The organism is Bacteroidota bacterium, assembly GCA_017303975.1.
Taxonomy (GTDB): Bacteria; Bacteroidota; Bacteroidia; order JAFLBG01; family JAFLBG01; genus JAFLBG01.
In genome coordinates, this window is record JAFLBG010000005.1 from 1 (window position 1) to 57,671 (window position 57,671).

Below are 57,671 nucleotides of genomic sequence, written 5' to 3' on the forward strand. Positions count from 1 at the left end.
GCTGAGAGCTCAATCTCCCTCTCATGCTATCTTTAATAGAACGGGGCTGCTCGTATATCTCCTTTAACATAAAGTGAGGAAAGCCACCCTTTTCTATGGCTTCGAGTTGTACTTCTAACTCATGTACATAAGGTGTTTTTACTTTATTCTTTATGGTTCTTATTTTCAAATCTCCATTTCTCGGAATTAATGCTATTTCCTCGTCTTCTAAATAAACCACATTCTTTGTGTACTCCACAATTGGCGTAGCATCTGAGGCAACAAAAAATTCGCTTTCCCCTACTCCAATAACCAAAGGACTTCCTTTTTTTGCAGCAATTAATTCGTTTGCATTGTCTTTTGCCATTACTACAATAGCGTAAGCTCCAACAACCTCATTCAAGGCAATCCTAACGGCTTCAAACAAACTCAAATTTTCTTTTGCTTGAATATCTTCTATTAAATGAATTAACACTTCTGTATCGGTGTCGCTTAAAAAAGTGTGTCCTCGTTTTTTTAATTCCTCTTTGATGGTTGCATAATTCTCAATTATTCCATTGTGAATCATAACCATATTCTTGCTTTCTGAATAATGCGGATGCGCATTCACGTCATTGGGTTCGCCATGCGTGGCCCAACGTGTATGCCCTATCCCGATAGTTCCGGAAATATCTTTTTTCACACAAAATGCTTCCAAATCTGCAACCTTCCCTTTGCATTTAAAAACATTTAATGTTTTGTTTAATAAGGCTATGCCTGCACTGTCATAACCTCTGTATTCAAGTCTATGCAAGCCTTTTATCAATATTGGGTATGCTTCCTTTTTTCCTATGTATGCTACAATTCCGCACATGGTTTTAACTATTTATTTTAATTCTGTAAAAGTTAGTATCAATTTCAATTTATAATTCGCATTAGTGCCACCACCGATAACCACTCTATTTACAGTAGATTCCGGTAGTTGTGGCGTAAAAACATATCCATAATCTCGCACAGTTGGATTATCCAACAAAAATTGAATGTGCCTTGTAATATTAAATCTATATTCTTTTTGTGAAGACAAATACAATCCTGTAAGCGAACTGCCTATAAAGTATTCTTGATCTATCATAGCAAATTTCTGACCTATAGAGTCTGCCACGAAAATATTTAATTTTCTAGGTGGTCGATTGGCAAAGGAAGGATCTAATTTCACAATTAATTCCGCTTTGTTTATGGCCAAATTTGTTGTATTAACAAGATTTCTTAGATAAGGCTGTCTGATTCGAACTCTTAAGCCAGAACCGGCTTGTATGTAACACAAATTTTGTCCAAGTGTAGAATCGCTTAATTGATTAAGAATTGCAGTGGAAGAATAATCATTCTCAAAATGATTTACTCTGGCACATGTTTTTGCATCAAACGGCAAATTAAACAAGAGGGAATCTTGTGTATCGTTATGATAATACAGCATTATTCTTGTGGTGGAACTGTTTGTAAAAAAGCTCATGACAGCACCATTTCCGGAAGATGGATTATCCGATGTTTTAATTTGCAACCCTTTGAAAAAGTTGAAAAAGGCTGCGGTATCAGACATCTGCGAAGAATTTCCAAGAAAATTTTGTCCGAATGTATTGCTCAATTTAACGCGCAAATGTGGTGCTTCTTTGGCAGTACTCCACCACCCTGCTATACTATCCAACGGCTTGGGCGAAAAGGTAGTTGCGTTTGCTAAATCGGTTGAGTTTACTGCAAAATTTTGATTAGAATAATATGTTTGATTCGCATAAATACGTTGCTGCAATTCATACACCTGCAGCGTGTGTTGAGCAGAAAGATTGCCTAAAATTGCGGTATCGTAAGTAAGACAGAGTACCGCTGAATCAAGTACCGGATTTGTACCAAAATCGGGATTTGCTCCGGCATATTGAAATTGAATTGCAAATGAGGCTTTACTTGTCCCAAAGGCAGGGTCGTTATAAACGCCTAATAAATTGTAGGGAACAGAACTACTGCTTATAGAATCTAATTTTTCTGTGTACGTTATTAGTGTTGTTGTATCAACTATGGCAACATTTAATTGATCGCCCTCCGGTTGAACATCCAATCCCAAAATACTTGATTCGTCTTTACAAGAAGCAAAAGCTATTACCAATAAGAAATAAAAAAACTTAGCCCCGAAAATACGGGGCAAGTTTTTTTTATCAGAATACACAATACGTTTATTATAAATCATAAATACTCAACTACGCCAAAACAGGCTCTGCTTCTAATATTTCAGAATAAAAATCATTGTATGCATCTACATAAGTATCGGTATCATGAAAATCCAACACCGGCTTTCCGCATTTTTTCAAATACTTTTCTACTTCCGGATTTATTTTTTGACTACCTCTTACTACTCCATCAGCCCACTCAATAGCATGTTTGGTAACATTCAAGAATGATGGGGCTTCCAATGTTTTAACATCTTTCTTATCTACACCATCAAACAATACTTTTTTAGCATGGTCCTTATGTAGAGATGTTGTGAAATCATCGTCATATACCGAATAGATAATTTTTGTATCGGCAAACAACGGATTATCACGGAACGATTTTTTAATATACAACGGCACCAATCCAGTAAACCAACCGTGGCAATGGATAATGTCTGGAGACCATCCAAGCTTTTTAACGGTTTCAATCACCCCTCTGCAAAAAAAGATAGAACGTTCATCATTATCCGGAAAAGCAGCGCCTTTCTTGTCGGTTAGCGTAGCTTTACGCCCAAAATAATCATCATTATCTATGAAATAAACTTGCATTCGGGCGGCTTGTATAGAGGCTACTTTAATAATTAACGGATGATCCATGTCGTTTATTACTAAATTCATCCCGGATAAGCGAATTACTTCGTGTAATTGATTTCTTCGCTCATTTACCAAACCATATCTAGGCATAAATGCACGAATCTCTCGCCCTTTTTCCTGAATACCTTGAGGCAAATAACGAGAAATTGTTCCCATCGGGGTTGAATCCAAATACGGGGTAATTTCTTGCGATACAAATAAAACTCTAGCCTTTTTTTTCATGTATGATTTTTTTTTACTTAATTACAGTGTTAATTTGACAGAAAAGACAAAGGAATTGATTTGAGGTAAAATGTATTTTGGTGTAGATGTTTTTGTTCCCTATCATATCAGATAAATCCCTCAAAATTTTACACAAAGATAGTTATTTTTTCGGTGAAATTCAAGTTTATTAATGCCAATAGTATGCAATGCGCTGATAATGAATTAAATAGACGAAATGCAGGTTTTTGATAAAAAAATAGCCATTCAGGCCTATATTGAACAGCTTAAAAAAAGCGGCAACACGGTTGGCTTTGTCCCAACCATGGGTGCATTGCACAAGGGACACATATCTTTAATTGAAGCTGCTAAAAAAGAATGCGACATTGTAGTAAGCAGTATATTTGTAAACCCTACCCAATTTAACGACAAGAACGATTATACACGGTATCCAAGAACTGTTGATAATGATTTACGCATGTTGGAATTGGCCGGATGCTCTATCGTATTTACACCTACTGAACAAGAAATGTATCCGGAAAAAGATATTCGTTTTTTTGATTTAGCAGGACTAGACACCCGAATGGAAGGCGCTCACAGACCTGGACATTTTAACGGTGTAGCACAAATTGTAACAAAGCTTTTTGAAACTGTATTGCCCGACAAAGCTTTTTTTGGGGAAAAAGATTTTCAACAATTGGCGATTATCAAACATATTACAAAGCAAGCCAACTTACCAATTCAAATTATAGGCTGCCCAACACTGCGTGAAACGGACGGCTTGGCCATGAGCTCTCGAAACACATTGCTTACACAACAAGAGAGAGCACTTGCTCCAAAAATTTACCAAGTGCTTACTCAACTAAAAAAAGACATCAATACATTTACACTACAAGAATTATGCGCGAGAGCCTTGCAAGAATTAAGTGCAGAGCCTCTTTTTAGTCCGGAATATTTAGAGGTTGTTGATAGCGAAACACTACTACCTGTTTTTTCGAAAGAAAAAAACAAACGTGTGGTGGTTTGTACTGCAGTAAAACTAGGCAATGTACGCCTTATAGATAATATTATTTTATAACTCCGGTTATCACTTTTCCTGTACATCCATTTGGATAAGGGATGTTCAAAATATTGGAAAGTGTTGGTGCTATATCCGTAATATTTACAGCTTCATTTGTACTGCCTGATTTTATTGCTCCTCCGTACCAAATTAAAGGAACGTGTGTATCGTAATTATAAGCAGAACCATGTGTAGTACCGGTATGTTGGTATTCCGTCCATCCGGGATTAAACGTGATAATCATATCACCGGATCGTTGTGCATTAAATCCATTTTGAATTTTTTTTGTGATGCCATCCGTAAAACTGGTTGTAAGTATCGTTTTTGCAGTAATTACCGATGCTACACCATCCATTGAATAGGCAATAGATGCAATAGTTTCGTACACTTTTTCAATATCAATATTCTTGGCTTTTATTTTTGCATTATCTAAATACACTTGTTGATTTATGTATTCGAGTAATAATGTATCGCCAAACTTTTGTAGCAGTGCAGATGTAACTTGTTTCGCAAAAGCCTTGTCATCGAAGTATCCTGCAGGTATCTTGTTGTCGATTAGATAAGCAGGAACATCAACAGCACCGTGATCGGCTGTTAAAAAAATAAGTGCGTTTTGTTTACCTACCCACATATCAATAAATTTCAAAAACTCTGCAATGTCTCTATCTAAGCGTAAATAACAGTCTTCCAACTCAATAGATTGTGGACCAAAAGTATGGCCAATATAATCGGTAGAAGAGAAACTAAGTGTTAAAAAATCTGTATTGGTCGATTTACCAAGCTGTTCTGCTTTAATAGCTTCTATCGCAAAATCCTTTGTGAGTGAATTTCCAAATGGTGTAGTGCGAATAATTTTAACCCCCTTGTCTTTATAAAGCGCTGGTAAATCATATGGGAACACCGGTTTCACGCCCGACTTTAAAGAACCTTCGTACAAATTATCATCGGCTGCGCTCTCCGTGTATTGCTCAATTGGCAATAACGTTGTCCACGGCTTGTTTAGATACTTTTCATATACTTTATTCTCATTAAAGGTTTGTGTCCATTTTGGCAACTCGCTTCGGTAGTAAGAGCTGGTAATCCAATTGCCTGCATCCAAATCAAACCAGTAGGCGGCATCTGCCATGTGCCCCGCTGGCATTATTGCACCTCTATCTTTAAGTGCAATACCAATTACCTTCGATTTCTTGTTGGTATGTAATTTAAGTTGGTCGCAAACGCTTGTAGAGAGCATGTTTCGTGGCGACATCTGTCCTGCTTTGGTAGTGCTGCCAACCGTTGATTGAGATTTATCTTCTGCGCAATAAATAGTTGTTCCTGTTTTGCGGTTATACCAATCGTTAGCAATAATACCATGAATTAAAGGTGTTGTACCGGTAAAAATTGATGCATGCCCAGGACCTGTGTAAGTTGGAACATAATTGTAATTGGTATTCTTACAAAAAAAACCTTCGTTTACCAAACGCCTAAATCCGCCTTGCTGGTATTTATCCCAAAAGCGATAGATGTAATCGTAACGCATTTGATCTACTACAATGCCAACAACCAATTTCGGTGCAGTATTCTTTGTAGGTTGAACGGGTTGTTTTTGCTGAGCGAAAATGGTTAGTGTACATAATACACTAAAGAGTAAACCTGATTTTTTCATATCGAAAAACACACCCCTTTCCCGATAGCTATCGGGACCCTTCTCAAGAGGGGAAAACACGCACAAGGACTTTTTATTATTTTTCATACATCTATATTTTAACAAAAAAGCCCCGCAAGTGCGAGGCTTTTTTTTATTCACTTATTTTTTATTCAATAATTAGTTTTTGAGTTGCCTGTATGTTTCCATTATCTACTTTAACAACATATACCCCTTTGGATGCATTAGACAAATCAATTGCTTGAGTCATATTAGTCGATTTGTCAATCTGAGTACTCCAAATAATTCTACCGGAAATATCAGAAACGCTTATCTGCATATTCTCCTTTATACCCAATGCAACAAATGTAAACTTACCATCTTGAGATGGATTTGGATACAACATAAAATCAACTGCATTTTCTTGCTCTACTATGCTGTTCCATGTATTACATGGTAAAGAGGGAGAAGAAATTTTTGTCATCGTATAAAAATCAATATAACAAGCAAAATGAACACTATCAATAAATGGATTTCTATTTCCTTGCAATGAATCTAAATAATCATTTCTTGAAATTTCCCAAGAATCTGGTAAATCTTGGTAGTGCCACTTTTTCAACACATCTTGATTTTGACCATAAGGAATTGTACCGCTTATTGGATTTGGGAACTTCCAGTTATTGCCACTTACACCGTTGTAGCAAACAGCCATATACATCAACGCTCTTGCAGCATCACCTTTGTGGGAGTCTTTTGGTTCAAAAACTTTTTTTCCATAAACATCAAACCCAAGCTTACAGCCTTTAAAGGTAGAAAGCGGAGTTCCAACAACCTCCCCTAAAGGATAGTTTAGCCGTATTTGATTTGCATTGGTAAATTCTGTAGGAAACAAGTGATGTTGGTCGTTGTATTCAGGAAGCTCTACCGGTTGATCTGCCGGGTTAGTAGGCATCCAGTTGTGGCAATACGTATGTTCACGGCTATAATCAGAGGTTGTCCAACTAAACGGTGGAGTATAAACATACACATCTCCGCTATACACACAAGTAACATATTTTTGACCATTTGCAGTATCCTGCGCTTCAAAATTATTTAATATTGTTGGTGCATAATTACCATAAAAATAAGAAGTGTGTGGGTTGATCACAGAACTTAATGTTGTAAGGAAATTCGCATTTGAAACAGATACCCCATTGTAATAATTTGCATTTACCATTGTCTTAGCAACGGAAGTGGTAGCATTTTGAAGCGGAGAGGCACTGTACTTGGTATAAGAACTTCCTCCATTAAAGGCATAAACTGCAAAGTGATAATTTGTGTTTGCAAGTGTATTCTTTAAATAAAATGCGGAATCTAAACCTACGTAACACACTTTAGATACTCCTACATTATCCCCTACTCCATAATTAGCACCGTCTGTAGGAACATCAGTAACAGCAGAACCTTTTTTCACTAAAACTATATACCCTGCATCAGGCTTTGGATTTGAGTGATTAAACTTTGCTTTTATTCTGTATGACTTATTATCTACTACCGTAAAAGCTGCAGGAGATGTTGGTTGTGATGCGAAATTACCACCAATACCATACAAATAAACAACATAGCTACTTTCATCAGCATCGTTATTTGAAATAGTTAATGTTGCCAATCGTGTACCGGAAACAGGAGGAGTAAAATCAATATTTATTGTTCCTGTTGATAATGCTGTAACAGCAGATGGTGCGCTTGTAATAGTAAAATCACTCTGATTAGTTCCGCTAATAGCTGTGGAGGAAATAGACAAAGTAGTAGCTGTTCCCAAATTTTCTACTAGTAATGCATGCGGCATTGTCATACCCACCATTCCCGGCAAATAAATAGTTGAGCCATTGGCTACTTTTAAGTTGTTGTATTTTACATTTATTTCTTGCGCTGGTGTAGCAGGCGCAATTGCTAAATTAATGTCATCTATTCCTATATTATGTCCAGAAACTTTATTAACAAAAATAAAACGGATATATCTACTTGCGCTATTAGGATTGTCTGTATAAAGCGTATATGCACTTGTTGATGGGGCAGTATGCGAACGAAGCACTGTCCAACTTGTACCATTTACGGATTCCTCTACATTAAAAGTTCCTTGAAAAGCACCACTCGTATTGTTTCCTTTTAATTGGTAGGTAAGTGCACCGGGAGCATCTGAAAAATAAACCTGTAAATACTCCCCTGTATTATCGAACTTAGCCGCAAATGGCGCTGACGGAACACTTTGTGTATAAGGATTGTTAGCAACAACACCTTGCTCAGACCAACCTGTAGGTAATGTGAAGTTTGTAAAATTCCACGAAGTTGGCAAGGTGGTTTGTGCTATTACTGCCATTGCTGAGCAACCGAACAATAAAATACTTTTTATCTTTTTTATCATAATCTATTTCTATATACTTTCTGCTAATTACTTGATCCTATTTTAGTAGGTAATTTTCAATCCAATGTTAAATCTTCTGCCTTGTCCCATAAACACTTGGGCTGTGTAAGCATTAAACCCTAAACCATTTTGCGCATCGGATATAAATTCTGTATTCAACACATTAAATACTCCTCCATTTAAATCAAACTTTAATTTCCAATATTTAAACCCGTATCCAAAGTTAACATCTACCAAGCCATACGCAGGCATTTGCCATGACTCACGATTTGCATTACCACTTTGAACGGTAAGTGTTGTTGGGTCGAAATTAGAAAAATTTTTATCGAAGTAGGTGTATTTAGCTTTAATGTATAGAGCTTTAATAGGCTCGTAACGTACGCTACCTGCATACTGAATTTGAGCTGCATCACCTACATGTACTCCCTTTGCTTTAAACTCAACAGAATCAACAATTATATTATTATCGTCTGACACGAAAACTTTTTTCTCGGTGTCTGTAATCCAATCGCCTATAGATATGGCTCCTTCAACATCAATTTTACTTGTTATTTTATAAATTCCATCCAACTCCAATCCCTTATGTATAGCAGTTAAGCCATTTATATTATAAGAAAAAGTACCATCAGGAGTAGATACAGTAGGAGTGTTTTGTTGGGGCTTATTTTCCCAATGAGTCATGTATGCATTAAAGTTAATTGAAACTTTTTGGTGTCTATAACCATAACCAAATTCTAACGCTTTTACTTTTTGGTTTTCAACATCCAAGAATAATTTATTGTTATTGTCAAACACATTGTTAAAACGTGGAGCCATTTCTAAGTACCCAATATTAGCAAATACGTTGTGATGATCGTTTATGTTGTAATTGCTTCCTCCTTTTATCGTATAACCTAAATACCAAACCCTGTCTGTAGTTGCAGCTCGAGCTTCTGCAGAATGATTATAATAAACCTTGTCTTTATAAACAATACTATCATTAGCACCTAACACTTCCTTAAAGGTGGTATCTGATAATACCAAATCTTTTTTCTTAAAATAATCTATACGTTGGTATCCTGTTTGTGAGCCAGTAAGTGTTAAAAAAGCACTCCATTTGTTTTTTGTATATTCTAGCTGAACAAATGTACCACCCCAAATAACTATACCATCGTTATGATAAGTAATTTTATCTCCCTTTCTTTTCATTGCAGCTTCTAAATCGGTTGGTTTTTGATTTTTATTGCTATTGTCTCTGTAATAATCGCCACCTAATAAATCATAAACTTCTTGGTAGTGCATGCCTCGGTAATAACGAGCATCAAGCCCTCCGGTAAAAGTAAAAGCCGTATCAATGGTCCATATTGCAGTAGAAAGTAAACCTATCCAGTAATGGTTGTTTATAGAGCTTCTAATTATGCGCGATGATTTATTTTCTGTGGTACTATACAATGCATCAATCGCAGTAGAATTTTGGTCATATACTTTTTGCATATCCCAAGCACCGGTATTACTATCACGTGGTGCTCCAGATGTTGTATTATAGCCTGTTCCACCACCTTTACCAACTGACAAATAAGCAATATTTGATAAATACAACTTAGGAGTTACATTCCAAGAATGCGAAAGATTGAATTGGGGTTTATGGAAATAATTCATTCGTTCGCTTACATATTCTCCATTTACAATTCCCCAATTAGGGTTAAATGTAGCACCTCTATTGCCTTGTGTAGGAGTTGTATATTTATTTGAATCGAATCTGTAAACAGAATCTATTTGAGCATCGGTCATGCCGGCTTTCTTAGCATATTCTTTACTTAGTATCGGAATTGGCATTTTAAAAGAACGCTGTCCGTGGCTCTGCGGAGCACCTATGGCACTAGCACTTAACAAATGATTCCCTAATCTTTTTTGAATTTTTATGAAATAAGACCATTGATCATTCCATGTTTGATCTGCCCATCCATCACCTGTAGTTCTTGCTCCTGCTGCAGTAATTCCCCAACCACCTTTAAGTAAGCCTGAATTAAAAGAAAGGGATGTTTTCAGCATCTTATTATTCCCAACTTCTTGTTTTAAAATAATTGCTCTTTTTTGGTCAATACCCCTAGTCATTACATTGATGGTACCACCAACAGAAGCTACTGCTAATTTAGATGCTCCTAAACCTCTTTGTACTTGCATGTTTTGCGTTACATCGGAAAGTCCTGCCCAATTGGACCAATACACCCAACCGTTTTCCATATCATTAACCGGAACACCATCAATCATAACAGCTACGTTTCGTTGGTCAAACCCTCGAATAGTAATACGCGCATCGCCTGCACCTCCACCCTGCTCTGTAGCATAAGCTCCGGGGGTTGAATTTAGCACCATAGGTAAATCTCTATTACCAAGTTCCTCTTGAATTTTTTGTGCAGATACGTTAGAAAACGCAACGGGAGTTTCGCGCATTTTTGCCACATCGGCTACAACCTCTAACTCTTTGGTAGTATATACTTGTGGTTGAAGTGAAAAGTTAAACGTTAAGGGCTTATCTGAGATTTTAATTTTTTGCTTTATTGGATTATATCCAATAGAAGTGATAGTAAGTGTGTATTCGCCTTTGTCTAATTTTAGAGAATAATTTCCGTTGATATCGGTAATGGTGCCCTTTCCATCGGCAACGGTAACATTGGCTCCGATGATGGTTTCACCGGTTTCAGGATCTTTGATAGTTCCTTTAACTTCTCCTTTACCTTCATTACCCTCCTGTGCAGGAAGGGTAATGAAGCAAAGAATTGTAAAAATTGTAAGGAATAAAAATCGTACTTGAATAGCTGCTTTATTCATGGGTTATAAAAGTTAAGTAGCTAGTTGTGTAGCACTATTGCTTAGCTACTTTCACTAACTTGTTATTTACTGAACTATCTGCAAATTTTACATTTACAAAATAAAGTCCTTTAGGTAAATTAGAGTTTAATTCTACTTGAACTTTAGATGAATTATCTGCAACAGAAACAACATTAACTAAACTTCCTAAAGCATCGTATACTTCAATTGACTTAATGTCAGAAGATGCAACGATATTAACTTTTGAGGCAGTAGGGTTAGGATATACAGATACTTTTGCAGTAGATGTAATTTCGCTAAGACCTGTGTTACCACAGCTACAAACGTGGCCTTTTAATTGAGACCAAGTATCTCTTGGAAGAGTGTCCCATTGTGCAAATGCATTAAATGCAGTAGGATTAGTAGTTACACCTGTTGTAACCGAAGACTTTCTGATCATAGTTTGATCTTTAGTTAAATAAGCACCAGTTCCTGTGTTATAAGGAAAAACATCATCCCAACCTCCACCAGTAGGTTGTTCTCCTATTTTACCAACAATATCAATAATTTTGTACGGAGAAATTTTCACCAACAACATAGCATCATCGCCATTAAAATACAACGGATCTGGGTATGCATTTCCTAATTTATCTGCTAATGCTTGCAAAATTGGGCTGCATGCCGGAGAACTAGTTTGGCTAGTAGTTTGACCATTGGCTGCTACATAAACACTATGAGCACCAAGAGTTCCAGATAAATCTAAACTATCAGCACCAACAGATTGTCCATTTGAATATCTTACAATTCTATAATTGGCCATATTTACCGAACCTGAAGTCGGATTATATATTTCCATTGCCTTGCTATTCCCAGAACCTTCTACATATTCCGAAAAAAATAATTCATCACATTGAGCAAAAGCTGCAGTGCTCAATCCTGCTAATACTACTAAAGAAAGTAATTTACGCTTCATAGTTGTTTTTTTTAAGTTTTTAATTTTTTGTAAAGCGTGGCAAAGATAGCTTATAAAAGCAACATAAAACAAGTAGTATGTTATCAAATTTTTAAATGATTGCCCACGAAATGTTGAAATCTTTTTATTCCTTAATAATGAGCGAGTTAAATGAAAGTGAATTGGAAATTATGAATTAGAAATGTTGAATTGGATAGCGTGTGGTGGAGGAAATTAAGAATTAAGAATGAAGGATTAAAAACTAAGGATTGAGACTGAAGGATTTAAGAACTGTTCGGATTACAGAACCAAACTGGGTTAATCTAATCTAATAGTACTTGTTAGGAAGTAAATAATTTTGCACATAGTCTTGTACACCATCCTCTAATACCGTGAAGGATTTGGTGTAACCAATAGACTTCAGCTTACTCATATTGGCTTCGGTAAAATATTGATATTTATCGCGTATATCAACAGGAGTGTCAATAAAATCAATTACTTCGGGCTTGCTTAATGCCTTGAAAGTGTTTTTTGTTAAATCTAAAAAAGTCCGAGCCTTACCACTGCCTAAATTATAAATTCCGGAATCTTTTCTGTGGTGAAACAAAAAATAACACACCTCCACTACATCTTTTACATACACAAAATCTCGCAACTGCTCTCCATCTTTATAGTTTGGATTATGCGACTTGAACAGTTTCATGCTGCCAGTTTTCTGAATTTGATGATATGCATGGAATATAACGGAAGCCATTCTTCCTTTATGATACTCGTTGGGACCATACACATTGAAAAATTTTAACCCTGCCCAAAAGTAAGGTTGCTTGGCTTGTTTAACAGCCCACTTATCAAAATCATTTTTAGAATCTCCATACGGATTCAAAGGTTTTAACTTCTCAATAATTGTATGATTATCTTCATACCCAAACTCTCCTAAACCGTAGGTTGCCGCAGAAGACGCATAAACTAATGGAAGGCCATATTCACAACATTTATCCCAAACAGCTTTGGTGTAATTCAAATTCAGTTTATCGAAAATATCTTTATTGAATTCAGTAGTATCTGTGCGGGCCCCAATATGAAATACAAACTGAATGAATTTATGATTAGCTTCTATCCATGAAACAAAACTATCGCGTTCTATTCTTTTTGATATTCTCTTCCCTTCTAGATTAGGGAGTTTCATCTCAGATGAAAAATCATCTACTGCAACAATGTCAAAATATCCCTCTTGATTTAATTTACTAATTAAACAACTTCCTATAAAACCTGCAGCGCCTGTTACAACTATCATAATTATCTATTTACAAAAAAATTGATTGATTAAAGTTAGTGATAATTCTTTTTTCAATTGCCTTATCAAAAAGAGTTTGCACAGCGCGCTTACCATCAATACCTAAATCAACAGAATACTTATTTACATACAAATCTATGTGCTTCTGTATAACAGACTCATCCATCTCTTGCGCATGCTTCTTTACATATTCTCTACTAGCACTTGGATTTGCAAAGGCATACTCAACACTTTTACGTATTAATCTATCTATTTTAAGTTGAATCGATTTTTCTATTTTTCTATTAACCACAATACCTCCTAACGGGATTGCACTACCCGTAAGCGTTTCCCAATATTCTCCTAAGTCAATTATTTTTACAAGGCCTTTCTGTTCGTAGGTAAATCTATTTTCGTGTATAATAACACCTGCGGCTACCTTGCCAGACAAAACAGCATTTTCAATATCAGAAAACAGCATTTCTGTTTTGTTTTTTGCATCAGGATAGGCTAATGAAAACAGTAAGTTGGCAGTAGTATATTTTCCGGGAATAGCAACTGTCATTTCTTCAACTTTAAACTTTAAATTTTGAGCTTGCGTAATTAATAACGGTCCACAGCCAAAACCTAGTGCGCTACCGGAGTTTAGTAATGCATACCTATCTACCAAATGCATATATGCATGGTAGCTTAATTTAGAAATATCGAGTTCGCCTTGAAAAGCCTTGGTATTCAAAGACTCTACATCTTCCATTACGACATCAAACTCCAATCCTTCTAAATCAATCTTACCATTTACCAAGGCATCAAAAATAAAACAATCATTGGGGCAAGGGCTAAAGCCTAATGTATATCGCACGTATCGGTAGTTTAAAGTGAGTGGATTATATTTAGTAACTCTTCATTCAAATTTTTTATAGCCAAAAGAATATTCCATTTACTTCTATCTCTTCTCTCCACATAGTTAGAAATACTTCGTATTTGAAAATAAGGTGTAGCTTGATTTTCCATAGCATACATAAAAGCTGCTCCTTCCATAGTCTCTACATCAGACTTTATCCTACTTTCAATTTTTGAAATAGATGTATCGTTTCCATGCACAGTATTTACTGTAATTCCGGAAACCTTTCTTAAAGAACGAATGATTTCGTTTTTACTTTCCAATATGTTTTCGAATTTATTTTTTCCGGGCAAATTCAATTCTTCAAATTTCAAAAATTTATCTCCATCTTCTGCTCCTAGTTCATAAATACAATCGGTTGTAACATTTACGACTTCACCTATTGACAGTTGCTTGTTTATCGCACCACAAATACCAACATTCAAAATTAAATCGTATATATTATTTTGCAAACGCCTGCCTAGTTCGAATGCTGTGGCGACCATGCCTACAGAGGTTATGAGTATGTCTACAATGCATTTCTCACTAGAAAATCTAGATACATTATTTGTGTCTATAGAAATAAACTTCAACCGAGAAACCAAAATTTCAACCTCCGATTTGGTGGCAGCAACAATAAGCAGTTTCAAATAAAGATGTTTTAATTTTTTACACTATACGTTTAAGCCTTGCTGTTTTTCTCTTTGCAGAAACACGACTATTTGACAACATAAAAGTATCGATTAAAGTTATAATTCTTAAATCTACTTTAAATTATTTATCTTAAAGCATGATTTACATTACACGAAAAGAACATTTTAATGCTGCCCACAAACTTTCCAACCCCAATTGGAGCGAAGAAAAAAACGTAGAGGTTTTTGGAGGATGTTCCAATCCTAATTGGCATGGACATAATTACAATTTGTTTGTTACCGTTAAAGGAGAAATAAACCCGGAAACAGGCTATATTATTAATCTTAAAGACTTAAGTAGCTTAATAAAGGAACATATTTTAAAAAAAATTGATCATAAAAACTTGAATTTGGATGTCGATTTTTTGAAAGGAAAAATGACATCAACCGAAGTACTGGCAATGGAAATATGGAATCAATTAAATGAAAAAATACAAAAGCTAGGCGCACAACTACATTGCATAAAGCTGTATGAAACAGAAAATAATTATGTAGAATATTATGGATAATGCTAAATTTTTAATGTTGAATGTTTAATAGTAAAAAACTTTAAACTTTCAAACTTTCAAACTTTACAACTATAGACTAATTGCATGAGTAACTATAAAAAAACAGAAGAGTACAATAAAGAGAATACTGAAAAAATTTCAGAATACTATAAAGATATTATTCTAAAAACCGGTGAAGACCCTACTAGGGAAGGTCTTTTAAAAACACCCGAACGTGCTGCAAAAGCAATTCAATATTTAACCCAAGGATATGATTTAAATCCAAAAGAAATTTTAAAATCAGCTTTATTTAAAGACGACTACAAACAAATGGTGATTGTAAAAGATATTGAATTATATTCTTTGTGCGAACACCATTTATTGCCTTTCTTTGGGAAAGCTCATATAGCCTACATTCCCAACGGGCACATTGTGGGCTTAAGCAAAATACCGCGCGTAGTAGATGCTTTTGCACGCAGACTGCAGGTACAAGAACGTATGACACATGATATACGTGATTGTATTCAAGAAACATTGAATCCGCTTGGGGTAGCGGTTGTAATTGAAGCAGCACATCTATGTATGCAAATGCGTGGAGTACAAAAACAAAATTCTGTTACTACTACATCGGCTTTTACAGGCGAGTTTTTGAAAGATACTACTCGTAAGGAGTTTATCAGTTTAATTTCATCGAAACTACACTAAGAACTATACACCAATTACTAACTACTTATTTTATGAACGCATACATTTTTCCAGGACAAGGCTCACAATTTCCAGGTATGGGAAAGGAGCTTTACGAAACAAACTCGTTAGCCAAAGAATTATTTGAAAAAGCTAATTCTATTTTAGGATTTAGAATTACCGATATCATGTTCAATGGAACCGAAGAAGAATTAAAACAAACAAAAGTTACACAGCCTGCCATATTCTTGCATTCGGTGGTGTTGGCAAAAGTTGCAGGAGACAAATTTAAACCAGATATGGTAGCAGGACACTCGCTGGGAGAATTTTCTGCTTTAGTAGCAAACAATTGCCTGTCGTTTGAAGACGCGTTAGTACTGGTTTCTAAACGTGCATTGGCAATGCAAAAAGCATGCGAAGCGCAACCATCCTCCATGGCCGCTATATTAAATTTAGACGATAAAATTGTTGAATCTATTTGTGCAGAAATTACTGCCGGAGGAAATATTGTAGTTGCAGCAAATTACAATTGCCCCGGACAACTTGTTATTTCAGGCTCTGTAGAAGGCATAACTATTGCTTGCGAAAAATTAAAGGCAGCTGGTGCAAAAAGAGCACTGGTATTGCCTGTTGGCGGAGCATTTCACTCTCCTTTAATGGATCCTGCCAAACAAGAACTTGCAGCTGCAATACATGCTACTACATTTAATACTCCTATTTGTCCGGTGTATCAAAATGTAACAGCCAATGCAGTGAGTAATCCGGATGAAATAAAAACAAATTTAATTGCACAACTAACAGCACCTGTGCGCTGGACGCAATCGGTGCAACAAATGATTTCAGACGGAGCTGCTAATTTTTACGAAGTGGGTCCAGGCAAAGTATTACAAGGATTGGTGAAGAAAATTAATAACACTGCAAGCGCAGAAAGCATTTCAATTTGAAGATGAGAAAAAACACAAAATATCGCACATTCATTTCCCCTCTCGAGAGGGGACTAAGGGGTGTGTTCCTAGTTTTAATTACACACTTTACCTTATCAACTAATGCCCAATTCGTTCGTGGAATAGGCATTATGGGAGGAGTAACATTTGCCAAACATAAATTCGAATTCAAAAACCCGGATGCTATAGAAAAGAAGAAATTTGTTTTCGGTTTTAATGGAGAACTATTCGGAGAATTTGGAAGAGGTGAATACATCCGCTGGCAATCGGAATTTCAATACAACCAAAAAGGCAGCAAAGACAAAACAGACAGCACCACGTATAAAAATAAATTAGCATACGTATGTTGGAATAACTATTTAAAAATTCGTTACGAGCTGTTTGGTGGAATCCCTTATTTGCTTATTGGCCCACGAATTGAATATAAATTATCAGAAGCAATGCAATCACCAACTGTAGTAAGCAGCTTCAAAAACTTCCAATTCAGTCCATCGTTTGGTGCAGGGTGGGAGTTTGTTACGTACTCCAACATAAAACCAATTGTAGAAGTGCATTACAATCCGGACATGTATTTAAATGCTTACAAAACAACTCCCCTTGACATTAAAAACAGAGCTTGGGAAATTCGTGTTGGTCTGAAATACTTGCTAGGAAACGCAAGTGAGGATTGCCCTCCGGTGTATAGATAACAATTAGATTTCTGGTAGACTTTACCTACATGCGCTGAAAAACATCTTCAACCTCTCGAAGAATCATTGCTGTAGCTCCCCAAACTATCTTGTTTTGTATTTTATAACAAGGAACCTCTCCGATTAAATCAGGTGTAAGCCTTACTTTTTCCATTGCTTTTAAACCGGCATTTAGCAATTCATTTCTAACGGATACATATAGCACATCTTCAACTTCTTGGGCAAAAGGGGTTACGGGAGGTCTGCTACTACAAAAAAACAGAAATGGATATACCATAAAATTGCTGACCGGAATGTAGAGCTTGCTCAACTCCCCTATAAAATCAAGCGATTCCAGCCCAATGCCAATTTCCTCATTTACTTCACGCACCGCAGTATGATAAAGTGATTCATCCACCGACTCCTTCTTTCCACCGGGGAATGCAATTTGATTGCTATGATGACCGTTGTAGCTGGGACGCTGTATCAAGATAATCTCTAAATCATTTCCTGCAGGATATACAATAACTCCAACAGCACTAGCTTGTGGATTAAAAGTTGGTTGCTGCAAATAATGATTTAAGGGCTTACGTATAAAAGGTGCCATTTCTAATTGAACTTCTTCTCCAGGAAGAGCAACAGACACGAGATGTTTTAATGCATTCACCTTATAAATAAAATCATTTGTCATAAGAAAAGACAATACTACGTAAAACATCTTTAATCTGAAACATGCCGCCAGTGTACTTTTTCAAAAGTGAGCATTGTATATTTCGGCCCTACACAAACTTATAGCATTGATGCCAAAAAACAGAGGGAACAACTCCTAGTACAAGAAATTATTGAACGGATATATTTTTGTGTGAATCTCCTTGGCGGTGTTATACAACAATTCACGCAACTCTTCGATATTACTTTTTTCTGTAGCCGAAATAAAAATACATGGGGAATTCAACTTACTCATCCATGATTTTTTCAAATCCACCAAAGACATGTTTTTCTTTGTTGCAGGTGTTAAATCATCATTTTCTTTTTCAATAAATGTATAGGCATCAATCTTATTGAATACAAGTATTATTGGCTTATCGAACGCTTTTATATCTATCAATGTTTGGTTCACTACCTTTATATGATCTTCAAATCCAGGGTTAGAAATATCAACCACATGTATTAATATATCTGCCTCTCGAACCTCATCCAACGTAGATTTAAATGACTCTACTAATTGAGTAGGCAACTTGCGAATAAAACCTACGGTATCTGAAAGCAGGAAAGGTAAATTGTGCAATACCATTTTTCGCACAGTGGTATCTAGTGTTGCGAACAATTTATTCTCGGCAAACACTTCTGATTTTGTAAGCAAATTCATAATGGTTGACTTACCCGCATTGGTATATCCAACCAGCGCAACCCTTACCAACTCGCCTCTATTTTTGCGCTGCGTAGCCATTTGCTTATCAATCACAACTAATTTTTCTTTTAGTTGGGCTATTTTATCTCGCACAATTCGTCTGTCGGTTTCAATCTCTTTTTCTCCTGCACCTTTCATTCCAATACCACCTTTTACACGGTCCAAGTGTGTCCACAAACCTGTTAATCTTGGTAGCAAATACTGGTATTGTGCTAACTCCACTTGGGTTTTAGCATGCGCAGTTCTTGCTCTCGATGCAAAAATGTCGAGTATCAACGAGTTTCTATCTAAAATTTTACACTTAAATTCTTTCTCTAAATTTCGCTGTTGTGAGGGAGATAGCTCATCGTCAAATATGGCTAAATCTACTTTGTGCTCGGCAATAAACTGTTCTATCTGCGCTACTTTTCCGGAGCCAATAAATGTTCTTGGGTCTGGCTTCTCCATGCGTTGCATGAAACGTTTCAGTGTTTTTGCCCCGGCCGTTTCGGACAAAAAGGAAAGCTCATCTAAATACTCATTAACTTTTTCTTCGTCTTGCTCTTTGTTTAAAAGACCAATAAGAACTGCGGTTTCTTGTTTCTTAGCAGTATCGTACAAGCCATTCTCAGCATTCTTTTTCCCATCCTCTCCTTTGCTCATTTTCTTTTTTTTAGATTATTTGTGCTCTTTCAATACTTCATCAACATATGTTCCCACGGCATCAATTTCATCTGCCGTAAGTATAGCCCCAAATGGAGCCATTGCACCTTTTCCGTTTGTTACGATTTCTTTTATGGCATTTTTATCAAGTGCAGTAACTGTTAAATCTTTTGCACCTGCGGCACCAAGCTTTCCATTTGCACCATGACACACAATACAATTAGACATAAACACTGTCTTTCCATCAATAGGTGCCACTTCTGCTACAACAGTATTGACAGTATCTACATTGTTGGCAATGGTGGTATCAACTGCCGATTGCTGCATTGATTTAAGAGCTGATTTTTTATGCATCTCTGCCAACCCATAGCTCATCACTATCATAATAAGAGAAAGCAGAGCCAACGCCTTATTTGATTTCTTAAAGCCAATTATAGCAACCGGGATAGATGCCAACACCAAACATACTTTCACAATCAATAGAGTTGTAATAACAGGTATTTGTGTAATCATATAAATACCGGTCAACAAAAACAATGTACTAATAATCATTTCGGGCACTTTAGCCACCTTCGTTATTTTATCGAGCAAGGTTTTGTTGTTGGTTAAAAGTAAAATGGTTTTTACTAAGTACAAGCCTAAAAATAAGAGTACTGCTACTTTGTGTGTTTGATAAAGGATTGTGTACATATAAATTTATTATTAATTTTTTTTGAATTTATTATTTCTTCTACGCTTGATTTTTTTCAGGGATACTGTTTTTTTACACCATCCAAAACTATATGATAATTAACTCCTATGTAATTAAAAATCATGGTGTCAAATATACTAGTAGAATTGTCCATTTCAAAACAATAACTACAATACGCAAGTTTCTTCTCGCCTATTTGAGGTGCTAAGTATTCTAAAAATTCAATACTTTTACCAAAAATAGTTAAGTATCCATGAAACGCATTCTTATTGCATTATTCTTTGCAACGTGTATTTTGTACAGCTCCACAGCACAAGAAACTTTTCACATAAATGGCATTTACGAAAAAGCAACTAGTTATTATGCTTTCGCCAACGCCACTATTCATGTGGATTATAACGCAGAATTAAAAAACGCCATTCTCCTTATAAAAGAAGGGAAGATTATTGACGTTGGCGAAAAAATCACTATACCGAAAGATGCTATTGTAATTGACTTGAAAGGAAAACACATCTACCCATCTTTCATCGACTTATATTCCTCATACGGAATGCCAGAGATAAAGAAAAATACAGGAATGCCCACTCCACAATTAGAAACCGCTACCAGAGGGGCCTACAACTGGAATCAAGCTATTAAGCCGGAAACAGACGCGTATAAGCTTTACGCTAACGACACAAAAGCTGCGGAAGAGTTGCGCTCTTTGGGATTTGGAGCAGTTTTAACATCGCAAAAAGATGGCATAGCCAGAGGCTCGGCAACACTCGTATTAGTAGGAGATGAAAAAGAAAACAACAATATACTAAAAGACAAAGCTGCTGCTCTATATTCATTTAACAAAGGAACTTCTACACAAGATTACCCGCAATCGTTAATGGGGAGTATCGCACTACTAAGACAAACGTATTTAGATGCTGCATGGTACAAAAGCTTTCCTATAAAAAAAGAATATAATATTTCGTTGGATGCTTGGAATCAGCTTCAAACATTGCCACAAATTTTTGAAGTAGGCGACAAATTTTCGGCACTGCGTGCAGATAAAATTGCAGATGAATTCAACGTAAATTATATTATTAAAGGTGCTGGCAACGAATACCAACTGATAAATGCTATAAAAAATACAAATGCTAAATACATTGTTCCGCTTAATTTTCCGCAACCATATGATGTAGAAGACCCACTAGAAGCCAACAATTTATCACTAGCAGAAATGAAGCACTGGGAGCTAGCTCCTGCAAATGCTGCTTTTCTAGAAAAAAGCAATATTGATTTTGCTTTTACAATCGCTGATTTAAAAAGCAAACCTGACTTTTTTAAACAACTACAAAAAGCAATAAAGTGTGGGCTGTCAGAAAAAACTGCATTAAAAGCGCTTACACACACTCCGGCCCAACTTATAGGAATGAGTGGGAAGTTGGGGTGTATAAAAAAGGATGCCATTGCAAATTTTCTACTTACTTCACACACTATTTTCGACAAAGAAAATATACTTTTTCAAAATTGGATTCAAGGAAAGCCTTATATTTTGGCAGATATAAACAAGCCGGATATTAGAGGAGAATATCTACTTACCATTGAAAAACAAACAAACACACTTGTTATAGATGGAACTACTTCAAAACTAAACGGAAGCATTAAGCACACCACAGACACCACTAAACACATTGCTACCATTGCATTATCGGGCAATCAACTTACAATTCATTTTGAGACTGATTCCGGATTTATACGTTTAGCAGGTTATGCAGACTCAGCCCAAACCATGCAAGGGAAAGGACAATTGCCGAAAGGCGAATGGATTAGCTGGAAAGCAACGTTAGTAAAAAAACATATTCCCGAAAACAAGCCAGATTCAGTAGATACAAGCATTGCAGAGCTTGGAGAAATTTACTACCCATTTACTGCTTATGGCAAACCATTGCTGAAAGAGTCCCTAATTGAAAAAATAAAAACCAGATACGATGCCGTATTAATTAAAAATACAACCATTTGGACAAACGAATCGGAAGGCATTTTAAAAAACAAAGATGTATATATTGTGGCTGGTAAAATTGTGCGAATTGCAGATAACATTGATGCCAACAAAGGCGCATTTGCAAAAATTATTGATGGTACAGGGAAACATCTAACATCGGGAATTATTGATGAACACTCACATATAGCATTGGCTGGAGGTGTAAACGAAGGCACCCAAATATCAACAGCAGAAGTGAGAATGGGAGATGTAATTAACTCGGAAGACATAAATATTTACAGACAATTAGCGGGTGGTGTAACTACTTCGCAACTCTTGCATGGCTCAGCGAACCCAATTGGCGGACAGTCTGCATTGATAAAATTACGTTGGGGAAAAACTTCTGAAGAAATGAAATTTGAAAAAGCGGATGGTTTTATAAAATTTGCGTTAGGCGAAAATGTAAAACAATCCAATTGGGGCGACAATCAAGTAATTCGCTTCCCTCAAAGCCGAATGGGAGTTGAACAAGTTTATTACGATTATTTTTACAGAGCCAAGGAATACCAAGCAAAATGGGACGCTTATAACAAGTTGACTCCTAAAGAAAAAACAGCAAACCCGCAACCTAGAAGAGACCTTGACCTAGAAGCTGTTTCGGAAATACTACAAAATAAAAGATTTATTACTTGTCATTCCTACGTACAATCTGAAATAAATATGTTGATGCATGTAGCCGATTCTTTCGGGTTTAAAATAAATACGTTTACGCATATTTTAGAGGGCTACAAGATTGCGGACAAAATGAAAAAACATGGAGCCGGAGCCTCTACATTTGCCGACTGGTGGGCATATAAAATGGAGGTAACCGATGCAATACCTTACAATGCAGCTATCTTAAATAAAATGGGTATTGTAACTGCAATTAATTCTGATGATGCAGAAATGGCTCGCAGATTAAATCAAGAAGCTGCAAAAGCAGTTAAATATGGAAATGTAAGCGAAGAAGATGCTTGGAAAATGGTGACACTAAACCCTGCTAAACTTTTACATATTGACAACAAAGTAGGTAGCGTAAAGGTGGGCAAACATGCCGACTTAGTGCTTTGGTCTGACAATCCACTATCCATTTACGCCACAGTTGAAAAAACATTAATTGATGGACTAATTTATTTTGATAAAGAAGAGGATATAAAACTTCAAGAAGAAATAAAAAAAGAGCGGGCAAGAATCACAAAAAAAATGTTAGTTGAAAAGGCTGGCGGAGAGCCCACACAGAAAGCCACACAAAAAAAACAAAAATTATATCATTGCGACACGATAGAAGAAACAGCTACTGCCGAGTAATGACTAACATCTTAAAAAAACTACCATGCTAAAAAAAATCATATCTCTTTTGCTGCTAATTAGCACCTACTTTATAGGTACATTCAGCACTCATTCTTTGGCACAACAACCTATTCCGGCAAATGCACAAACAAAAAGTATTTTACTAGTTGGCGGCACAGCCCATATTGGCAACGGAACGGTACTAGAAAAATCTTTGATTGGATTTAAAAATGGGAAACTAGCAATGGTAAAGCCATTCACGACCGATTATAAAAATGAGGGGTACGAAGAAATTATTGATGTATCCGGGAAACATATTTATCCGGGGATTATTGCACCTAACTCTACCTTGGGTTTGGTTGAAATAGAATCGGTAAGAGCAACAAGAGATTTTTCGGATGCTATTTTATATGCACCCAATATTCGTGCACAAATTGCATACAACACCAATTCAAAAATAACACCAACCGTAAGAGCCAATGGGGTTTTAATTGCTCAGGTTGCACCACGCTCCGGTTATTTATCGGGCACATCTTGCATCATGGAACTAGACGGATGGAACTGGGAAGACGCTACATTAAAAGCTGATGACGGTATTCATTTAAACTGGCCAGCTTTTCAAAAAAACACCGGTTGGTGGGCAGAACCGGGCACACTAGAAAAAAACACGCTCTACACAAAGCAAACAACAGAAATAATTTCTTTTCTTGAGAACGCAAAAGCATATTGTGCTGCAACAGAACATCCTGAAAAAGATTTAAAATCCGAATCGTTAGCTAGAATTTTTAATGGCACACAATCGCTGTTTCTGCATGCAAATGGCACTAGGGAAATTACAGATGCTATTCTACAACTAAAAAAGTTAAACATCCCTAAAATTGTACTTATTGGAGGGAAAGACATTTCTCTTTCCATAGATATTCTAAAACAACACAACATTCCTGTAATTGTAAATAGGCTTCACGATTTGCCCGAAAAAACGGAAGATGATATAAACACGCTATACAAACTACCTGCATTATTAAAGCAACATGGAATTTTATTTTGCTTAAACAACGAAGGAGACATGGATGCAATGAATTTGCGGAACCTCCCGTTTCTAGCAGGAACTGCTGCCGCTTATGGACTTAGCAAAGAAGAGGCATTAAGTACTATTACTTCTAACGCGGCAAAAATATTAGGTATTGATACTTTAATTGGCTCACTAGAAATTGGGAAACACGCTACTCTCTTTGTTTCTGAAGGAGATGCATTGGATATGCGCACAAACAATGTTACACACGCATACATACAAGGAAAAAAAATAGATTTGAATACCGAACAAAAACAGTTATATAAAATCTATTCAGAAAAATTTAAATAGAGATATTCCTCCATTTATTGCAAACAGACCAACTACAATTGCACACAAGCGCCTGATTTTCCTATAATTAGTTTATCCTCTTGACTTGTAGCTATTCTTTTCTCTATATTCGCACCACTTTAAAAAAAGCAAACGAAATAGCCTCGTTTGTATTAAACATAAATACCAATAACAAACCGGCTATGACACACGACAATTAAGAAATAAAAATTAGACAAATGAAAAGAGTTTACACATTTATCCTTGCTGTATTATTTTTCAGCAACTTACAACTTCAAGCACAATGTGGCATTACGCTATCTTCTGCTACTACCACTATAACATGTAATGGTGGTACTAATGGAGCTATAACAGCTACAGCAGGCGGAGGAACACCATACGGAACTAACAGCCCTGGCTTAATTATTTCTGAATTCTTAGCAAATCCTCAAGGTACAGATGCTCCATACGAGTACGTTGAACTACTTGCAACGAAAGAAATTAATTTTGCTACAACCCCTTACACGGTAATATTTTCTAACAACGGTATAGCAAATGCAAGTGGTTGGACCCAAGGAGGCTTAGTTACGTATGCGTTTGAGATAAGTGCAGGAAAAGTTAATGTTGGCGATGTTGTATATGTTGGAGGCTCTTCAATGAATGTTTCCGGAACAATTGTACGATCTATTTTTAACGATGTAAACAATGGGGATGGAGGAATTGGAACAGCACAAAACAATGTATTAGGAAATGGAGGAGCAAATGCCGATGGAATAGCTGTGTTTAACGTTGGCACTGCATCTCTTACAAATAGCACTGTTCCAGTTGATGCAATATTTTTTGGTTCATCTATTGGAAGTGCAGAAGTATCTTCAACACAAGGATACCAGCTACCTGTAAATGATTTATACAGTGGTGGAAAATTAACAAGCACAAGTTTCCTATTACCGGATCCGCAAGAAAAAGAACTATATGTAGCAACGGGAACCTACAATGAAAAAACACTTCAATTTTCATCTGCCAGAACATGGTCAGTTACCACAACATCTTCAGACAAAGCCAGCTTTGTAAATCTTATAAATTTATACGACTATGCATGGTCAACAGGATCTATCACAAATACTACAACAGGTTTATCAGCGGGAACATACACAGTAAGTGTTACAGATGCCGTACCATGTGCACAATCATTTACCGTAAATGTTGCACAACCTTCAGTAATTGCGGTTTCCTTTACAAAAAGTAATATTAGCTGCAATGGTCTTTCTAACGGCTTGTTAGTTGCTACTCCTTCGGGAGGAGCAGGTGCACCTTATTCTTATTTGTGGGGCAATGGTTCTACCACTTCAACTATATCAGGATTAGGAGTGGGGACCTATTCTGTTCTTGTATCCGACAAAAACGGATGTGTTTCTAATTTATTTACTGAATCAATAACACAACCCGCTGCGTTAACTGTTTCATTAACATCTTCCAACAATGTTTCGTGTAAGGCAGGAACAAACGGGTTAATTAATATTACAACATTAGGAGGAACACTTCAATACAGCTATTCTTGGAGTAATGCAGCCACTACAGAAGATTTAACATCTATTGGTGCAGGAACATACGCAGTATTAGTAACAGACGCAAATGCTTGTACTCAAACATTTACCACCAGCATTACAGAACCGGCATCGGCTTTAACAGCTAGTGCATCGGTAGCAAATGTAATTTGCTTTGGTGCAACTACCGGCAGCATAAACCTTTCTGCTACTGGCGGAACAGCCGGATATGCTTACATGTGGAGCAACAGTGCTACCACAGAAGATGTATCAGGTGTTGCAGCAGGAAGTTACTCTGTTACGATTACAGACGGAAACGCTTGTACGCTGGTAAAAAACTACACACTTACCCAAAACACAGCTATAACAGCTAGTGCAACTGTAAGTAATTTAACATGCTTTGGAAACCAAAATGGATCTATTACTCTATATTCAACTTTAGGCGGAACACCAGGATATACTTACTCTTGGAATAATGGAGCAACTACTGCAAACATTAGTGGAGCAGCTTCCGGCAATTACAATGTTACTATTACTGATTCACAAGGCTGTACATCAGTTCTAAATTATGTAATTACATCTCCTTCTGCATTAAGCGCAACTACATCAGTAACTCATGTAGTTTGTAATGGTGGTGTAGGTGGAGTAATTAACTTAGGTGTTTTTGGAGGAGTTGTTCCACACACATTCCTTTGGAGCAATGGTTCTACCACACAAAATATTAATACACTTAGCGCAGGCGTATATCAGGTTACTATAAAAGACGCAAACAATTGTACGCTTGTTATAACAGACACAATTAATCAACCCACAGCATTCAACTTTAATTTTATTGTTAAAGATGCTTGCTATGCAGACACTTCCGGCTCTATTAATTTAACTGTTTCCGGAAACACAGCACCTTATTCATACTCATGGAGTACAGGCGATACGAAAGAAGACCTAAATAAACTTACAGGAGGAATGTATTATGTAGCTATTACAGACATCAACAACTGTGTAGGCGTGGATTCCGTGAATGTAAATGAACTAATGTCGCCAATAACAATTACCGATTCTATTGCAAATGCTACTTGTAACGGTATAAACAACGGTATGATTGATATTACCGTAAACGGTGGATATGGCAACAATTCATTTTTATGGAGCAACAATAGTATGACCGAAGATATTGATAGTGTAACTGTTGGTATGTACAATGTAACTGTTACAGACGGAGAAGGTTGTACAGCTAGCGCTCAATATACAATTGCAGGAGATTCGGCACTTACGCTTACACTAACTCAAACACATGTTGTTTGTTTTGCAGATAGCAATGGCGCTGTATTAGCTGCAGCAAATGGAGGAGTTATGCCATACTCTTTTATGTGGAGCAACACTGCTACAACAGCAGCACTTGCAAACTTAATGGCAGGAACCTACTACGTAACTGCGATGGATTCTGTTGGCTGTATGGCAATGGATACTATTACACTAAACCAAGTAGCTCAAGTAGCTTCGGGAGTTTCTGCATCCGATTCTGTTTTGTGTAAAGGAGAATTTACAACACTTACAGCCTCTTCTGCTAACGGAGGAATATCTTATGTTTGGTTTAACAATCAAACTACAAATCCAATAACAGTTATGCCTACTGCAACAACCAACTACAGTGTTACTGCTTTAGATTCTGTAGGTTGTTCCGCATCGGTAAATATTACTATCACGGTAAACAATTTACCTCCGGTAGTATTCAATGTAGCTCCTGATACACTTTGCTCAACTTCATTTGGAGCGCTGCTTCAAGGAGGTAGCCCTGTAGGAGGAACTTACTCTGGTTCATTTGTAAACAGCACAAATGATTATTTTAACGTGTCAGCCGCTGGATTAGGAAATCATGTTATAAATTATTCCTATACCGATAGCAATGGATGCTCACTTATGGTAAAAGATACACTAAGTGTTGTATTGTGCACAGGTATTGAAGAAGAAACTGCCAGCTATTTTGGACTATATCCAAATCCTAATGACGGAAATTTCTCCGTTGAGGTAAACTCAACTCTTGACAATGCAACACTTACCATTATCAATAACACAGGTGCAACTGTTTACACACAAGCTATAGAGCAAAATATGAGCACTGTATCCTTAAACACTTTACCTAAAGGATTGTATATGGTAGTTATAACCAATTCAGGAACTACATCTACAAAGCGGGTTATAATTCAATAAATAATTTTTTCTACTACAAAAGGCGGAGTCGTATTTATACGACTCCGCCTTTTGCATTTCAGAGAATTATCTTTAAACAAAAAGGATACACTTATTTTTATCTTTGCAAAGATGGTTAGAAATATAAACTCTCCTTTCCTAGTTGAAAAAGAAATTAAACTATCTGTTCTGCTAACAGAAAAACCAGACACTCCAGGAGGCAACAAGCACTATAAATTAAAATATAACATTGAAAAAATGTTCGCTGAAGGACTAGCTACACTGCTTACTTTTGGAGGTGCCTTTTCTAATCACATTTTAGCTACTGCAATTGCAGGGAAAAAGGAAGGCTTCAAAACCATTGGCATTATTAGAGGCGAAGAATTAAATCCCGACTCGAATAGTATTTTGAAAGATGCACACAACAATGGAATGCAATTGCACTTTGTATCAAGGGAAGAGTATAGAAAAAAAGACACTCCGGAATTTATTTCGCAGCTAATAAAAGAATTCGGAAATTTTTATTCATTGCCCGAAGGTGGCTCAAACACACTTGCTGTAAAAGGATGTGAGGAAATTTTACTTGAATCTCATCAAGAGTATAATTATATAACATGCGCTGTTGGAACAGGAGCAACGCTTGCAGGAATAATAAATGCGAGCAATAACAAACAAAAGGTAATTGGAATTAGTGTATTGCAGCAATCCGGATGGCTTGAAAAACAAGTTGAGAGTTTCCTTATGCCCCCAAACCGAATTAACTGGGAACTAAACAACGATTATACTTTTGGAAAGTATGGAAATGCAAATACCCAACTAATTGATTTTTATTTTTATTTTAAACAAGAATTCGGCATCGAATTAGATTTGGTGTATTCAGCAAAAATGATGTTTGGTATTTTTGATATGATTAAGAAAAACAAAATTGAACCGGGAAGTTCCATTCTCGCAATACACACAGGAGGAACGCACGGCAACAAAGAGTTGATTAAAAAATATAGATAGCACGTATGCAACCCATTTCCCTAAGAGGTTTATTTTTAATCCCACTATTCTTATCTGCATTTTTTTTATTCTCTACAAACCAAACCAATGAAGATGCAGAGCAATATATAAAAAATTACAAAAATGATGCCATAAAAGAAATGAAAGCGCATGGCATTCCTGCTAGTATTATATTAGCACAAGGATTACTAGAATCAAGTTATGGCAAAAGTAAGCTTGCGGTAAATGCCAATAACCACTTTGGAATAAAATGCCATAACTACTGGACAGGAGAAAAATTTATTCAAGACGATGATGCAGAAGACGAGTGCTTTAGAAAATATAAAACCGTTTTAGAATCGTACTCAGACCACACCGCTTTTTTAAAAACAAGACAGCGATACGCATTTCTATTTGAACTTAAAACTACCGATTACAAAGGCTGGGCAAAAGGCTTGAGCAAAGCCGGATACGCCACCGACCCAAAATACAGCGATAAACTTATTAACATTATTGAGAATTACAAACTGTATCAACTGGATAGCAACAGCAAACACAAGCCTACTTCAAATTCAAACCTAACACCAACGCATGAAGTAAAACGAAATAATCGAGTAAAATACATTACCATAAAAAAAGGCGACACCTTTTATTCTATCGGAAAAGAATTTGATATAAGCCTCACTGAATTATACTCTTACAACGATTGCGATTCTACCTATATATTATCAGAGGGAGAAAAAATTTATTTAGGGGTAAAAAGAAGAAAAAGCAAAATCCCGTTTCATGTTGTAAAAGATGGGGAATCACTACACCGCATTTCGCAAGAATACGCTGTTACTATAAAAGCTATTTGCAAAAAAAACAAACTGCCGAAAAATAAAATATTTGTAGTGGGAGAAAAAATTTGGCTTAGGAAACAAAAATAAATTAACTGCGCTCTTTCCAGTATTTCTCAATAAGTCGAGGAATTGCGTAGTTTTTTATTTTTTTTAGTGAAACAATTCGATTGTTTTCTTCGAAAGAAATTTTAGAGCAATCTGAAACAACCACTTCTATAAACTTAGCATGTATTTTTTGATGGCTTAATTGATGTAAAAAATAAGTAGAGATTTTTTTAACCACATTTTTACCGGAAAGAGTTTTCTTAAATTCTTTTGAAGTCAATACACTTTCAATTGGCTTTGATTCCGTATGCTCAATTAGCGGAAAATCGTACAACCCTTGCCAAATATCATTTGCACCTCGTTTATTTAAAATAATATTGTTTTTCTTATCTGTAATAACCAAATAATAAAAATACCTGTTACGAATTTTAAGTTTCTTTTCCTTAACAGGGAACAATTGCACCGAATTATTTTTAAACGCATAACAATACGAACGCACACAACAGCTTGAACACAATGGATTCTTTGGTTTGCAAACCATTGCCCCTAACTCCATAATGGCTTGATTATTTGACGCAGCATTTTTTACATCTAACAGCTCTTGTGCCAATTTCATAAACTCTACTTTGCCGGTTGCACTATTTATTGGAGTATTTATTTCAAATAATCTGGACAATACGCGATAAACATTGCCATCTACAACTGCGTATGGCTCGTCAAATGCAAACGAAGCAATTGCAGCGGCAGTGTAATCTCCAACTCCTTTTAATTTTTTAATCTCCGAATACGTTGTCGGAAAAACTCCGTTGTGCTCTTTAACAATTGTTTTAGCTGCAAAATGCAAATTACGCGCTCTAGAATAGTAACCTAATCCTTGCCATAATTTTAATAATTTTTCTTCCGAAGCTTTTGCTAAATCGGCAACAGTCGGGAAATTCTCTACAAATTTTAAGTAATAAGGCAACCCTTGTTCTACCCGTGTTTGCTGTAAAATAATTTCCGACAACCAAATTAAATAAGGATTGCGAGTTGCCCGCCAAGGCAAGTCTCGCTTATGCTTTTCGTACCATTTTATTAACTCCCTAGAAATCAAAGTGTAATCGCATTTTTAGAACAAACAAATTAGTCCCATTTTTGTTTAACATACTAATTTTCAGTTAATTTAAAAATTAGTATATTTGTAAGGTATTAATAATTAATTAATTACAAAATGACAAAGGCAGACATCATTAACGAGATTTCTGAGAAGACAGGAATTGAGAAATTACAGGTTCAAACTGTTGTTGAATCTATGATGAAATCGATAAAAGATTCATTAGTAACCGGCAAAAACGTTTATTTAAGAGGCTTTGGCAGCTTTATCGTAAAAAAACGTGCAGAAAAAACTGGCAGAAATATTTCTAAGAACACCGCTATTATTATTCCTGCACACTTCATTCCGGCATTTAAACCGGCTAAAATTTTTACTGATAAAGTAAAAAATAATGTAAAAGTAGCAGAAGACAACTAATGCGAATTGGATCTGGTTTATTTTGGTTGGTTATTGCACTAGCCTTACTTTTTATTGCACTTTACTTTGCCAACACTAAACCTTCTTTAAAAAAGGTAGAAGATTCTCATGACCATACCACTACCTCCGATTTTTCTCTAAACTTCGATTCAATAATTAAAGCTTCGGTCGCAGTTCTATCTGCAGCCGAAAAAGAAAAAATAGGTGCGTTTTCTAAAAATGTGGAGGCAAATCAAGCCAACTACGATTCGCTAATTGCATTTTGGGATGCTAAAAAAATGCCGGTAATTGCATCGTACTACACCGAACAGCTTGCCAATAAAAAAAACACATCGGGCTACTACACTACTTCCGGACTTCGGTATTACCGTGCAGTAGGTTTTGCTAAAGAAGATATGCGCCCTGCTTTATATAGCAGCGCAATACGTATATTAAACAAAGCAATTGAACTAAATCCCAATAATTTAGAAGCCAAAACCGGATTGGGAGTATGTTACGTAGAAAGCACCCCTGAACCAATGAAAGGTATTACCCTTTTAAGAGAAGTTGTGCAACAAGATTCTACTTTTATTGACGCACACATTAATTTGGGGCTATTTGCCGTAAAATCAGGCCAGTTTGACAAGGCAATAGACCGATTTAACAAAGTGCTAAAAATAAATGCTGAATATTTAGAAGCTTATTTATATCTTGCGGACTGCTACGAGCAGGTTGGTAATAAAAAAGAAGCTATATTTGCGCTCGAAAATTATAAAAACAGAGTAAACGACATTACTATAAAAAACGAAATTGAAAATTATATTAACAAATTAAAAAACAGTTAGATTATGCCAAGCGGTAAAAAAAGAAAAAGACATAAAATGGCTACCCACAAACGCAAAAAACGTTTGAGAAAAAACCGACATAAAAAGAAATAGGTAGCAATCATTCTATAGCACTTTAGAGTATTTTTCTCTAAAGTGCTATATTCAACTTAATCCTTAACTTTTGTTTATTAACTACATGCCGAAAGCACTGTAGTTATTGTTATTTGTTTACATTGAGCATTGTATGCTCTTTGGCTAAACCTGTGTGCGCTGCGGTTAAACAGGCTTAGCTTTTATAAAAGTATGAGTGTGCCGTAGTGTTAAAACCGAAGATGTATGAACAACGAACTTATAATTAATGTAACCGATACAGAAACTACCATTGCCATATTAAGCGATAAAAGACTTGTTGAACTTCATAAAGAAAATGAGAACAACAATTTTTTAGTAGGCGATTTGTTTTTAGGTAAGGTAAAAAGAGTTATACCATCATTAAATGCCGGATTTGTAGATGTAGGATACGAGAAAGACGCATTTTTACATTACCTGGACTTGGGGCCACAGGCCGGATCGTTAAATAAGTACGTAAAACAAGTACAAACCGGGAAGCAAACCACTTCCAATCTAATGTACTTTAAGAACGAAGAAGATATTCCTAAAGACGGAAAAATAAACAACGTATTATCTGCCGGACAACACATTTTAATTCAGATTGCAAAAGAACCTATCTCCTCCAAAGGACCACGAATTACAACAGAATTATCTATTGCAGGTAGATACTTAGTGCTAACTCCTTTTTCGGAACGAATTTCTGTGTCGCAAAAAATTGGAGAAGCTGAAGAACGCAACCGGTTGAAAATTTTAATACAAAGCATTAAGCCCAAAAATTTTGGCGTAATTATTCGTACCGTAGCCGAAAACAAAAGTGTAGCTGAATTGGATGCCGACTTAAAAGACTTGGTAAATAAGTGGAATGAGTGTTTTGAAAATTTAAAAACTGCACAACCCCCATACAAAGTATTAGGCGAAATTGGCAAAGTAAATTCTATTTTACGCGATTTAATGAACGAATCATTTAATAGTATTCACGTAAACGATGAAAGAACATACGAAGAAGTAAAAGAATATTTGCAAACCATTGCTCCCGAAAAAGAAAAAATGGTGCGCTTGTATAAAGGTCAAACTCCTATTTTCGACAACTTTAATGTTGATAAGCAAATAAAAGCTCTTTTTGGAAAAACAGTAACCATGAAATCTGGTGCGTACTTAATAGTAGAGCACACAGAAGCACTGCATGTTATTGATGTAAATAGCGGTAACAGAGCCGGGTCGGAAGGGCAAGAATCAAATGCGTTGCAAGTAAACTTAGAAGCAGCAACAGAAATTGCCCGTCAACTAAGGCTTCGAGATATGGGTGGAATTATTGTAGTTGATTTTATTGATATGCATTCTCCTGAAAACAGAAAAGTGCTGTATCAAAAAATTAAGGACGAAATGCGCACGGATAAAGCCAAACACAATATTTTACCTCCAAGTAAATTTGGGTTGGTGCAAATAACACGTGAACGCGTACGCCCTGAAATGAATATTGTAACAGTTGAAAAATGTCCTACCTGTGCCGGTTCCGGAGAAATTCAAGCGAGCGTATTATTAATCGATCAAATAGAAAACAGCTTACGCAATATACTTATACAAAATAAAGAAGCTACTGTAACAGTTTGTGTACACCCATTTATAGAGGCATATATTACCAAAGGCCTATTATCACTAAAAAGGAAATGGGCATTCAAATACAAAAAAAATATTCGAATAAAAGGTGTTTCATCTTACCACTTTTTAGAATATCGCTTTACGAACAAAGAGGGCGATGAAATAATTATGTAGGAAAAAGTTGAAGCTAAACTTTTTTTGTAAGAAACACCACCTAATTTTCTTAAGAATTCACATTTTTTTGTGCATTCAAATTGTGCTTTTATCAAGGCTTTCGTGCTTGAAGTGCACGTATAAATATTTTTTTCTCTAATTACCAAAATCCAACAATTCCGTTTTTTTTGTTTTTATTTTTTAAGGTTTACGTGTTAATTAGTGGTAGAACAAAACAGTTATTTTTTCACAGCACCATTTATTCAAATAACTACAAATAAGAATAACACACCTATATCATATTACCATAAAACAATATTTACACATATGAAAAAATCTAAACACACAGTGGAAACAAAGCATTCACCCTCTACCTTACAAAACAAGCGAAAAAGGGTAAAGGAATCTCCCAAAAACTCATTTTCTGCAAAAAAGAAGCAATTAGAGGCTAAAAACGACCTAAATCACATCATTTTTAGAGAGCGGATATCCGGGTTAGACATTCTTGGGAACGAATTGTTTGGGTATATGTATTAATTTGGGATGCTTTAATTGCTTCACCGAAAACCATATTAATTGCTGACTATCAGACACTTAAAATAAATAACCTCACTTTTGAATTGTAATAATAGCGTTTTTTTGGTTGGACTTCCCTTTTTTTAGATGGTAACTTTCACATAAATCAATACAAAAACCATGAATACATCAACAATTGCAGTAACTAAAAATTTAGGAAGCATGATTGCCAATGCAATGTCATCATTTTTTAAATCAACCGAGATTAATAAAAACTTTACAACTTCACTAATTGACAGCAAAGGAAATATTTTTACCAAATCAATTCTTTTTGGGAACGAAAATATTCTAGCTGATTCAAAATTGTTGAATTTAAAAAACAGCACTTACATTAATTATCCTGTTTTACAAGAGTTATCCGAAGAAGGATTCTATGTAGGAGCAATTACTGATTTCATGGAAAGCGATTCCGCTCAAGGATGTTCTATTGGAGAAGCTTTTATTGTTGGGAAAGAGGGGTATATTCTAAAAATAAACTATGAAGTTAGTGATGTAAAAAAACAATACTTTTCAGACAGAACAACTGATTTAAGAGAAAACACAATTGGAGTGCTTAACACTACCATTCCTTTTGAGATTGATTCAAAAGAAACTTTTATTAGTGTTTTCAAATACTTACTGCCGGTTTTAAAAAGATACTACACACTGCAAGTTTCGGCATTAAAAAACTAACACCTGTTTAGGTTAATTGGTCTAATTTTTTTTGAACCTCTTCCCATTGCGACATTTCCGCTTCAAGCGATTTTTTCAGCATATCGTATTTAGCAAATTCTTCTTTGTTGGCTAAAACTGCTTGATATTCGTTAGGGTTGGCAAGCTTTGCATCAAACTCTTTTATTTGAGCCTCTAACTGCTCAATATTTTTTTCGCTTTTGGCCAATTGATTCTGCAATTGCTTTATTTCTTTTTGCTTATCGTCTTTTGGTGCAGTATCAACCAAAACCTTTGCTTGAGCTTGTTTTGCGGCAGCTTGTTCTTTTTGCTTTGTATTTAAATCGTTAAGCGTATCAATTTTTCTGGTTTGCAAATACTCATTCACATCGCCAAAATATTGTTTTACATTTCCATTTTTAAACTCAAACACCTTATTTGTTAGACCTTGCAAAAAATCTCTATCGTGAGAAACAACAATAAGCGTACCATCGTATTTGAGCAAAGCATTTTTTAATACTTCTTTCGATTTTATATCTAAGTGATTGGTAGGCTCATCCAACACCAATAAATTATAGGGTTGAAGCAACAATCGGCACATTGCTAAACGAGACTTTTCTCCACCCGATAACACTTTTACTTTTTTATCTACATCATCGCCACTAAATAAAAACGAACCCAAAATATTTCTAACACCTTTCCTCACTTCTCCAACAGCAATCTCATCAAGGGTTTCGAGCACGGTTTTGTTTCCATCCAATATCTCTGTTTGGTTTTGTGCATAATACCCAATCTCTACATTTGCACCCAAATTTAAAGTGCCTTCATATTTTTGTTCGCCTACAATAAGTTTAGACATGGTAGATTTCCCCTCTCCATTACGTCCTACAAAAGCAATTTTTTCTTGACGCTCAATCGTATAATTAACATTGCTAAAAATCAATTTAGCATCGTACTGTTTTTTTACATCAATTGCTTCTACAACAACCTTTCCGGAGCGAGGTGCGGGCGGAAATTGAAATTTAATGGATGTATTATCATCTGCATCCACTTCAATTACTTCTATCTTATCTAACTTTTTTATAAGCGATTGCGCAAAGGAAGCTTTATTAGCCTTTGCTCGATACTTATCTATAAGTTGCTCTGTTTTTTCTATAAATTTTTGTTGATTTTTGGCTGCTGCCAATTGTGTGTCCTTGCGCTCTTTTCTTAATATCAAATACTTGGAGTAGTTAGCTTTGTAATCGTGTAACTTGCCCAATGATATTTCTAATGTTCGCGATGTAATATTATCCAAAAATGCTTTATCATGCGAAACAAGCACTACAGCGCCATAATAACCTTTTAAAAAATCTTCTAGCCACTGAATTGATTCAATATCCAAATGATTGGTTGGCTCATCTAACAATAAAATAGAAGGTTTTTGCAACAACAATTTTGCCAACTCAACTCGCATACGCCACCCACCGCTAAACTCATCCATCAATCGAGTAAAATCTTTACGTTCAAAACCTAACCCCAAAAGTGTTTTTTCTATCTCTCCCTGCAATCCATCTGCATCCAGTACGTTTAATCTATCGTGTAAATCATTCAGCTCATTTAACATCTGCATATAACTATCCGACTCGTAATCGGTGCGCACTTCTAACTGATGATTAATTTCGCTGATTCTGTTTTCTACTTTCTTTACTTCATCAAATGCAGTAAACGTTTCGTCAAAAACAGTTTTGCCTAAATTATGATGCATCTCTTGAGGCAAATAGCCTATGGTAAAAGAATTAGGCTTGCCAACCTCCCCAGAATCGGGCTTTTGTTGGCCTGCCAGTATTTTAAGCAAAGTAGATTTGCCGGCACCGTTCTTGCCTGCCAAACCAACTCTATCTCGGGCATTAATTAAAAATGATATACCATCGTACAAATATGTACCACCAAAACCTACTGTAACATTACTTACCGAAATCATATTTTTTTAAACTAAAGCGCAAAGGTAGGCAATATTAGTGTAGTAATAAAGGGTGCTACAAACAACCTGTTCTACCCCCATCAACCGGCAGGTTGATTCCATTTATATACGATGCTGCGGGCGAAGCCAAAAATGCAACAGCAGCAGCTATTTCAGATGCTTCGGCAAAACGACTCATAGGAATTTCGCTCAACATCTCCTGCTCTACTGCGGTTACAGACTCGCTATTTTTTTGAGCTTTATTACTTATAATTGTTTCTAGCCTTTGCGTGCGTGTAGCTCCTGGCAATACATTATTTACGGTAATTCCGTATGGAGCTAATTCTAAAGAAAGTGTTTTACTCCAATTGGCTACTGCGGCTCTTATCGTGTTCGACACACCTAACCCTTTTAGCGGCTGCTTTACCGAAGTACTAATAATATTAATAATTCTACCGTAGCCGTTTTTCTTCATGCCATCAATGCACAATTGAACTAACAAGTGATTGCACAATAAATGATTATTAAATGCCACCAAAAACTCGTCCATTTTTGCGCCTGCGATAGGCCCTGCAGGAGGCCCCCCTGTATTGTTTACCAAGATGGAAATGGAATTTCCTTTATTAATATAATCCTCTAGGCTTGTTTTCAACCCATTTATATTGGAAAAATCTGCCACTATAAAATCGTGTACTTGATTGGCACTTGTATCAAGCTCTTTGCAAGTCTGCACCAATGCTTCTTTATTGCGTGCCAACAATGTTACCTTAGCGCCCAATTTGGCCAACTCTATTGCACTTGCCTTTCCAATACCCTGCGTACTGCCACAAACAAGAGCATGTATCCCAACTAAACTTATATTCATTCCTACTTATTTTGTATTGAATTATTTACCACTAATTACTCTCATTGGAGGAATTTCTGCGCCTTTCCTCTTTTCTTTTTAACCGAATATTTAAAAACTCTACCAACAAAGAAAATGCCATGGAAAAATAAACAAACTCCTTAGGAACATGAATATGTGCAGCATCCAACACCAATAACATTCCTATCATCAGCAAAAATGCAAGTGCTAACATTTTAATGGTAGGATTGTTATTTATAAAATCACTTACTTTTTCCGAGAAAATAAGCATGATAACCATTGCAATTATTACAGCTAAAATCATAACCAAAAGATTAGACACCAAGCCTACGGCAGTTAGAATAGAGTCGAACGAAAACACGATATCAATAAATACAATTTGAGTAATGATGGCATTTAATGCTACCTTTTTAATTTTAGGTCCACTCTCTTCATTTCCTTCAATTTTGTTGTGAATCTCGGTAGTTGTTTTTACCAACAAAAACAAACCTCCTGCAAAAAGTATTAAATCTCTTCCGGTAGCTTCAAATCCAAATGCCTCAAACAATGGTTCTTTTAAGCCTACTATCCACGAAATACTAAACAACAATATTATACGCATAACCAAAGCCAACATTAATCCTACCGACCTAGCCTTTGCTTGCTGTTCGCGAGGCAGCTTGTTTGCTACAATAGAAATAAATATAATATTGTCTATACCAAGTACAATCTCCAATAGAGAGAGGGTAATTAAACTAATTAATGATGCAAGTGTAAAAAGCTCGCTAAAATCTTGTGCTAAATGCATACGGTATAAAAATTAAAAGTTTAAAGTTATAGAGTTTAAAGCTCTATGCTAATTAATTAGACAAATTTTTTGCCGCTGGCTATCAACTACTTACAACATACTTAAACCCTATATTATGGGATGGTTAAGTAACCGAAGCAAATGATACAAGTAAAGGCATCGAAAAAACAGCAACAATCCATTTAAGAGAAATTGCTTTTCAAATTGACAAAGATGTGAAGAGCTCTCTCTTTTTTTGAAAAACGACCAAAAACTGGCTATCTTATATTGCTAATTAAAACATGCATGTAAAGCAATGAAGGAATCTAAAGAATTATTCGACCTTATTAAGAAGCTATCAAAAAATGAAAAAATCTATTTTAAAAGATTTTCGATGGGGATTGCGGGCAAGGAGAATAAATACCTTATGCTTTTTGATGAAATTGAAAAACAAAAAATCTATAACGAAGATGTAGTTAAAGAAAATTTAAATAAAACAGAGTATACCCAAGCCCTGCACGTTGTAAAAAAATACCTATACAACAGAATTTTAGAGGCATTGAAAATATACGACAAATCTCAACATCCTACAATTGAGGTAATAAATACACGCAACGAAGCTGAAATCCTTATTCGAAAAGGATTGGTTTTTCAAGCCACTAAAAAGCTATTAGAAGCAAAAGAGATTGCACTTTCAGGAGATTTAATTAGTGAGTGTATGCAAATAAACACTCGTTTAATTGATTTGTCTGTTTTCTTTCAAAGCAAGCTGTATGACAAAAAAGAGTTAGCAAAAGAAAACTACCGATTATCAGTTGAGTCTAAACACATATCCTACTTTTCGCTGCTATACGAAGATTTGCTTAAAATACATCGTTTAAAAAACAACAAGCTACTATCAGCTGTTGAGAAAGATAAAATCACCATTGAAAAAATAAATAAGTACACACCTCTTTTCAATATCACTCGTATTGAGCAACTAAAATGCTTAACAGCTTTTTATATAATCTCCGACATACCGGAAAAAGCCTATGAATGTCAGTTACAGCTAATCGAGTTATTTGAAAAAAATCCTACACTTAAAGAAAATAAAATACAAGAGTATGTTCGTGCCCTGCACAATTTAAGCAATACAGAGAGGCTAACCAACAGACACAAAGAATTTGATGCCATTACACAAAAACTAGAAGATTTATTTAACTCCGATTCACCTTACTCAGATCATATCAAATCGATTGTATACCCTTCTTTGATTGTAAATAAACTAAACAGCCACATCAACAACAAACAAAAAAACGAATTATTAAAGACAGTTGAGTTTGCGGAAGAGACCTATGAAACGTATCAAAATTATGTGGCATACAACAGGCAGTTTTTTATAAAATTCAATTTAATAAAATCGTACATCTACTTAAACAAATTTAACAATGCGTTATTATGGTTAAATACCATTGATGATACCAAAAAATCCGATTTCGATATTATTTCAAACTATTCATACAACCTTCTTAAGTTGATTTGCTTGTACGAAACAGGCAAATTCGATTTACTGGCCCTAGATGTAGATAAGGCGAAAAGAGTATTTAAAAAACTAAATCAATACGATGAGTTTGAAAAAAATATAATATCCATTTTTAAATATATACTAAAAACATACGATTTAACTTCGGATGAAGTTGTTCCATACACAGAGAAAATTTTAGCCAACCCGAAAATAAATTTATTAAAGGAAGTGATTGATATAAGGGCTTGGATAATCGCACATCAAAATAAAAAAACTATTTGGGAGTGCTTGTAATCTAAACACAGCGCAGCTTTATCGCGTATAGAAAAATCAGTCTTTATTTATAACCAATCTCCTTAAAAGCCCTAACTGTTCGGCTATTAAGCCTAACAAAAAAAGAAATATGGATACAGTAAAGCCGAGCAAAGCTCCAACACTTAATCCGTTGCCTCTTAAAAAAATTGGAATTTCCCAAGCCAACGACAGCAGTGCAATAAGAACAGAGAGTGTTAAAAAAATACGCATTGGATTAAATAACATAACAATATTTAATATTTCCATAATGGTATCAAAAGCAGTTTTAATGCCAATTGTACTTTTACCTGCCATGCGCTGATTGATGGTGATAGGTGTTTCAACAACTAAATGTTTTTGACTGATAAATATCAATGTAATTATATCGCTATATGCCATTGAATTGGGACACAAGTGCAAATATTTTTTTGCCATTGGAACAGAATACAACTTCATTCCGGAATTTAAATCCTTTATGTGAAGTGGCATTAAAAATTTAGCTGTTTTTCGAATAATCCATTTCCCGGTTTCGCGAAATCTATGATTATATCCACCGGCTCTATTTCCCACAACCATATCCGCATCTGTCGATTTTAAAACAGATACCATTTTTTCAATATCCTCTAAATTGTGTTGTCCGTCTGCATCAATTGTAATTACATACTTGGAAGCACAAGCTTCAATTCCCGATTTTATAGCACCTCCGTATCCCCTATTTACCTTGTGGTGTATTACTCTAAATATTGGATAATCCAACAGAAATGCATCTAACACCAATTTGCTTGCATCCGTAGAACCATCGTTTACAACAACTAGAGAAAAGTTGTGTTTTTTAGAAAACGCCAAAACAGTGGGCAGCAAATGCTTTAACGATTGTTCTTCATTATAAGATGGGATAACTATGGTAAGTAATGATTCCAAGCTAATTCAAATATTGATAAACAACTTTTAATATAGAATTCCGAATACCACTTTTTGCTAATTTATTTTCATCTGCATTAGGATAAACCCTATTAGACAAAAAAACATATACCAATTCACTTGCAGGATCAACCCATGTCATGGTGCCAGTAAATCCGGTGTGTCCATAACTTAAATACGACACACAATCACATACGGGACTATCTTTAGCCGAGTCGGTTTCCGGCTTATCAAATCCAAGCCCACGTCTATTACTTACACAATATTGGCATTTTGTAAATTCATTTACAACCGAAGAATCTAAATATCTATTACCTCCGTAATCTCCTTTTTGTAACAACATTTGCATTAAAATCCCCAAATCATTCGCATTCGAAAACAAACCTGCATGACCTGCAACTCCTCCCAGCATAGCAGCTCCAGGGTCATGAACATCACCAACTACCAATTGTTTTCTAAATTTAGTATCGTTCTCCGTTGGTACTATATTGGTTACATCTATTTTTTCTCTTGGTTTATATCCCAAAGTACTTAAGCCAAGCGGGGAATAAAACATTCTTTCATTGTACTTGTCTATAGATATTTGAGTATCCTTCTCGATAATTCGTTGCAAAAAATAATATCCCAAATCACTGTATTTATATTTTTTTTCTCCAAGTGGAGATTTTACAATTGCATTGTAAATGCTATCCGAGTAGGACCTTGTTATATACAAATTTTCTGCCACCCGAACAGGAAACGAATCTGTTTGAGTAGAGCTGTAAATTGATTTTTTGTATTCTCCCTTACTCATTGTTTTAGGCCAAAACAAAAGCCAAGCGGGTAATCCGGCTTGATGGGTAAGCATTTCTCGAAGTATTATATCTTGCTTGTTTGTTCCAACTAACTCCGGCAAATAAGTAGATAGCTTTTCATCTAAGTTTATTCCTTTTTTTTCTACCAGACTCATCATTGCAATAGCAGAGGATGCTATTTTAGTAATAGACGCTAAATCATATACATCCGTATTTCTAACAGGGGTCTTATTTTCGTAGGTATGATAACCAAAAGATTTGTTGTAAAGCACCTTACCTTCTTTTGCAATAAAAACTTGACATCCCGGATACACATGCTCCTTTATACCATTCAATACGATAGAGTCTATCCTGGCCAACTGCAACTCCTTTACACCAAACTCTTCAGGAATCGTATATTTTAATCGCACAGATTTTGCACTTGTAATACCATCGCCTTGCTTAAAATAATCACTCACAGAAACAGGAAGTTTTCCATTTGCTCTAATGCCTCCAAAAATAATTTGAGCCGATGCATCTTGCATGTAATAAGTATCTTCATAAGACATCAACAAAGCATCTACTTTCTCTGCTTCATTAAATTTTCCAAGAATATAGGAGTTTGCAAATATATTCAACACAACACGTCCCATCCTCTGCTGACGAAGTACTTTAAGCAAATATTCTGTTTGTGGTGTCAGTCCAAAATCCTTTTTGGGACTATTGCTAACACTCGAAAAATTTACAATAAACGTATTATACTTTTTTAGCTTGCTTAGTAATGAATCGTAATTTTCTTTTCGTGCATCTTTATCAATTGCAAATAAATCAACTTTTGCATAGTTCTTTAGTACGTTCTGAAAAACATTTGTTTGCCCGTTGTCTATTGATATTGCTGCAATCCGCAAGGTATCTAAATTTTTAAGTGGAATTAATTCGCTTTTGTTTTTTAATATCGTAACGGATGCTTCTGCTAATTTTCTATTTACCAGTTCTGCATTTCTATTATTCAAATCGGTTGTCAGATTCTCCAATTTAATAGGCTTAATTTTATCCAAGCCACACCATTTCTTTACTGCTAATATTTTTTTACAGCGCATATCAATCTCCTCCTGTGTAATTTCACCTCGCTCAACGGCTTTTTTAATTTCTTCTATCGCCCTTGGAACATTTTCTGCAAATAACAATACATCATTTCCGGCTATAAGCGCTTTCACATCTACCATTCCGGGCTCATAAAATTTACTTACACCCTTCATATTCAATGCATCAGTAAAAATCAGTCCTTTAAAATTTAATTTATTCTTAAGCAAATCGGTAACAATATATTTACTAAGCGTAGATGCCTTGTTAGCTGTAGAATCTAGAGATGGAACAAATAAGTGGGCAACCATTATACTTCCCAACCCTTGCTCTATTAATTTCTTAAACGGGTATAACTCTAGGCTGTCTATGCGCTCTGCAGATTGATTAATTACGGGCAATGTTTTATGAGAATCACTATCGGTATCTCCATGCCCAGGAAAATGCTTACCTGTAGCAAGAATGTGATTGTCCTGCATTCCTTTCATATACGCAATGGACTTATTAGCTACGTTTTCTTTATTCTCTCCAAAGGAACGACTACCAATCACAGGATTTAATGGATTGTTATTCACATCTGCATCGGGAGCAAAGTTAATATGAATACCTAATCGCTTGCATTCGTAGGCTATCTCTTGCCCCATTTGATAAATAAGTGTATCATTTTGAATTGCACCAAGTGCCATTTGTCTAGGGAAACGAGGTGTACTATCTAATCGCATTGACAACCCCCATTCTCCATCAATAGAAATTAGTAGTGGAACTTTAGCTGCTTTCTGATATTTATTGGTCAATATAGCCTGACGCACCGGGCCTCCTTGAAAAAAAATAAGTCCACCTATTTTTTGATCTTTTACAAGTTTTAAAATTTCTTCTTCGTGTTTTTTATCCTTATTAGAATAAGCCGCAACCATAAACAACTGCGCTATACGTTCGTCCGGAGTTAATTTGGAAAAAACAGAATCTACCCACCTATCATTGATAGTGCTTAAAACAGGATGATTCGCATTGTCGTTTGCAGTAAAAGAAACAAACAACAATAATAATGGAACTAGGTATTTTATGTACTTATGCATCTCTCTTGCAATTTATAAAACTAGCATACACAATTATTGTGCCTCACTTGATACTTATTAACATTAGAAATTGAAAAACAAAGTCAAAACAATTTTCTTTTACTAACTTCATCATACAATAGACATTGAATACCATTAAACCAATATTGCCACAATGAAAATAAGCTTAATTGCTGCAATAGCCACCAACAACGCAATCGGCAAAGACAACAATTTGCTATGGCACTTGCCTGCCGACATGAAAATTTTTAAAGAAAAAACAACAGGACATTGTATTGTAACAGGGCGAAAAAACTATGAATCAATCCCCGAAAAATTTCGACCTCTGCCCAATCGCACAAATATTGTAATAACCAGAAATCCTAATTACAACGCTCCGGGAGCAATAGTGGCGAGCTCTGTACAAGAAGCCATTGAAATAGCCAAACAAAAAGGAGAATCAGAATTATTCATAATTGGTGGGGCTGAAATTTACAAACAAACAATAGATATAGCAGACACTCTTTATATAACTCATGTTGACGGTACATTTGAGGCAGATGCTTTTTTCCCAGAAATAACAAGTAGTTGGAAACAAATTGAAAAAAGAGACTATGTGCAGGATGAAAAAAACAAATACAACTTCTCGCTTATAGAATACACTAAAACTATTTAGTAATTATTCTTCCTAATAGGGCATTAAAAGCCTTTTTGGCTTCTAATAACTGTTGTTGCTCGGCCAACAAATCCATTAAGTCGTCCGTGTTTTCTGTTGTTTTTATTTTATCTTGAATTGCATGAATCATCAATTCAAGCTTTTTAGATTTTAAAGAGTAGATGGCATTTTGTACCGACTTGCGTAAAACACCTTCTTCTTTCTGAACAATAATACCGTGCCGTTCCCAGTTCAAACTCAACTCGTACGGAGAACTAATTAAACTGATAGCAACAGTAGCTATATCTTTATCCGAGTGATTAGTAAAGAAAGAATTTGTTAGTTCTTCCATGGACTTAACCGCAAACAAATCAAATATCTTTTGATAGCTATCGTTTTCGAATTTTATACCATCGTGCTGCAGCTCGTGTACAATCCATTCTGCAACTTGCAATTCTGTTGTTTTCTCAGGATCATCATCTACTTCAAAGGAAACTTTTGAACCACCATATACGAGCAATAACCGTATAATATCTTTCTCTTGAAATTCGCACTCATTTAGGTTCAGAGATTTGGAGGAAGTTGCAATTTCTTCGAAAGCTATATTCTCGGGCAAACTAGAAACATCCGAAGCCACCTGTTTTTCAGAAGCGTTTTCTTTTTGTTGTTTAGTTGATGATATTTTTCTTCTTGCCTTATTCAGCTCGTTCATCAACACAAGCTCCTCCAAGTGCATTAATCTGCTACACTCTTTTACATACAACGACCGAGTAATAGAATCAGGAATGCGCGCAATACTCTCCACAATATCGTGTATCAACCCCGCCTTTTTAATCGGGTCGTTAGCTGCATCCTTATATAAAATGGATGTTTTAAAAGAAATAAAATCTTTCGAATTTATTTTGATAAAATTTTTCAGCTCATCTTTGCCCGTCTTTTTTGAATACGAATCTGGATCTTCTCCATCGGGGAATAGCAGCACTTTTACATTCATGCCTTCTTCCAAAATCATATCAATACCTCTGAAACTAGCTTTGATACCAGCAAAATCGCCATCGTACAAAATGGTAATATTATTGGTGTAGCGTTTTATCAGTTTAATTTGATCTACCGTAAGTGATGTGCCGGACGAAGCCACCACATTCTCTATTCCTGCCTGATGCATTGATATTACATCGGTGTAACCCTCTACCAAAAAACAAGAATCTTCTTGCACGATTGATTTTTTTGCAAAAAACAAACCGTATAAAACTTTGCTCTTGTTGTATATATCCGACTCTGGCGAGTTTATATATTTAGCCGCCTTTTTGTCGGTTTTTAATATCCTGCCTCCAAAACCAAGCACTCTGCCCGTTACATTATGAATTGGAAACATCACCCTATCAAAAAAACGATCGAAAGCTCCCCTCTCTCCATCAATTACCAATCCTGTCTTAATCAAATACTCTAGCTTATATCCTGCTTGCAGGGCTGCATTTAGTAATGCCTTTCTATCGTCAGGGCTTATTCCGAGCTGAAACTTCTTAATTGTTTCCTCCGTAAAGCCACGCTCTTTAAAATACCCAAGCCCAACGGACTTTCCAAGGTCAGTGGTAAGTAGTTGTTCGCTAAAATAATTTTGTGCAAATGTGTTTACTACAAATAAGCTTTCGCGCTCTGTTTGCTCTTCTCGAAGCACATCCAAATCTTTGGTGTACTCTTCTTCAATTTCTATGTTGTATTTTTTTGCAAGGTAGCGTAATGCCTCTGGATAGGACATTTGCTCATGATCCATCACAAAATTTACTGAATTACCGGCTTTACCACAACCAAAACATTTGTAAATACCCTTAACCGGAGACACCGTAAAAGAAGGTGTTTTCTCATCGTGAAAAGGGCAATTTCCAATAAAATTTACACCTCGTTTTTTAAGTGTAATAAAATCAGCTATTACCTCCTCCACCCGAGCGGCATCCAATATCAAATCTATGGTTGGTTTGGTAATCATACGAGTATGCAAAGGTCGCAATTAGAAATGGTAAATCATATAGAATAACCATACTATTTACTTAACGCAAAATCAGACTAAAAAAGTCGAAAAAAAGAATTTATGGGAGCTTAAAAAATATTAAAAGCTAGGTTTAGAACGGTATGCAAACGGGCTTGGATTTACATATTTCAAACAAATTTCAAAACCACCTCGTCCTGAACTTGCTTCTTTCAGCGAAGATGTATTTACATCATACGAAATTCCAAAGGCATAATTTGCAATCTCCAACATACTTGTTACTACAAAAGCATCTTTAAACCGATAAAATCCGCCTAATGAAACGGCAGCACCTTTTACAAAGCCTGTATATTTAGAGTCTTCTTTAAGCATATAACGTGCCGCACAACCTGGAATAATTTCTTGCGATGGCCCTTGTCTGTTATACAAAAAGCTAGGAATAAGAGACACGTTGGTATTCTTAATTCCAATTTCAGACATACCATGCACTGTTATGCGCTGATACAACTTATCATTTGCTGCACTATAAAAGGAAGTCCGAGGTTTATTAACATGGTAAATAGATGCTCCGATGCTTGCTTTAATTCCATCGTTAGAGCTTATTGTTCGTTGCGAAGTTCCATAATTCCAAACTACACCTGCACCAAAATCCGGGTATATAAATGAACTACTTCCAACAGGTTCTCCGGTTGGTAGATTAGGGTCGTATTTACTTCCATCGTACTGATTGCCCCATTGCAACTTAGAAAAATCGATGCTTTTTTGTCCAAACCCTGCTTGCAAACCTGCGCCTAATGTACTTTTGGCAGAAGTATAAACATGGTAAGCAGCAGAAATATTTGCTTGTGTAGTTCCCATATTGGCATCTCCAGCTACATCCCTAAAAACATTAATTCCATAGCCCAAAAAGCCTTTCTCCCAACCCTTTCTAGAGTACTTGCCATCTGCCGATACTGCATACGTTTTATAGGGAGAAGCAACACTGCGCCACTGATCTTTATAATTTACAATTACCTGAATGTCCTTACTAGCACCTGCCATAGAAGGATTCATGGTTAATGGAGATTGCAAATATTGCGAAAAATGGATATCCTGAGCAAAGCTTGCGCAAAAATTTAGTAGAAAATAGAATGTAATTATTCTTCTCATTTGGCTATTTCTTATCGTTTCGAATCTAATATAATAGTTTATAGGTTAATAAACAATACTTGAATATACTCTTTTGGAGTAAGTAAACTTGTTTTATTATCTTATTTTTAGGTATGCAAATACTTGGAATAATTCCTGCTCGCTATGCTTCTACCCGATTTCCGGGAAAACCTTTAATTGACATTGCCGGAAAAAGCATGATACAAAGGGTGTACGAGCAATGTTTAAAATCAAATTTGCTAAGTACTGTTTATGTTGCTACAGACGACATTCGTATTGCAGAGCACATAACCCAATTTGGAGGAAATGTTGTAATGACATCGGAACAGCACACTTGTGGCACAGAAAGATGTTTTGAAACACTTACTCAACTGGGAGAAAAAGAATATGATGTTGTAATAAATATACAAGGAGATGAGCCTTTTATTAATCCGGAACAAATAGATATGTTGTGTAGCTGCTTTGATTCAGAACGTGTCGAAATTGCTACACTCGCAAAAAAATTAAACAATTCGTCCGATTTATTTAATCCTACTATTCCTAAAGTAGTACTAAACAATGTACATAATGCGATTTACTTTAGTCGACAGGCAATACCATATCTACGTGGGATAGAAGAAAACGAATGGATAAATAATCATATTTACTTTAAACACATTGGCATTTATGGCTACCGAAGCGATATTCTTAAAGAAATTGTTAGCCTACCTGCGGGAAAACTAGAAAAAGCAGAATCTTTAGAACAATTGAGATGGCTTGAAAACGGGTACAAAATAAAAGTGGCAATTACGAATTTCGAAAGTATTTCGATAGACACACCTGCAGATTTAGAAAGAGCATTAAAAATGATTTAATAATTAAAAACGTATACATCTAACAACGTGAAAATTGGTTTATTCTTTGGGTCGTTTAATCCTGTGCATATTGGGCATATGGTAATTGTTGGCCACATGGCAGAGTTTACCGATTTAGATGAGGTTTGGTTAGTTGTTTCTCCGCACAACCCCTTAAAAGAAAAAAGCTCGTTGTTGAATGACAAACATAGGTTGCAACTGGTAAAAGAAGCAATTGGAGATAATCTAAAAATAAAGGCCAGCAATATAGAATTCTCATTACCTCAGCCTTCATATACTATACATACATTAACATATTTAAAAGAAAAACACCCTTTGCATCAATTTGTGTTGCTTATGGGGAGCGATAATTTAGATACTTTTCACAAATGGAAAAACTATGAAATTATTCTAGAGAATTACGAGTTATATATATATCCCAGAAAAGAGGCCTCCGCGAGCAATTTGCAAAATCATAAAAATGTAAAAATGATTGGCGCTCCACTCATGGAGCTCTCCTCTACTTTTATCAGAAATTCTATTAAAGAAAAAAAAGATGTTCGATATATGCTGCCGGATGCCGTTTATAAGTACATCAAAGAAATGCACTTTTACGAAAAGTAATTCTTAAACGTTAACTTGTATATTCGTATTAAATAATAATTATGTCAACACAAACATTTTGGAGTAAAACAAAAATAGTAGCCACTATTGGCCCGGCATCCTCTAACAAAGATGTATTAAGAGATATGTTCCATGCAGGAGTTGATATTTGTCGTATCAATTTTTCTCATGGCTCTTACGATGTGGTGGGCGAAATTTTTTCAACCATACGCGAACTAAATAAAGAATTAAATTCGCATGTAGGTATTCTTGTTGATTTACAAGGGCCCAAACTTAGAATAGGCACCGTAGAAAACAATGGTGTTGATTTAATTGCCGGAAATAAACTTTTAATTACAACCAAAGAATGTATAGGCACGGCAGAAAAGCTATATATAACCTATCCTGAATTTCCTAAAGATGTAGAGGTAGGAAATACAGTGCTGATTGATGATGGAAAAATTTTATTGACCGTTCTAAAAACAAATGGGAAAGACGAAGTAGAAGCAGAAGTTGTAATTGGCGGACTTTTATCTTCTAAAAAAGGAGTAAATCTTCCAAACACAAAAATATCGCTACCCTGCTTAACGCCTAAGGATATAGAGGATTTGAACTACGCATTGGAAAATGATGTAGAATGGGTTGGCTTATCATTTGTGCGCAGCGTTACCGATGTGGTTGACTTAAAAGAATTAATAAAATCAAAAAAGAAAACTGCACGTGTAATTGCCAAAATAGAAAAGCCCGAAGCCATTCTTGAAATAGAAAACATTATAGATATGGCGGATGCCATAATGGTAGCACGCGGAGATTTAGGCGTAGAGCTGCCCATGGAGCAAGTGCCTGTTATTCAAAAAATGCTGGTAAACAAATGTATTCAGGCGTCAAAACCGGTAATTATTGCCACACAAATGATGGAGAGTATGATTACAAATTACTCCCCCACAAGAGCTGAAGTAAACGATGTGGCCAACGCTGTGATGGATGGTGCAGATGCAGTAATGTTAAGCGGAGAAACCTCTGTTGGTAAGTACCCTGCTCGTGTAATAGAGTATATGCAAAAAATTATTCACGAAGTAGAAAGAGAAGAGAATGTGTACTACCGAGAACATTCTCCTGTATTAAAAACACAAACTTTTATTTCTGATTCTATTTGCTACAATGCTTGTATAATGGCTAAACAAGCCGGAGTTAAAGCAATTATCTCTATGACAAACTCGGGCTACACAGCGTTTAAATTATCTAGCCACCGACCCAAAGCAAACATCTTTATTTTTACCGACAACAAATCACTACTTACTTCGTTGAGTTTGGTATGGGGCGTGCGAGGCTTTTACTACAACAAGTACGAAAGCACCGACAAAACAATTGCCGATTTAAAAAACTTTTTGAAGGACGAAGGGTATGTAAATGTTGATGATTTAATAATCAACATTGCCAGCATGCCAATGAAAGACAGAGGAAGAACAAACATGCTTAAATTAAGCTACATCAGCTAAGGTAAATACACCCGCCTACACTATTTGATTTTGCGCCTGTTACACTTGCTAATGTGTTTGTGTTTTCGCCTACACGTAACACTCCTAAAAATGCAAATATCAATGCTTCTTTAAACTGAATTGTAGTGTCTGTTGGAATAACAATACTAGCCGAAGTATAGTGCTTCACACGTTTCACTAAAAAAGAATTGTATGCTCCGCCACCTGTCAGCAATACTTTCGTGCTTTTTGCACTTGCAATACTTGCTCCAATTTGCATAGCAATATGTTCACAAAATGTAGCCAGTAAATCTGGAGGTGTTAATTTATACTTCTTTGTAATGGGAATGATTTTTTGCTCTACCCACTCCCTACCAAGGGATTTAGCGTGGTGTTGCATTTTGTAAAAGCTTAATTCATTTAATTGCTCCAACATTTTAAGATGAACCTTTCCCTTGGCTGCTTCTGCACCTTTGTTATCGTAAGGCTTTCCAAGCCGGGCAGCAAAATCATTCAATACTATATTTACGGGGCAAATATCATAGGCGATTCTTTGCTTATTGTGCTTATACGATACATTCGCAAAGCCACCTAAATTCAGACAAAAATCGTACTGCGGAAAAAGTAATTCATCTCCAATGGGAACTAAGGGAGCTCCTTGTCCTCCATTTGCAACATCTAACAAACGAAAATCGCACACCACAGGCATTTTAGCAACTGCTGCAATATGCGCCCCGGAACCAATTTGCAAGGTAAATCCATTTTGAGGTTGATGAAACACAGTATGTCCATGCGATGCAACATAATCTGCTTTAAGCTTGTGTTTTGTACAAAATGCATTTAGTTGTTGACCAATAAAAACACCAAAATCGGCATTTAGTTTAGTAAGTTGCATGCCGTTTAATTTATGAGCATCTAACAATTTAATCCTCCACTTTGGAGAATACGAAATAGTTTTGGCAGCATTCACTTTATAATTCCAAATTCCATTCTTCTTACTAAATGTACAATGCGCAATATCCAACCCATCTAGTGAAGTACCCGACATTACTCCAATAATTGTTACCCTCGATGTAAGACTCATGTTATTTCTCGACTTCTTTATATTTGAAATTGTAGTTGCTTGATTAAAAAAAACAATATATATTAAATTTTCAATTTTAAAAATACATCTATACAATTAACTACTTTAGTTAGATTACTAATTTTTTAGCAATGGCAAAACGTATCATTTTAGCTTTTTTTATCGGAGCAACTACATTGCCCAACTTTTTTACGGCACAAAACCTCTATTTTATTGGAAAGGTTGGAGGTGGCGGTACAGATCAAGGTAATGGAATAGTTTCCGACAAATTTAATAACAGCTATACCATAGGAACGTTTGAAGGGACTGTAGATTTTGACCCAAGTGCCAATACATCAATACTAACCTCAAACGGAGGAACAGATATATTTGTGTTAAAGTTAAATTTTAACGGAGGCTTTGTTTGGGCAAAGACCTTTGGTGGTATTAACAATGATGAAGGAACATCTATAGCACTTGACTCTACAGGTAATATCTATTTTACAGGATCATTCAAAGACAGTGTTGATTTTGACCCTGGAAGTGGAGTATATAACTTAGCATCTGTAGGATTTGAAGATATTTACGTGTGTAAACTAAATCCACAAGGAAATTTAATTTGGGCAAAGACTATCGGTAGTGCTGACACTGATGCTTCAACAGCAATAACCTTAAGTGATTCGGGGTATGTGTACCTCACAGGATATTTTAATGACCCTGCAGATTTCGACCCAAATACTGGAACTACAACGCTAACACCATCGGGCATAAATGATGCTTTTGTATGTAAGCTAGATACTTCGGGCAATTTTAATTGGGCAAAAAACATAGGTGGCACATTTTCTACACGTGCAAAATCTATTCAAGTTGATAATGTAGGTGCAATATATCTTGTCGGACAATTTGATTTTACAACCGATTTCGACCCTAGTCCTGCAAGCTCTTATTCAATTACCTCTTGGGGACAAACAGATGCTTTTGTTGTTAAATTAGACGCAAGCGGAAATTTAATTTGGGCTAAAAAACTAGGAGGATTGAGTGGAGAAGCCGCAACTGCATTAGCCCTATCACCCACATTTAATCATGTTTATATAGCCGGCTACTTTTCAGGAAGTGCTGATTTCGACCCCAGCAGCTCAAACTTTACACTTACTTCTAATGGATCGAGAGATATTTTTATATGCCAGTTAGACTCATCAGGCAATTTTAATTGGGCAAATCAAATCGGAGGCACATCTGTTTCCTATTTCGATGAACCTTATGGGATTTGTGCAAATTCAACAGGAGCATACTTCACAGGAAAAATTGGGGGTGGAGGAGCTATAGATTTTGACCCAAGTAACGCAACATATTTACTTACTCCAATTGGCAATTACGATATTTTTGTTTGCAAATTAAATACAAATGGATCTTTTGGTGGAGCATATAATGTTGGGGGAACTGCGCCCATCACAAAAAAAGGAAACGCAATCACATTAGACTCATGGGGAAACATACTAACCACAGGAGCATTTGCAGGAACTGTTGATTTCGACCCTGGATCAAGCAGTAATAATCTAGTAGCTTCCGGACCAACGGATTGCTTTATTCATAGCGTTACACAATCTGCTCTTTCAATTAATGATATCGAGAGACAAAACCAAGCCTTTCTTTTGTTTCCTAATCCAGCTAATGGGTTCATTCAACTAGTTATTCCACAAGAATATAGTGCTGATGAAGTAGTTGTTGTAAATGCATTAGGAACAACGCTACTAAGTTATTCTATTAACCAAAACGAAAGCACGATTCAAATCAACATCACCTCTATTTCGGACAACCTATCATTTGTTCAACTAAAAAACAAAGGTGTAACGCTTGCAACTCAAAAGTTGGTTATTTACTAATACCAACCATTTCACTGAACTTTATTTCTATAAACCTGTTTATATTTTGCTAAAATTCCTGTACGTTTGTTAATCAATAACTTAAACTAAACTATTTATGTTTTTTCAACTATCAGAAGAGCATTTACTAATACAAAAAGCAGCGCGCAATTTTGCAAACGATGTATTAAAACCCGGAGTAATTGAGCGCGATGAGCATCAAAAATTTCCGGAGAAAGAAATAAAAGAACTGGGCAAGCTTGGCTTTTTAGGAATGATGGTTGACCCCAAATACGGTGGTGGTGGAATGGATACCATTTCCTATGTGTTGGCAATGGAAGAAATATCTAAAGTTGACGCCTCTGCATCGGTAGTGATGTCTGTAAACAACTCTCTTGTTTGTTGGGGATTAGAACAGTTTGGAACAGAGGAACAAAAACAAAAATATTTAACTCGTTTAACTACCGGAGAAATTATAGGCGCATTCTGTTTATCAGAGCCGGAAGCAGGTTCCGATGCTACCTCACAGCGCACTACTGCTATTGACAAAGGCGACCATTATTTATTAAACGGAACAAAAAACTGGATTACAAACGGAAGCAGCGCTTCTGTATATTTAGTAATTGCACAAACCTATCCGGAAAAAGGACACAAAGGAATTAATGCATTTATTGTTGAGCGCGGAATGCCGGGCTTTCAAATTGGTCCTAAGGAAAACAAACTAGGAATTAGAGGATCCGATACGCATTCATTGATGTTTACCGATGTAAAAGTTCCAAAAGAAAATAGGATTGGAGAAGATGGTTTTGGATTTAAGTTTGCCATGAAAACCTTAGCCGGTGGGCGAATTGGAATTGCATCACAAGCATTAGGTATTGCATCCGGAGCATATGAACTAGCATTGGCTTATTCAAAAGAAAGAAAAGCATTTGGAAAAACAATTTCACAACACCAAGCTATCCAGTTTAAACTAGCCGATATGGCCACTGAAATTGAAGCAGCTCGATTACTATGCTTAAAAGCTGCTTGGTTAAAAGATCGTCATTTAGATTACGTATCTGCAGGTGCAATGGCAAAAGTTTTTGCATCAAGAGTTGCTATGGAAGTAACTGTAGAAGCGGTTCAAGTGCATGGTGGATATGGGTTTGTAAAAGAATACCATGTAGAACGTTTAATGCGTGATGCAAAAATTACACAAATTTATGAAGGAACAACAGAGGTGCAAAAAATTGTAATCTCTAGATCGGTATTGGCATAGAATATTTTTTATAATGATAAAAAACTTTTTCGGGGTACTATCCCTCGTATTTATAGCTTTTTTAGGGAAAGCACAACAAAGTAACATAATCTTGTCAGGAAAAATTATGCATGCTAAAGCCGATTCAGGCTTTATTGCCGACCCAAATAAAAAAACGGTAGCTATATTTAATGTTTCCAAAAAGGGAGAGTTCAACACCACATTTTATGCCACAAGTGGGTATTATACTTTCAATTATGGCGAGGAATATACCAATGTTTATTTGAAACCCGGATTTAACCTACAAATTACACTCGACACCAAAGAGTTTGATGAGAGTATAAAATACAAAGGTGTAGGGGCTGCCGAAAATAATTATTTAGCCGAAAAACTATTGTTAGATGCTAAGTTGGAAAAAGTAAACAATTACGAATACTACGGAAAACTAACAGAGGCCCCCTTCCTACAACTTACCGACTCTGTATACAAATTATATGTTAATTTATTTAACGCGCACAAAGATTTTTGCTCCGATTTTCGAGAGCTCGAACTAAACAAACTACTCATTAGTAAAACATTTAAACTTGCAGATTATAGAATGATTCATGCCTACGTTACTAAAAATGACTCATTTAAAACCTCTTCTAGTTATCCAAATCCATATGCAGATTTTGATGTGAATAACGATAAATTATTGAGTATGCCCGGCTTCATTGAACTTTTAGAAAGATACTATAACGAAAAATACAGTAATGGCGCAAAAGACTCTTCCGACTATTTTCTTTCGTACTTAAATTTTCTTGACAAAACGGTTGAAAATAAAATTATAAAAGAAGAATTAGCCTTTAAATCTGCTAAAATGGGCATTAGCTACACAAAAGAATTAAATCAATATTACAATCTTTATACATCAATAGCTACGAATAAGGAGCAAAAGGAACGCATTGCAATAAAGTACGAAAAACTAAAAAAAATAACCAGAGGCCTACCGTCTCCAAAATTTGAATTGGTGGACATAAACGGTAAGATGGTTAGCCTTGACAACCTTAAAGGAAAATACGTATATATTGATGTTTGGGCAACTTGGTGTGGACCCTGCAAAAGAGAAATTCCGCATTTGAAAAAGTTGGAAGATGATTTCCATTCAAAAAATATTGCTTTTGTAAGTATTTGTGTGTTCGATAAAAAAAATAATTGGGAGAAAATGGTGAAAGAAAAAGAATTAAAAGGAATTCAATTATTTACCGACAATAAGGAAGAACCATTCATCAAAAGTTATGTAATAGAAGGCGTTCCGCGCTTTATATTGTTAGATACCGATGGAAATATTATTGACTCTAACGCATCAAGACCATCGGAGCCAACAACAAAATCTACACTCGAAAAATTAGTTGGGAAAAACTAAGCTTGTTTAGCCTTATTTATTTTGAACACTTTCTTTACAATAGATATAATTGTAGTTGCGAGTATGGCGCCTAATGTGGCCAAAAACATATCTTTTTGTGCATCCCAAATATCACCTTGTGTGCCTAAATAAGCATCTCCTTGTGCTTTAAAGAACACATCTGCAACAGCCCATTCTATGAGCTCGTACAATCCACTAATGGAAAGGGTAATCTCAATTGGTAATGCCCAAGATACCCATGTAGGAAATTTAAGCCAGTTCATAAACGCCTCTCGTAATGGATAGGCTAATAAAAAACCAAAACTAAAATGCACTATTCTATCGTAATGATTTCTTTCTGACTGAA

46 protein-coding genes (1 of these 46 running past the window's edge) are annotated in these 57,671 nt (G+C 35.8%); 23 read left to right on the forward strand and 23 right to left on the reverse strand.

Annotated elements, in window-relative coordinates:
* The 3 genes from J0M08_02935 to J0M08_02945 form a co-directional block, all read right to left on the reverse strand.
* Nucleotides 1–832 (reverse strand): class II glutamine amidotransferase (locus J0M08_02935; GenBank protein MBN8701990.1); only part of this gene is annotated, 832 nt, incomplete at its 3' end.
* 12 nt (nt 833–844) lie between these two features.
* Complete coding sequence (locus J0M08_02940; GenBank protein ID MBN8701991.1) at nt 845–2,194, reverse strand: DUF4270 domain-containing protein; 1,350 nt, start codon at nt 2,192–2,194, stop codon at nt 845–847.
* 10 nt (nt 2,195–2,204) lie between these two features.
* Complete coding sequence (locus J0M08_02945) at nt 2,205–3,032, reverse strand: glycogen/starch synthase (protein ID MBN8701992.1); 828 nt, start codon at nt 3,030–3,032, stop codon at nt 2,205–2,207.
* Nucleotides 3,033–3,249: 217 nt separating this feature from the next.
* Here J0M08_02945 and J0M08_02950 point away from each other — a divergent pair, with 217 nt between their 5' ends.
* On the forward strand, nt 3,250–4,089 hold the full coding sequence (locus tag J0M08_02950; GenBank protein ID MBN8701993.1) for a pantoate--beta-alanine ligase: 840 nt from the start codon (nt 3,250–3,252) through the stop codon (nt 4,087–4,089).
* Here J0M08_02950 and J0M08_02955 read toward each other — a convergent pair.
* The 7 genes from J0M08_02955 to mqnB all read right to left on the reverse strand — a co-directional run bounded on the left by J0M08_02955 (nt 4,079) and on the right by mqnB (nt 14,647).
* Nucleotides 4,079–5,719, reverse strand: coding sequence for an alkaline phosphatase family protein (locus tag J0M08_02955; protein ID MBN8701994.1), 1,641 nt, complete (start codon nt 5,717–5,719; stop codon nt 4,079–4,081). The two genes, J0M08_02950 and J0M08_02955, sit on opposite strands and share 11 nt — an antisense overlap.
* A gap of 148 nt (nt 5,720–5,867) precedes the next feature.
* Entirely contained in the window at nt 5,868–8,102 is a 2,235-nt protein-coding gene (locus J0M08_02960) for an endonuclease (GenBank protein MBN8701995.1), read from the reverse strand.
* 42 nt (nt 8,103–8,144) lie between these two features.
* Nucleotides 8,145–10,913: a TonB-dependent receptor gene (locus J0M08_02965; GenBank protein ID MBN8701996.1), complete on the reverse strand. Its 2,769-nt coding sequence runs from the start codon at nt 10,911–10,913 to the stop codon at nt 8,145–8,147.
* Between the two features lie 34 nt (nt 10,914–10,947).
* The gene (locus tag J0M08_02970) at nt 10,948–11,865 is read right to left on the reverse strand and encodes a lamin tail domain-containing protein (GenBank protein ID MBN8701997.1); all 918 of its coding nucleotides are present in this window, start codon (nt 11,863–11,865) and stop codon (nt 10,948–10,950) included.
* A gap of 307 nt (nt 11,866–12,172) precedes the next feature.
* Complete coding sequence (gene rfaD / locus J0M08_02975) at nt 12,173–13,138, reverse strand: ADP-glyceromanno-heptose 6-epimerase (protein ID MBN8701998.1); 966 nt, start codon at nt 13,136–13,138, stop codon at nt 12,173–12,175.
* 10 nt (nt 13,139–13,148) lie between these two features.
* Nucleotides 13,149–13,976 (reverse strand): 1,4-dihydroxy-6-naphthoate synthase, encoded by an 828-nt coding sequence (locus tag J0M08_02980; GenBank protein ID MBN8701999.1) that lies wholly within the window; start codon nt 13,974–13,976, stop codon nt 13,149–13,151.
* 11 nt (nt 13,977–13,987) lie between these two features.
* Nucleotides 13,988–14,647 (reverse strand): futalosine hydrolase, encoded by a 660-nt coding sequence (gene mqnB / locus J0M08_02985; protein MBN8702000.1) that lies wholly within the window; start codon nt 14,645–14,647, stop codon nt 13,988–13,990.
* Between the two features lie 140 nt (nt 14,648–14,787).
* On the opposite strand from mqnB, the gene J0M08_02990 reads away from it, so the two are divergent.
* From J0M08_02990 to J0M08_03005, 4 genes are all read left to right on the forward strand, one after another.
* Nucleotides 14,788–15,198, forward strand: a complete 411-nt coding sequence (locus tag J0M08_02990; GenBank protein ID MBN8702001.1) for a 6-carboxytetrahydropterin synthase — start codon at nt 14,788–14,790, stop codon at nt 15,196–15,198.
* Between the two features lie 84 nt (nt 15,199–15,282).
* On the forward strand, nt 15,283–15,882 hold the full coding sequence (folE, locus tag J0M08_02995; protein MBN8702002.1) for a GTP cyclohydrolase I FolE: 600 nt from the start codon (nt 15,283–15,285) through the stop codon (nt 15,880–15,882).
* A gap of 32 nt (nt 15,883–15,914) precedes the next feature.
* Nucleotides 15,915–16,805, forward strand: a complete 891-nt coding sequence (gene fabD / locus J0M08_03000; protein ID MBN8702003.1) for an ACP S-malonyltransferase — start codon at nt 15,915–15,917, stop codon at nt 16,803–16,805.
* A 62-nt stretch (nt 16,806–16,867) separates the two neighbouring features.
* On the forward strand, nt 16,868–17,494 hold the full coding sequence (locus J0M08_03005) for an outer membrane beta-barrel protein (protein MBN8702004.1): 627 nt from the start codon (nt 16,868–16,870) through the stop codon (nt 17,492–17,494).
* Between the two features lie 25 nt (nt 17,495–17,519).
* On the opposite strand, the gene J0M08_03010 is transcribed toward J0M08_03005, so the two are convergent.
* The 3 genes from J0M08_03010 to J0M08_03020 all read right to left on the reverse strand — a co-directional run bounded on the left by J0M08_03010 (nt 17,520) and on the right by J0M08_03020 (nt 20,216).
* Nucleotides 17,520–18,191 (reverse strand): CoA pyrophosphatase, encoded by a 672-nt coding sequence (locus J0M08_03010; protein MBN8702005.1) that lies wholly within the window; start codon nt 18,189–18,191, stop codon nt 17,520–17,522.
* 108 nt (nt 18,192–18,299) lie between these two features.
* Complete coding sequence (hflX, locus tag J0M08_03015) at nt 18,300–19,526, reverse strand: GTPase HflX (GenBank protein MBN8702006.1); 1,227 nt, start codon at nt 19,524–19,526, stop codon at nt 18,300–18,302.
* 15 nt (nt 19,527–19,541) lie between these two features.
* Entirely contained in the window at nt 19,542–20,216 is a 675-nt protein-coding gene (locus tag J0M08_03020) for a cytochrome c (protein MBN8702007.1), read from the reverse strand.
* 254 nt (nt 20,217–20,470) lie between these two features.
* On the opposite strand from J0M08_03020, the gene J0M08_03025 reads away from it, so the two are divergent.
* From J0M08_03025 to J0M08_03045, 5 genes are all read left to right on the forward strand, one after another.
* Entirely contained in the window at nt 20,471–23,518 is a 3,048-nt protein-coding gene (locus J0M08_03025; GenBank protein ID MBN8702008.1) for an amidohydrolase family protein, read from the forward strand.
* A gap of 25 nt (nt 23,519–23,543) precedes the next feature.
* Complete coding sequence (locus tag J0M08_03030) at nt 23,544–24,863, forward strand: amidohydrolase family protein (GenBank protein MBN8702009.1); 1,320 nt, start codon at nt 23,544–23,546, stop codon at nt 24,861–24,863.
* Between the two features lie 218 nt (nt 24,864–25,081).
* Nucleotides 25,082–28,594 (forward strand): T9SS type A sorting domain-containing protein, encoded by a 3,513-nt coding sequence (locus J0M08_03035; GenBank protein MBN8702010.1) that lies wholly within the window; start codon nt 25,082–25,084, stop codon nt 28,592–28,594.
* Between the two features lie 111 nt (nt 28,595–28,705).
* Nucleotides 28,706–29,578, forward strand: coding sequence for a pyridoxal-phosphate dependent enzyme (locus J0M08_03040; GenBank protein ID MBN8702011.1), 873 nt, complete (start codon nt 28,706–28,708; stop codon nt 29,576–29,578).
* A 5-nt stretch (nt 29,579–29,583) separates the two neighbouring features.
* Complete coding sequence (locus J0M08_03045) at nt 29,584–30,486, forward strand: glucosaminidase domain-containing protein (GenBank protein ID MBN8702012.1); 903 nt, start codon at nt 29,584–29,586, stop codon at nt 30,484–30,486.
* Nucleotide 30,487: 1 nt separating this feature from the next.
* Here the strand turns inward: J0M08_03045 and mutY are convergent, their stop codons facing one another.
* Nucleotides 30,488–31,537 carry an A/G-specific adenine glycosylase gene (gene mutY / locus J0M08_03050; GenBank protein MBN8702013.1) on the reverse strand — a complete coding sequence of 350 codons (1,050 nt, stop codon included), beginning with the start codon at nt 31,535–31,537 and terminating at the stop codon, nt 30,488–30,490.
* A 117-nt stretch (nt 31,538–31,654) separates the two neighbouring features.
* Here mutY and J0M08_03055 point away from each other — a divergent pair, with 117 nt between their 5' ends.
* The 5 genes from J0M08_03055 to J0M08_03075 all read left to right on the forward strand — a co-directional run bounded on the left by J0M08_03055 (nt 31,655) and on the right by J0M08_03075 (nt 35,871).
* Nucleotides 31,655–31,954 (forward strand): integration host factor subunit beta, encoded by a 300-nt coding sequence (locus tag J0M08_03055; GenBank protein ID MBN8702014.1) that lies wholly within the window; start codon nt 31,655–31,657, stop codon nt 31,952–31,954.
* Entirely contained in the window at nt 31,954–32,778 is an 825-nt protein-coding gene (locus J0M08_03060) for a tetratricopeptide repeat protein (GenBank protein ID MBN8702015.1), read from the forward strand. Before J0M08_03055 ends, J0M08_03060 begins: the two co-directional genes overlap by 1 nt.
* 318 nt (nt 32,779–33,096) lie before the next feature.
* A complete protein-coding gene (locus tag J0M08_03065) occupies nt 33,097–34,644 on the forward strand; it encodes an Rne/Rng family ribonuclease (protein MBN8702016.1) in 1,548 nt (515 codons plus the stop codon).
* A 306-nt stretch (nt 34,645–34,950) separates the two neighbouring features.
* Nucleotides 34,951–35,160 (forward strand): hypothetical protein, encoded by a 210-nt coding sequence (locus J0M08_03070; protein ID MBN8702017.1) that lies wholly within the window; start codon nt 34,951–34,953, stop codon nt 35,158–35,160.
* A 159-nt stretch (nt 35,161–35,319) separates the two neighbouring features.
* Complete coding sequence (locus J0M08_03075; protein MBN8702018.1) at nt 35,320–35,871, forward strand: hypothetical protein; 552 nt, start codon at nt 35,320–35,322, stop codon at nt 35,869–35,871.
* Between the two features lie 7 nt (nt 35,872–35,878).
* Here the strand turns inward: J0M08_03075 and J0M08_03080 are convergent, their stop codons facing one another.
* The 3 genes from J0M08_03080 to J0M08_03090 are packed head-to-tail and all read right to left on the reverse strand — an operon-like array spanning nt 35,879 to nt 39,444.
* The gene (locus J0M08_03080) at nt 35,879–37,813 is read right to left on the reverse strand and encodes an ABC-F family ATP-binding cassette domain-containing protein (protein MBN8702019.1); all 1,935 of its coding nucleotides are present in this window, start codon (nt 37,811–37,813) and stop codon (nt 35,879–35,881) included.
* Between the two features lie 55 nt (nt 37,814–37,868).
* On the reverse strand, nt 37,869–38,657 hold the full coding sequence (locus tag J0M08_03085) for an SDR family oxidoreductase (protein MBN8702020.1): 789 nt from the start codon (nt 38,655–38,657) through the stop codon (nt 37,869–37,871).
* 31 nt (nt 38,658–38,688) lie between these two features.
* Nucleotides 38,689–39,444: a TerC family protein gene (locus J0M08_03090; protein ID MBN8702021.1), complete on the reverse strand. Its 756-nt coding sequence runs from the start codon at nt 39,442–39,444 to the stop codon at nt 38,689–38,691.
* A gap of 295 nt (nt 39,445–39,739) precedes the next feature.
* Here J0M08_03090 and J0M08_03095 point away from each other — a divergent pair, with 295 nt between their 5' ends.
* Nucleotides 39,740–41,221: a hypothetical protein gene (locus tag J0M08_03095; GenBank protein ID MBN8702022.1), complete on the forward strand. Its 1,482-nt coding sequence runs from the start codon at nt 39,740–39,742 to the stop codon at nt 41,219–41,221.
* A 36-nt stretch (nt 41,222–41,257) separates the two neighbouring features.
* On the opposite strand, the gene J0M08_03100 is transcribed toward J0M08_03095, so the two are convergent.
* Entirely contained in the window at nt 41,258–42,142 is an 885-nt protein-coding gene (locus J0M08_03100) for a glycosyltransferase family 2 protein (protein ID MBN8702023.1), read from the reverse strand.
* 1 nt (nt 42,143) lies between these two features.
* The gene (locus J0M08_03105; GenBank protein ID MBN8702024.1) at nt 42,144–45,074 is read right to left on the reverse strand and encodes a serine hydrolase; all 2,931 of its coding nucleotides are present in this window, start codon (nt 45,072–45,074) and stop codon (nt 42,144–42,146) included.
* Nucleotides 45,075–45,228: 154 nt separating this feature from the next.
* Here J0M08_03105 and J0M08_03110 point away from each other — a divergent pair, with 154 nt between their 5' ends.
* Nucleotides 45,229–45,729, forward strand: a complete 501-nt coding sequence (locus tag J0M08_03110; protein ID MBN8702025.1) for a dihydrofolate reductase — start codon at nt 45,229–45,231, stop codon at nt 45,727–45,729.
* On the opposite strand, the gene J0M08_03115 is transcribed toward J0M08_03110, so the two are convergent.
* Nucleotides 45,722–47,695, reverse strand: coding sequence for a DNA primase (locus tag J0M08_03115; protein ID MBN8702026.1), 1,974 nt, complete (start codon nt 47,693–47,695; stop codon nt 45,722–45,724). The two genes, J0M08_03110 and J0M08_03115, sit on opposite strands and share 8 nt — an antisense overlap.
* Before the next feature lie 120 nt (nt 47,696–47,815).
* Nucleotides 47,816–48,844, reverse strand: a complete 1,029-nt coding sequence (locus J0M08_03120; protein MBN8702027.1) for a PorP/SprF family type IX secretion system membrane protein — start codon at nt 48,842–48,844, stop codon at nt 47,816–47,818.
* Nucleotides 48,845–48,957: 113 nt separating this feature from the next.
* Between J0M08_03120 and kdsB the strand changes: the two genes are divergently transcribed.
* The 3 genes from kdsB to pyk are packed head-to-tail and all read left to right on the forward strand — an operon-like array spanning nt 48,958 to nt 51,779.
* Entirely contained in the window at nt 48,958–49,698 is a 741-nt protein-coding gene (kdsB, locus tag J0M08_03125) for a 3-deoxy-manno-octulosonate cytidylyltransferase (protein ID MBN8702028.1), read from the forward strand.
* A gap of 27 nt (nt 49,699–49,725) precedes the next feature.
* Entirely contained in the window at nt 49,726–50,301 is a 576-nt protein-coding gene (locus J0M08_03130; protein MBN8702029.1) for a nicotinate-nucleotide adenylyltransferase, read from the forward strand.
* A 41-nt stretch (nt 50,302–50,342) separates the two neighbouring features.
* Nucleotides 50,343–51,779, forward strand: coding sequence for a pyruvate kinase (gene pyk, locus J0M08_03135; GenBank protein MBN8702030.1), 1,437 nt, complete (start codon nt 50,343–50,345; stop codon nt 51,777–51,779).
* On the opposite strand, the gene J0M08_03140 is transcribed toward pyk, so the two are convergent.
* Entirely contained in the window at nt 51,772–52,842 is a 1,071-nt protein-coding gene (locus tag J0M08_03140; protein MBN8702031.1) for an anhydro-N-acetylmuramic acid kinase, read from the reverse strand. The genes pyk and J0M08_03140 overlap by 8 nt on opposite strands.
* Nucleotides 52,843–52,973: 131 nt before the next feature.
* Here J0M08_03140 and J0M08_03145 point away from each other — a divergent pair, with 131 nt between their 5' ends.
* The 3 genes from J0M08_03145 to J0M08_03155 all read left to right on the forward strand — a co-directional run bounded on the left by J0M08_03145 (nt 52,974) and on the right by J0M08_03155 (nt 57,325).
* Nucleotides 52,974–54,704: a T9SS type A sorting domain-containing protein gene (locus tag J0M08_03145; protein ID MBN8702032.1), complete on the forward strand. Its 1,731-nt coding sequence runs from the start codon at nt 52,974–52,976 to the stop codon at nt 54,702–54,704.
* Nucleotides 54,705–54,801: 97 nt separating this feature from the next.
* Nucleotides 54,802–55,941, forward strand: a complete 1,140-nt coding sequence (locus tag J0M08_03150) for an acyl-CoA dehydrogenase (GenBank protein ID MBN8702033.1) — start codon at nt 54,802–54,804, stop codon at nt 55,939–55,941.
* Between the two features lie 91 nt (nt 55,942–56,032).
* Nucleotides 56,033–57,325, forward strand: coding sequence for a TlpA family protein disulfide reductase (locus J0M08_03155; GenBank protein MBN8702034.1), 1,293 nt, complete (start codon nt 56,033–56,035; stop codon nt 57,323–57,325).
* On the opposite strand, the gene J0M08_03160 is transcribed toward J0M08_03155, so the two are convergent.
* Nucleotides 57,322–57,671: the 3' portion of a DUF2238 domain-containing protein gene (locus tag J0M08_03160; protein ID MBN8702035.1), read on the reverse strand. Its footprint extends 307 nt past the window's final position; only the last 350 of its 657 coding nucleotides appear in the window; the start codon falls outside the window, past its right edge; its stop codon occupies nt 57,322–57,324. The two genes, J0M08_03155 and J0M08_03160, sit on opposite strands and share 4 nt — an antisense overlap.

Excerpts from the sequence above, each read along its gene's own strand:
- J0M08_02940 (MBN8701991.1), bottom strand. The coding sequence starts at position 2,194 with ATGATTTATAATAAACGTATTGTGTATTCTGATAAAAAAAACTTGCCC.
- J0M08_02945 (MBN8701992.1), bottom strand. The coding sequence starts at position 3,032 with ATGAAAAAAAAGGCTAGAGTTTTATTTGTATCGCAAGAAATTACCCCG.
- J0M08_02950 (MBN8701993.1), top strand. The coding sequence starts at position 3,250 with ATGCAGGTTTTTGATAAAAAAATAGCCATTCAGGCCTATATTGAACAG.
- J0M08_02955 (MBN8701994.1), bottom strand. The coding sequence starts at position 5,719 with ATGAAAAAATCAGGTTTACTCTTTAGTGTATTATGTACACTAACCATT.
- J0M08_02960 (MBN8701995.1), bottom strand. The coding sequence starts at position 8,102 with ATGATAAAAAAGATAAAAAGTATTTTATTGTTCGGTTGCTCAGCAATG.
- J0M08_02965 (MBN8701996.1), bottom strand. The coding sequence starts at position 10,913 with ATGAATAAAGCAGCTATTCAAGTACGATTTTTATTCCTTACAATTTTT.
- J0M08_02970 (MBN8701997.1), bottom strand. The coding sequence starts at position 11,865 with ATGAAGCGTAAATTACTTTCTTTAGTAGTATTAGCAGGATTGAGCACT.
- rfaD (MBN8701998.1), bottom strand. The coding sequence starts at position 13,138 with ATGATAGTTGTAACAGGCGCTGCAGGTTTTATAGGAAGTTGTTTAATT.
- J0M08_02990 (MBN8702001.1), top strand. The coding sequence starts at position 14,788 with ATGATTTACATTACACGAAAAGAACATTTTAATGCTGCCCACAAACTT.
- folE (MBN8702002.1), top strand. The coding sequence starts at position 15,283 with ATGAGTAACTATAAAAAAACAGAAGAGTACAATAAAGAGAATACTGAA.
- fabD (MBN8702003.1), top strand. The coding sequence starts at position 15,915 with ATGAACGCATACATTTTTCCAGGACAAGGCTCACAATTTCCAGGTATG.
- J0M08_03010 (MBN8702005.1), bottom strand. The coding sequence starts at position 18,191 with ATGTTTTACGTAGTATTGTCTTTTCTTATGACAAATGATTTTATTTAT.
- hflX (MBN8702006.1), bottom strand. The coding sequence starts at position 19,526 with ATGAGCAAAGGAGAGGATGGGAAAAAGAATGCTGAGAATGGCTTGTAC.
- J0M08_03020 (MBN8702007.1), bottom strand. The coding sequence starts at position 20,216 with ATGTACACAATCCTTTATCAAACACACAAAGTAGCAGTACTCTTATTT.
- J0M08_03025 (MBN8702008.1), top strand. The coding sequence starts at position 20,471 with ATGAAACGCATTCTTATTGCATTATTCTTTGCAACGTGTATTTTGTAC.
- J0M08_03030 (MBN8702009.1), top strand. The coding sequence starts at position 23,544 with ATGCTAAAAAAAATCATATCTCTTTTGCTGCTAATTAGCACCTACTTT.
- J0M08_03035 (MBN8702010.1), top strand. The coding sequence starts at position 25,082 with ATGAAAAGAGTTTACACATTTATCCTTGCTGTATTATTTTTCAGCAAC.
- J0M08_03040 (MBN8702011.1), top strand. The coding sequence starts at position 28,706 with ATGGTTAGAAATATAAACTCTCCTTTCCTAGTTGAAAAAGAAATTAAA.
- J0M08_03045 (MBN8702012.1), top strand. The coding sequence starts at position 29,584 with ATGCAACCCATTTCCCTAAGAGGTTTATTTTTAATCCCACTATTCTTA.
- J0M08_03055 (MBN8702014.1), top strand. The coding sequence starts at position 31,655 with ATGACAAAGGCAGACATCATTAACGAGATTTCTGAGAAGACAGGAATT.
- J0M08_03060 (MBN8702015.1), top strand. The coding sequence starts at position 31,954 with ATGCGAATTGGATCTGGTTTATTTTGGTTGGTTATTGCACTAGCCTTA.
- J0M08_03065 (MBN8702016.1), top strand. The coding sequence starts at position 33,097 with ATGAACAACGAACTTATAATTAATGTAACCGATACAGAAACTACCATT.
- J0M08_03070 (MBN8702017.1), top strand. The coding sequence starts at position 34,951 with ATGAAAAAATCTAAACACACAGTGGAAACAAAGCATTCACCCTCTACC.
- J0M08_03075 (MBN8702018.1), top strand. The coding sequence starts at position 35,320 with ATGAATACATCAACAATTGCAGTAACTAAAAATTTAGGAAGCATGATT.
- J0M08_03080 (MBN8702019.1), bottom strand. The coding sequence starts at position 37,813 with ATGATTTCGGTAAGTAATGTTACAGTAGGTTTTGGTGGTACATATTTG.
- J0M08_03085 (MBN8702020.1), bottom strand. The coding sequence starts at position 38,657 with ATGAATATAAGTTTAGTTGGGATACATGCTCTTGTTTGTGGCAGTACG.
- J0M08_03090 (MBN8702021.1), bottom strand. The coding sequence starts at position 39,444 with ATGCATTTAGCACAAGATTTTAGCGAGCTTTTTACACTTGCATCATTA.
- J0M08_03095 (MBN8702022.1), top strand. The coding sequence starts at position 39,740 with ATGAAGGAATCTAAAGAATTATTCGACCTTATTAAGAAGCTATCAAAA.
- J0M08_03105 (MBN8702024.1), bottom strand. The coding sequence starts at position 45,074 with ATGCATAAGTACATAAAATACCTAGTTCCATTATTATTGTTGTTTGTT.
- J0M08_03110 (MBN8702025.1), top strand. The coding sequence starts at position 45,229 with ATGAAAATAAGCTTAATTGCTGCAATAGCCACCAACAACGCAATCGGC.
- J0M08_03115 (MBN8702026.1), bottom strand. The coding sequence starts at position 47,695 with ATGATTACCAAACCAACCATAGATTTGATATTGGATGCCGCTCGGGTG.
- J0M08_03120 (MBN8702027.1), bottom strand. The coding sequence starts at position 48,844 with ATGAGAAGAATAATTACATTCTATTTTCTACTAAATTTTTGCGCAAGC.
- kdsB (MBN8702028.1), top strand. The coding sequence starts at position 48,958 with ATGCAAATACTTGGAATAATTCCTGCTCGCTATGCTTCTACCCGATTT.
- pyk (MBN8702030.1), top strand. The coding sequence starts at position 50,343 with ATGTCAACACAAACATTTTGGAGTAAAACAAAAATAGTAGCCACTATT.
- J0M08_03140 (MBN8702031.1), bottom strand. The coding sequence starts at position 52,842 with ATGAGTCTTACATCGAGGGTAACAATTATTGGAGTAATGTCGGGTACT.
- J0M08_03145 (MBN8702032.1), top strand. The coding sequence starts at position 52,974 with ATGGCAAAACGTATCATTTTAGCTTTTTTTATCGGAGCAACTACATTG.
- J0M08_03150 (MBN8702033.1), top strand. The coding sequence starts at position 54,802 with ATGTTTTTTCAACTATCAGAAGAGCATTTACTAATACAAAAAGCAGCG.